This is a genomic window from Croceibacterium mercuriale, assembly GCF_000802385.1.
GTDB lineage: Bacteria > Pseudomonadota > Alphaproteobacteria > Sphingomonadales > Sphingomonadaceae > Croceibacterium > Croceibacterium mercuriale.
Map to the genome: position 1 here is coordinate 504394 of NZ_JTDN01000002.1, position 56049 is coordinate 560442.

53 protein-coding genes and 1 tRNA gene (2 of these 54 cut by a window edge) are annotated in these 56049 nt (G+C 68.6%); 29 read left to right on the top strand and 25 right to left on the bottom strand.

What is annotated here, in order from left to right:
• The 3 genes in view from PK98_RS12000 to PK98_RS12010 are tightly spaced (at most 15 nt apart) and all read left to right on the top strand, a layout consistent with a single transcriptional unit that may run on beyond the window.
• A protein-coding gene (locus PK98_RS12000) for a TonB-dependent receptor (protein WP_039097642.1) crosses the window boundary here: on the top strand, positions 1–1370 show its 3' portion. The gene continues 1459 nt to the left of window position 1, outside the view; the window shows 1370 of its 2829 coding nt (coding positions 1460–2829); its start codon lies off the left edge, out of view; it ends in the stop codon at positions 1368–1370.
• The gene (locus PK98_RS12005; RefSeq protein WP_039097122.1) at positions 1367–2371 is read left to right on the top strand and encodes an alpha/beta hydrolase; all 1005 of its coding nucleotides are present in this window, start codon (positions 1367–1369) and stop codon (positions 2369–2371) included. The genes PK98_RS12000 and PK98_RS12005 overlap by 4 nt, the downstream gene beginning before the upstream one ends.
• Positions 2372–2386: 15 nt before the next feature.
• A complete protein-coding gene (locus PK98_RS12010) occupies positions 2387–4000 on the top strand; it encodes a family 43 glycosylhydrolase (protein WP_039097123.1) in 1614 nt (537 codons plus the stop codon).
• A gap of 51 nt (positions 4001–4051) precedes the next feature.
• Here the strand turns inward: PK98_RS12010 and PK98_RS12015 are convergent, their stop codons facing one another.
• Positions 4052–4285, bottom strand: coding sequence for a DUF3072 domain-containing protein (locus PK98_RS12015; protein WP_039097124.1), 234 nt, complete (start codon positions 4283–4285; stop codon positions 4052–4054).
• Between the two features lie 111 nt (positions 4286–4396).
• Here PK98_RS12015 and PK98_RS12020 point away from each other — a divergent pair, with 111 nt between their 5' ends.
• Positions 4397–5404 (top strand): DUF3667 domain-containing protein, encoded by a 1008-nt coding sequence (locus PK98_RS12020; protein WP_052208612.1) that lies wholly within the window; start codon positions 4397–4399, stop codon positions 5402–5404.
• 7 nt (positions 5405–5411) lie between these two features.
• Here the strand turns inward: PK98_RS12020 and PK98_RS12025 are convergent, their stop codons facing one another.
• Complete coding sequence (locus PK98_RS12025) at positions 5412–5921, bottom strand: MmcB family DNA repair protein (RefSeq protein WP_039097125.1); 510 nt, start codon at positions 5919–5921, stop codon at positions 5412–5414.
• A gap of 103 nt (positions 5922–6024) precedes the next feature.
• Here PK98_RS12025 and PK98_RS12030 point away from each other — a divergent pair.
• Positions 6025–6101: transfer RNA gene (locus PK98_RS12030), tRNA-Arg, on the top strand.
• A 67-nt stretch (positions 6102–6168) separates the two neighbouring features.
• Here the strand turns inward: PK98_RS12030 and PK98_RS12035 are convergent.
• Positions 6169–8640 (bottom strand): glycoside hydrolase family 3 protein, encoded by a 2472-nt coding sequence (locus PK98_RS12035; protein ID WP_039097126.1) that lies wholly within the window; start codon positions 8638–8640, stop codon positions 6169–6171.
• Positions 8641–8741: 101 nt separating this feature from the next.
• Entirely contained in the window at positions 8742–9740 is a 999-nt protein-coding gene (thiS, locus tag PK98_RS12040) for a sulfur carrier protein ThiS (RefSeq protein ID WP_039097127.1), read from the bottom strand.
• A 90-nt stretch (positions 9741–9830) separates the two neighbouring features.
• Between thiS and PK98_RS12045 the strand changes: the two genes are divergently transcribed.
• The 6 genes from PK98_RS12045 to PK98_RS12070 all read left to right on the top strand — a co-directional run bounded on the left by PK98_RS12045 (position 9831) and on the right by PK98_RS12070 (position 19193).
• On the top strand, positions 9831–11864 hold the full coding sequence (locus tag PK98_RS12045; RefSeq protein WP_039097128.1) for a M3 family metallopeptidase: 2034 nt from the start codon (positions 9831–9833) through the stop codon (positions 11862–11864).
• A 109-nt stretch (positions 11865–11973) separates the two neighbouring features.
• Positions 11974–13290, top strand: a complete 1317-nt coding sequence (locus PK98_RS12050; RefSeq protein WP_039097644.1) for an oligogalacturonate lyase family protein — start codon at positions 11974–11976, stop codon at positions 13288–13290.
• A gap of 122 nt (positions 13291–13412) precedes the next feature.
• Complete coding sequence (locus tag PK98_RS12055; protein ID WP_039097645.1) at positions 13413–14516, top strand: Gfo/Idh/MocA family protein; 1104 nt, start codon at positions 13413–13415, stop codon at positions 14514–14516.
• On the top strand, positions 14516–16816 hold the full coding sequence (locus PK98_RS12060) for a glycoside hydrolase family 3 N-terminal domain-containing protein (protein ID WP_052208614.1): 2301 nt from the start codon (positions 14516–14518) through the stop codon (positions 16814–16816). The genes PK98_RS12055 and PK98_RS12060 overlap by 1 nt, the downstream gene beginning before the upstream one ends.
• A gap of 8 nt (positions 16817–16824) precedes the next feature.
• On the top strand, positions 16825–18159 hold the full coding sequence (locus tag PK98_RS12065; RefSeq protein ID WP_039097647.1) for a GntT/GntP/DsdX family permease: 1335 nt from the start codon (positions 16825–16827) through the stop codon (positions 18157–18159).
• A complete protein-coding gene (locus PK98_RS12070; protein ID WP_039097129.1) occupies positions 18144–19193 on the top strand; it encodes an SMP-30/gluconolactonase/LRE family protein in 1050 nt (349 codons plus the stop codon). The genes PK98_RS12065 and PK98_RS12070 overlap by 16 nt, the downstream gene beginning before the upstream one ends.
• Positions 19194–19240: 47 nt before the next feature.
• Here the strand turns inward: PK98_RS12070 and PK98_RS16050 are convergent, their stop codons facing one another.
• Entirely contained in the window at positions 19241–23788 is a 4548-nt protein-coding gene (locus PK98_RS16050; protein ID WP_161792440.1) for a Calx-beta domain-containing protein, read from the bottom strand.
• A gap of 202 nt (positions 23789–23990) precedes the next feature.
• On the opposite strand from PK98_RS16050, the gene PK98_RS12080 reads away from it, so the two are divergent.
• From PK98_RS12080 to PK98_RS12120, 9 genes are all read left to right on the top strand, one after another.
• Positions 23991–24716, top strand: coding sequence for a sterol desaturase family protein (locus PK98_RS12080; RefSeq protein ID WP_039097130.1), 726 nt, complete (start codon positions 23991–23993; stop codon positions 24714–24716).
• A gap of 8 nt (positions 24717–24724) precedes the next feature.
• Positions 24725–25165, top strand: a complete 441-nt coding sequence (locus PK98_RS12085; protein ID WP_235425501.1) for a DUF2141 domain-containing protein — start codon at positions 24725–24727, stop codon at positions 25163–25165.
• 98 nt (positions 25166–25263) lie between these two features.
• Complete coding sequence (locus tag PK98_RS12090; RefSeq protein WP_152608650.1) at positions 25264–26073, top strand: PAS domain-containing protein; 810 nt, start codon at positions 25264–25266, stop codon at positions 26071–26073.
• A gap of 65 nt (positions 26074–26138) precedes the next feature.
• The gene (locus PK98_RS12095) at positions 26139–27509 is read left to right on the top strand and encodes a M48 family metalloprotease (protein WP_052208621.1); all 1371 of its coding nucleotides are present in this window, start codon (positions 26139–26141) and stop codon (positions 27507–27509) included.
• Positions 27510–27518: 9 nt separating this feature from the next.
• Positions 27519–28238, top strand: a complete 720-nt coding sequence (locus PK98_RS12100; protein WP_039097131.1) for a DsbA family protein — start codon at positions 27519–27521, stop codon at positions 28236–28238.
• A 68-nt stretch (positions 28239–28306) separates the two neighbouring features.
• Positions 28307–29521 (top strand): sensor histidine kinase, encoded by a 1215-nt coding sequence (locus PK98_RS12105; RefSeq protein WP_039097132.1) that lies wholly within the window; start codon positions 28307–28309, stop codon positions 29519–29521.
• Positions 29518–30312, top strand: coding sequence for a LytR/AlgR family response regulator transcription factor (locus tag PK98_RS12110; RefSeq protein WP_039097133.1), 795 nt, complete (start codon positions 29518–29520; stop codon positions 30310–30312). Before PK98_RS12105 ends, PK98_RS12110 begins: the two co-directional genes overlap by 4 nt.
• A gap of 47 nt (positions 30313–30359) precedes the next feature.
• Positions 30360–31238: a carboxylating nicotinate-nucleotide diphosphorylase gene (gene nadC, locus PK98_RS12115; protein ID WP_039097134.1), complete on the top strand. Its 879-nt coding sequence runs from the start codon at positions 30360–30362 to the stop codon at positions 31236–31238.
• Positions 31239–31276: 38 nt separating this feature from the next.
• Complete coding sequence (locus PK98_RS12120) at positions 31277–31624, top strand: hypothetical protein (protein ID WP_161792441.1); 348 nt, start codon at positions 31277–31279, stop codon at positions 31622–31624.
• Here PK98_RS12120 and PK98_RS12125 read toward each other — a convergent pair.
• Complete coding sequence (locus PK98_RS12125; RefSeq protein ID WP_039097136.1) at positions 31608–32063, bottom strand: nucleoside deaminase; 456 nt, start codon at positions 32061–32063, stop codon at positions 31608–31610. The two genes, PK98_RS12120 and PK98_RS12125, sit on opposite strands and share 17 nt — an antisense overlap.
• A 125-nt stretch (positions 32064–32188) precedes the next feature.
• Between PK98_RS12125 and rpmB the strand changes: the two genes are divergently transcribed.
• Entirely contained in the window at positions 32189–32488 is a 300-nt protein-coding gene (gene rpmB / locus PK98_RS12130) for a 50S ribosomal protein L28 (RefSeq protein ID WP_039097137.1), read from the top strand.
• 157 nt (positions 32489–32645) lie between these two features.
• Here the strand turns inward: rpmB and PK98_RS12135 are convergent, their stop codons facing one another.
• Genes PK98_RS12135 through PK98_RS12160 form a run of 6 tightly spaced genes read right to left on the bottom strand, consistent with a single transcriptional unit; the run spans position 32646 to position 38432 of the window.
• Positions 32646–33605 (bottom strand): ParB/RepB/Spo0J family partition protein, encoded by a 960-nt coding sequence (locus tag PK98_RS12135; RefSeq protein ID WP_039097138.1) that lies wholly within the window; start codon positions 33603–33605, stop codon positions 32646–32648.
• Positions 33602–34372 carry a ParA family protein gene (locus PK98_RS12140; RefSeq protein ID WP_039097139.1) on the bottom strand — a complete coding sequence of 257 codons (771 nt, stop codon included), beginning with the start codon at positions 34370–34372 and terminating at the stop codon, positions 33602–33604. The genes PK98_RS12135 and PK98_RS12140 overlap by 4 nt, the downstream gene beginning before the upstream one ends.
• Positions 34369–34992 carry a 16S rRNA (guanine(527)-N(7))-methyltransferase RsmG gene (rsmG, locus tag PK98_RS12145; RefSeq protein WP_039097140.1) on the bottom strand — a complete coding sequence of 208 codons (624 nt, stop codon included), beginning with the start codon at positions 34990–34992 and terminating at the stop codon, positions 34369–34371. The genes PK98_RS12140 and rsmG overlap by 4 nt, the downstream gene beginning before the upstream one ends.
• Positions 34989–36836: a tRNA uridine-5-carboxymethylaminomethyl(34) synthesis enzyme MnmG gene (mnmG, locus tag PK98_RS12150; RefSeq protein ID WP_039097141.1), complete on the bottom strand. Its 1848-nt coding sequence runs from the start codon at positions 36834–36836 to the stop codon at positions 34989–34991. Before mnmG ends, rsmG begins: the two co-directional genes overlap by 4 nt.
• Before the next feature lie 58 nt (positions 36837–36894).
• A complete protein-coding gene (gene mnmE / locus PK98_RS12155) occupies positions 36895–38169 on the bottom strand; it encodes a tRNA uridine-5-carboxymethylaminomethyl(34) synthesis GTPase MnmE (RefSeq protein ID WP_039097652.1) in 1275 nt (424 codons plus the stop codon).
• Positions 38166–38432: a DUF6489 family protein gene (locus tag PK98_RS12160; RefSeq protein WP_039097142.1), complete on the bottom strand. Its 267-nt coding sequence runs from the start codon at positions 38430–38432 to the stop codon at positions 38166–38168. The genes mnmE and PK98_RS12160 overlap by 4 nt, the downstream gene beginning before the upstream one ends.
• A 213-nt stretch (positions 38433–38645) precedes the next feature.
• Here PK98_RS12160 and PK98_RS12165 point away from each other — a divergent pair, with 213 nt between their 5' ends.
• Entirely contained in the window at positions 38646–38996 is a 351-nt protein-coding gene (locus PK98_RS12165; protein WP_152608653.1) for a hypothetical protein, read from the top strand.
• A 51-nt stretch (positions 38997–39047) separates the two neighbouring features.
• On the opposite strand, the gene rho is transcribed toward PK98_RS12165, so the two are convergent.
• From rho to PK98_RS16055, 3 genes are all read right to left on the bottom strand, one after another.
• Positions 39048–40304, bottom strand: a complete 1257-nt coding sequence (gene rho / locus PK98_RS12170; protein ID WP_039097144.1) for a transcription termination factor Rho — start codon at positions 40302–40304, stop codon at positions 39048–39050.
• 164 nt (positions 40305–40468) lie between these two features.
• Complete coding sequence (hemJ, locus tag PK98_RS12175) at positions 40469–40912, bottom strand: protoporphyrinogen oxidase HemJ (protein ID WP_039097145.1); 444 nt, start codon at positions 40910–40912, stop codon at positions 40469–40471.
• A 9-nt stretch (positions 40913–40921) separates the two neighbouring features.
• A complete protein-coding gene (locus tag PK98_RS16055) occupies positions 40922–41479 on the bottom strand; it encodes a hypothetical protein (protein ID WP_052208622.1) in 558 nt (185 codons plus the stop codon).
• A gap of 173 nt (positions 41480–41652) precedes the next feature.
• On the opposite strand from PK98_RS16055, the gene PK98_RS12185 reads away from it, so the two are divergent.
• Positions 41653–44049 (top strand): glycoside hydrolase family 2 TIM barrel-domain containing protein, encoded by a 2397-nt coding sequence (locus PK98_RS12185; protein WP_039097146.1) that lies wholly within the window; start codon positions 41653–41655, stop codon positions 44047–44049.
• A 4-nt stretch (positions 44050–44053) separates the two neighbouring features.
• Here PK98_RS12185 and PK98_RS12190 read toward each other — a convergent pair whose 3' ends face one another.
• Together PK98_RS12190 and rpoZ are read right to left on the bottom strand one after the other, a co-directional pair.
• The gene (locus PK98_RS12190) at positions 44054–44794 is read right to left on the bottom strand and encodes a ParA family protein (protein WP_039097147.1); all 741 of its coding nucleotides are present in this window, start codon (positions 44792–44794) and stop codon (positions 44054–44056) included.
• A 135-nt stretch (positions 44795–44929) separates the two neighbouring features.
• A complete protein-coding gene (gene rpoZ, locus PK98_RS12195) occupies positions 44930–45274 on the bottom strand; it encodes a DNA-directed RNA polymerase subunit omega (RefSeq protein WP_039097148.1) in 345 nt (114 codons plus the stop codon).
• A gap of 126 nt (positions 45275–45400) precedes the next feature.
• On the opposite strand from rpoZ, the gene PK98_RS12200 reads away from it, so the two are divergent.
• Positions 45401–46021 (top strand): hypothetical protein, encoded by a 621-nt coding sequence (locus PK98_RS12200; RefSeq protein WP_039097149.1) that lies wholly within the window; start codon positions 45401–45403, stop codon positions 46019–46021.
• A 78-nt stretch (positions 46022–46099) separates the two neighbouring features.
• Entirely contained in the window at positions 46100–46258 is a 159-nt protein-coding gene (locus PK98_RS17225) for a hypothetical protein (protein ID WP_162835557.1), read from the top strand.
• Positions 46259–46261: 3 nt separating this feature from the next.
• Here PK98_RS17225 and PK98_RS12205 read toward each other — a convergent pair whose 3' ends face one another.
• Positions 46262–46930: a Crp/Fnr family transcriptional regulator gene (locus PK98_RS12205; RefSeq protein WP_161792442.1), complete on the bottom strand. Its 669-nt coding sequence runs from the start codon at positions 46928–46930 to the stop codon at positions 46262–46264.
• A gap of 177 nt (positions 46931–47107) precedes the next feature.
• A complete protein-coding gene (locus PK98_RS12210; protein ID WP_081996220.1) occupies positions 47108–48640 on the bottom strand; it encodes a replicative DNA helicase in 1533 nt (510 codons plus the stop codon).
• A 173-nt stretch (positions 48641–48813) separates the two neighbouring features.
• On the opposite strand from PK98_RS12210, the gene PK98_RS12215 reads away from it, so the two are divergent.
• Genes PK98_RS12215 through PK98_RS12225 form a run of 3 tightly spaced genes read left to right on the top strand, consistent with a single transcriptional unit; the run spans position 48814 to position 50490 of the window.
• Positions 48814–49311 carry a UPF0262 family protein gene (locus PK98_RS12215; protein WP_039097151.1) on the top strand — a complete coding sequence of 166 codons (498 nt, stop codon included), beginning with the start codon at positions 48814–48816 and terminating at the stop codon, positions 49309–49311.
• Positions 49312–49364: 53 nt separating this feature from the next.
• Complete coding sequence (locus PK98_RS12220) at positions 49365–50069, top strand: glycoside hydrolase family 25 protein (protein ID WP_039097152.1); 705 nt, start codon at positions 49365–49367, stop codon at positions 50067–50069.
• A 10-nt stretch (positions 50070–50079) separates the two neighbouring features.
• A complete protein-coding gene (locus tag PK98_RS12225) occupies positions 50080–50490 on the top strand; it encodes a cytidine deaminase (protein WP_039097153.1) in 411 nt (136 codons plus the stop codon).
• Here PK98_RS12225 and PK98_RS12230 read toward each other — a convergent pair.
• Genes PK98_RS12230 through xseA form a run of 4 tightly spaced genes read right to left on the bottom strand, consistent with a single transcriptional unit; the run spans position 50487 to position 54102 of the window.
• A complete protein-coding gene (locus PK98_RS12230; protein WP_052208625.1) occupies positions 50487–51473 on the bottom strand; it encodes an esterase-like activity of phytase family protein in 987 nt (328 codons plus the stop codon). The genes PK98_RS12225 and PK98_RS12230 overlap by 4 nt on opposite strands.
• Positions 51474–51482: 9 nt before the next feature.
• Positions 51483–52340: a M23 family metallopeptidase gene (locus PK98_RS12235; RefSeq protein WP_200885068.1), complete on the bottom strand. Its 858-nt coding sequence runs from the start codon at positions 52338–52340 to the stop codon at positions 51483–51485.
• A 56-nt stretch (positions 52341–52396) separates the two neighbouring features.
• Entirely contained in the window at positions 52397–52600 is a 204-nt protein-coding gene (locus PK98_RS12240; protein ID WP_039097154.1) for a DUF2093 domain-containing protein, read from the bottom strand.
• A 26-nt stretch (positions 52601–52626) separates the two neighbouring features.
• Positions 52627–54102: an exodeoxyribonuclease VII large subunit gene (xseA, locus tag PK98_RS12245; protein ID WP_039097155.1), complete on the bottom strand. Its 1476-nt coding sequence runs from the start codon at positions 54100–54102 to the stop codon at positions 52627–52629.
• On the opposite strand from xseA, the gene purD reads away from it, so the two are divergent.
• Positions 54101–55378, top strand: coding sequence for a phosphoribosylamine--glycine ligase (gene purD / locus PK98_RS12250; RefSeq protein ID WP_039097156.1), 1278 nt, complete (start codon positions 54101–54103; stop codon positions 55376–55378). The two genes, xseA and purD, sit on opposite strands and share 2 nt — an antisense overlap.
• A 25-nt stretch (positions 55379–55403) precedes the next feature.
• On the opposite strand, the gene PK98_RS12255 is transcribed toward purD, so the two are convergent.
• Positions 55404–55934, bottom strand: a complete 531-nt coding sequence (locus PK98_RS12255) for a J domain-containing protein (RefSeq protein ID WP_039097157.1) — start codon at positions 55932–55934, stop codon at positions 55404–55406.
• A 111-nt stretch (positions 55935–56045) separates the two neighbouring features.
• A protein-coding gene (gene mntR, locus PK98_RS12260) for a manganese-binding transcriptional regulator MntR (RefSeq protein WP_039097158.1) crosses the window boundary here: on the bottom strand, positions 56046–56049 show its 3' portion. It continues 452 nt past the right edge of the window; the window shows 4 of its 456 coding nt (coding positions 453–456); its start codon lies off the right edge, out of view; it ends in the stop codon at positions 56046–56048.

Genomic DNA, 56049 nt, shown 5'->3' on the forward strand with positions numbered 1-56049 from the left:
TGAACTTCGAGATCGGCGGCGTGTATCGCCAGTTCGATTTCGACACGATCGGCTACCGCGCGGACAGCACCTATTGCGTCGCCTTCACCTGCCGTCCGGGTCAGTACGGCCTGCCCGTGACCGGCGCGATTTCCGAGCTGTTCGAGCTGGGCAATGCCGGACAGCCCGCCGGCAACACCAACCAGTGGGTCGTGCCGCTGCTGGGCCCGGCTGCCGATGCCGTCGGCCTGTTCGAGCTCAATCCGGCCGCCTTCCCGGGCGACACCCGCTCCGTGACGGAGAAGACCACCGGCGGCTATGTCCAGGCGAACTGGGACAGCGACTTCTTCGGCCTGCGCTTCACCGGCAATCTGGGCCTGCGCTATGTCCGCACGGACCAGTCCTCCACCGGCTTCGTCGGCACGTCGGAAGTGACGGTGGAACGCGATTATGACGATTTCCTGCCGGCGCTAAACGTCAACCTGTTCGTGACCGACGATGTCATCCTGCGCGGCGCAATGAGCCGGGTGATCACCCGTCCGTCGCTGGGCGGCCTGACGCCGGGTGGTTCGATCGATCCGTTCAACTTCCGCATCACCACCGGCAATCCGTTCCTGGATCCGTTCCGTGCCTGGGCCTATGATGCGGCGGTGGAATGGTACTTCGCCCCCGGGGCGCTGGCGTCCGTGGCAGTCTTCTCGAAGGAGATCGACAACTTCCCGATCGCGGGCAGCCAGCAGGGCACCTTTGCCGACAGCCAGCTGCCGACATCCCTGCTGACGCCGGGTACCCCGTTGTACGAAGCGATCGTGGGCGGAACCAACCCGGGCGTGCCGATCGAGTATCGCACGCAGGTCAACAATCCGGGCGGCAGCCTGCGCGGTGTCGAATTCTCGCTGAACCTGCCCTTCAGCACCTTCACCGACAGCACCTTCCTTGGCGGGTTCGGCCTGCTGGGCAACGTGACCCTGATCGACAGCAATGTGGAATATACCGTCCCGCTGCCGGGCACCGGGCTGGACCGGAGTGGCAACCCCACCGGCGCATCCGACGTGTTCGAGCGTCCGCTGCTCGACATGGCGAAGCGCGCGGCGAACGGCACGCTATACTGGGAGAACGACAAGTTCTCCGTCCGTACATCGCTCGCCTGGCGCGACGAGTACATCGACGGCATCAGCGGCAACCGCAACGTGTTCGAGGGTTTCGAGGACATCCTGAACGTCGACGCCTCGATCCGCTACAACGTGACGGAGCAGCTGTCCGTCACGCTGGAAGGCACCAACCTGACCGATGCGGCGCGCAAGCGCTGGGTCGATGACTTCGCGCGGCGCGGTTACGAGAACAACCGCTTCGGCCGCATCATCATGGCCGGCGTGCGCGTGCAGCTGTGACGGGGCTGGACCGGCGATCGCTGCTGGCCGCGGGGGTAGCCCTGTCGGCCGGCCTCGCCACCGGCGCGGCGCGGGGGCAGACTGCGCCCCCGTCCGGCACCGGCGCGCCCGCGGGCCTGCCGGACCCGGCGGAGGTGATCGACCTGTGGCCTGCCGGGGCGCCCGGCGCACCGGCGCAGCTGCCGGTGGAGGCAGTGACGCAGCGTTCGACCGACCCTGCGATCGGCGACCGGTCGGTGCAGGGCATCGCCGTCCCGCGCATGGTGGTGTTCCGCCCCGCGCAGCCGAACGGTGCCGCCATGCTGGTGACGCCGGGCGGCGGCTACCGCCTGGTGGTGGTGGACAAGGAAGGTTACGAGCTCGCCCGCTGGATGACGGAACGCGGCTTCACCGTGTTCGTGCTGTTCTACCGATTGCCGGGTGAAGGCTGGGCCAACCGCGCGGATGTGCCGCTGGCCGATGCACAGCGCGCCATGCGCCTGATCCGCCATCGCGCGGCCGAGTACGGCATCGACCCCGAACGGGTGGGTGCGATGGGCTTTTCCGCCGGCGGCCATGTCTGCGCCGACCTGTCCACCCGCTTTGCCCACCAAGCCTATACCCCGGTCGATGCAGCGGACCAGCTGTCCGCCCGGCCATGCGCCTCGGCGCCGATCTACCCGGTCATCTCCATGGACGCCGACATCGCCCATGCCGGGTCCCGCGATCTGCTGCTCGGCCCCGCTCCCTCGCCGGAGCTGGAGGCGGCGCATTCGCCCGACCGCAACGTGCCGGCCGATGCCCCGCCCTTCTTCCTGCTCCATGCGGAGGATGATGGCGCCGTGCCCGTGGCCAACACGCTGCGGCTGCGCGAGGCGCTGAAGGCGCAGGGGCTGCGGGTGGAAACGCATCTGTTCGAAGTTGGCGGCCATGGCTTCGGCCTGCGCAACACCATCGGCAAGCCGGTGGAGATCTGGCCCGAATTGTGGCGTGCCTGGGCGCGCACGACCCCGCTGGGGTGATGAGGAGAACCGAGCATGCAGACTGATCGCCGCACCCTGTTCGTCGGTACCGCCGCGACCGGCCTGACCGCATTGGCGCTGGCCGGTATTGCGCGCGCAGCCACCGATGCGCCATCCGCGCCGCCGGTGCCCTACCGCCGCGGGTTCGACAATCAGCGCGTGTCCGATCTTGGCAATGGCAGCTTCCTCAATCCGCTGATCTCGGGCGATCGGCCGGACCCGGCAATCCTGCAGGATGGGGAGGATTACTACATGACCTTCTCCACCTTCGATGCCTATCCCGGCCTGACCATCTGGCATTCGCGCGACCTGGTGAACTGGCGCCCGCTGAACGCCGCGCTGACCCGCAATATCGGGTCCGTCTGGGCACCGTCCCTGCACAAGGACAATGGCCGCTACCTGCTCTACATCCCTGTGAAGGCGCAGCCGCAGAACGACACGTTCGTGACCTGGGCCGAGAATATCGAAGGCCCGTGGAGCGATCCGGTGCCGCTCGGCCTGCCGAACCATATCGACCCCTGCCATGCCGTGGGCGAGGATGGCAGCAAGTGGCTGTTCCTCTCGGGCGGCGACCGCGTCCGCCTGGCAGACGACAACCTCTCGCTCGCCGGACCGGTGGAGCATGTCTACGATCCGTGGCGCTACCCGTCCGACTGGGTGGTCGAAGGGTTTGCGCCGGAAGGGCCGAAGATCCACCGCGTGGGCGACTGGTTCTACATGATCACCGCAGTCGGCGGCACCGCCGGGCCGCCGACCGGGCACATGGTCATCGCCGCGCGCTCCCGCTCGATCAACGGCCCGTGGGAGCATCACCCGAACAACCCGCTCGTCCGCACGACCTCGTCGGACGAGGCGTGGTGGTCACGCGGCCATGCCAGCCTGGTGCAGGCACCGGACAAAAGCTGGTGGTCGGTCTATCACGGGTTCGAGAACGGGTTCTGGACGCTGGGGCGGCAATGCCTGATGGATCCCGTCACCTTCACCGATGATGGCTGGTTCCACATGACTGGCGGCGACCTGTCGCAGCCGATCGCCAAGCCGGACGGCGGCACGGCGCAGCCGCACGGCATGGCGTTGTCGGACGATTTCTCGCAACCGCTGGCGCTGGGCAGCAAATGGGCGTTTTTCCGTCCTGGCCCGGACGAGAACCAGCGCATCCGCGTGGCCGACAAGGTGCTGCACCTGGCCGGCAAGGGGGAGGCGCCCTCCACCGGGTCGCCGCTGCTGATTACCGCGGGCGACACCCGCTATACCTTCGAATGCGACATCGAATGTGCGCCGGGGGGCCGCGCCGGGCTGATCCTGTTCTACGACGACAAGCTCTATGCCGGGCTGGGCTTCGACGGGGAACGCTTCGTCACGCACCAGTACGGGATCGAGCGTGGCCGGCCGGCAAACCCGCATGGGCGGCGGATGCGTCTGCGCGTCACCAATGATGCGCACATCGTCACCTTCGACACCAGTGGTGACGGCGGGAAGACGTGGACCCGGTTCGACCGGGGCATGGAAGTGTCCGGCTACCACCACAATGTGCGTGGCGGCTTCCTGATGCTGCGTCCCGGCCTGTATGCAGCCGGCCCGGGCGAAGCGAAGTTCCGCGATTTCCGCTTCACCGCGCTGGACGCCTGACGCCGATCGCGACCCGGCGCCGCCACGATGGCGGCGCCGGGTCGGACAGCCTTACTGGCCGCGGCCAGTCTCTTCCTGCAACGCGTCGATCCGCTTGGATGCCTCGGCCTTGGTCAGGTCGGTGGCGTAGTCCTCGTCCTTGCCGGCCTCTTCGCTCAGCGTCTTGAGATAGCTGGCCTGTGCACCGGTCATCGGCTCGTCGCCGGTGGTCCAGTTGTCGGGATCCTTCTGCGCGTTGGACACCGGGTGGGCCTTGGGGTTCTGGTCAGGGGTCTCGACAGTCATGGTGCAATGCTCCTCTGGCAGGCTCAACGCCGGCACGGCAACTGCGTTCCACCTCTGTTCCGCTCGACAAGCAGGCGGCCGCCTCTATCATGCCGGGCGGGGGGTCGGCACATGAGCGACGGCGAACAGGCGGGCGGCACGGATGGCGGGCACACGCATGAAGGCGCCTGCCTGAACTGCGGCACGGCGCTGATCGGCGCGCATTGCCATGCCTGCGGGCAGCAGGCGCATCTGCACCGCACCGCAGGCGCCTTCCTGCATGACCTGCTGCATGGCGCGCTGCATTTCGAAGGGCGCACCTGGACGACCCTGCCGATGCTGCTGCGCCGGCCGGGCCAGCTGACCCGCCGCTACATCGACGGGGAACGCACCCGCTTCGTGTCGCCGATGGGGCTGTTCCTGTTCACCATCTTCATCATGTTCGCCTTCTTCCAGATCGCCGGCATCGGTCCGCCGGCCGACCTGTCGATGCCGGACGAGGTGCAGGCCGGCGTCGCCGATGTCCGGCAACGGGCCCAGGCGGACCGGGCGGACGCGGCGCGCGATCTGACCTCCATGCCGGCGAACGATCCCGACCATGCCGCCTTGCAGGAACGGGTGGTGCAGCTGGACCGCACGATCGGGGCGCTGACCGTGGCGCAGGCGAACGCCGACCCGGTGGAGCGGCTGGCAGATGTGCATACCGGCTGGCAACGGCTGGATCACGGGATCGAGAAGGCCCGCAAGAACCCGGGCCTGGCGCTCTACAAGCTGCAGTCCAACAGCTACAAGTTCAGCTGGCTGCTGATCCCGCTGTCGATCCCCTTCGTGGCGCTGCTGTTCGCCTGGCGCCGCCGCTTCGGCCTGTACGATCACGCGGTGTTCGTCACCTATTCGCTGTCCTTCATGTCGCTGCTGTTCGTGGTACTGACGCTGCTCGGCTTTGCCGGGGTGCCGACCGGCGGGCTGATCATGGGCGGCATCGCGGTAGCGGTGTGGCACATCGCGACGCAGCTGCGCCACGCCTATGGCCTGTCACGTCTGTCCGCGCTGTGGCGCACCGTGGCGCTGACCGTCTTCATCCAGGTGATCGTCAGCCTGTTCGTCAGCCTGCTGCTGGTCATGGGGCTGATGGGCTGAGCAGCCCTCAGTCGCTGCCGAAGGCCGAACATGCGGGATCGAGCGCCACCACCTGCCGGCGCAGCGCCGCGCGGGCCAGCCGCTCTACCTCCACCCGGCGGCGGGCGGCGTTCAGCGGGTGGCTGGGCGCCGGGCGCACGATCTCCGCATCGTAGCCGTCCGCCACGATGATGCCGCAACAATCGGGGCGGTAGTCGGCGCCTTCCAGCACCGACCGGTCCAGTTCGGGCGGCAGGCCCCAGTAGAACCGGTCGCAGAAATCCAGATAGTCGGGCCATTTGCCGTCACCCAGCAGATCGCTGCGCGCGGTCTTGATCTCCACGATCACGATCCGCCCCTTGGCATCCACCCCCATCAGGTCCGCCCGGCGATTGTTGCGCAGCGGCATTTCGGCAATGGCCCAGATGTCATTGCGGGCGAACAGCCGGCAGATCCCCCGCGCCACGGCACGCGATCGCCGCTCCCTTTCCAGCAGGGCGGCAGCGTCATCGGCGGGCAGCAGCAGGGAGTCGCTCATGACCCCGTGCTGGAACGGATCAGGAACGAGGTCAAGCATCCGCGATGCGGCGACGATTGCATTTGACCCTGCCGCCCCCTGCGATGTAGAGGCACGCCCCTACGCACCCGTAGCTCAGCTGGATAGAGTACTGCCCTCCGAAGGCAGGGGTCACAGGTTCGAATCCTGTCGGGTGCACCACCTTCCATCACATCGACGCGCGATCCGGCCTCCCGGAGCGAACCCGTGTCCGCCCCGGGCGCCCCGATCAGGGCGTGCCGCAGGTCACCGGGCCCGGCGGGGCGCTGGCGATGCGGATGCCGGACACGTCCAGCGCCAGAGCGCCCGTGCTGGTGATCGCCGCAGGTCGCGTCACCGCCGCCATGTCCACGCCATTATCCGCGAAGCAGCGCAGCGGCACGGCCAGTTGCAGCCATTCGCCGGTCCCTTCGCGCAGCGCGCCGGTGATCGGCACGCTGGCGGTGTCGCCACCAGTCATGGTCAGCATCACCGTGGCGGCAGGCGGCGTGGTGACGCGATAATCGAGCAGCAGGCTGAGCTGCCCGTTCGATTCGCGCGTGATGTCGATCGGCTGGGCCTGCGCCAGCGCCATCGTCCCGGTGCCGGTCCAGATCAGGCTCAGGCTGTCTTCCTGCGCCAGCCGGTCCACCCGCCCCAGCGTCACCGCGCCTTCGGTCACCGCGTCCGCACCCGGGGCGAACCGGCCGCGCACGAACAGCGCGTTCTGGTCACCGGCGGTCTGTGCCGGCCGACTCTCGTCCAGCTGCGGCACGGTGGCGCCGGCGGCATATGTCAGGCCATGGCCAAACGGAAACAGCGGGTCGTAGCTGTCCGCATCGCGCCGGTTCAGCACATACTGGTCCAGCCGCTTCGGCCAGCTGAAGGACAGGGTGCCAGCGAAATCATGCCGCGCCTGTCCGTCGGCACCGGCCACCAGCACGTCGGCGATACCGCCGCCCTCGGTCCCCGGCAGCCACGCCGCCACGAAGGCGTCCGACGCGTTCAGCTCCGGATTGACCCACATCGGCCGGCCGGACAGGAACACCGAAACGGTGGGAATGCCCGCCGCCTTCAGCTGCCGCAGCATCTCCAGCGCGGACTTGTCTTCCGGGCTGAACTCCAGCGTGGGGCGGTCGCCGCTGAACTCGGCATAGGGTGTCTCGCCGAACACCACGATCGCCACGTCCGGCTTCTGTGCGAAGCTGCCATCGGCCGACAAGGTCGCGATGCCGCCACCGGCCTGCACCGCCTCCTGCAAGCCGGCCCAGATGGATTGCGCATTGGGGAAGTTGGCGTTGGTCACATCCGTGCCCTGCCAGGTCAGCGACCAGCCGCCGGCCTGCATGCCGATATCGTCCGCGCCCGGTCCGGCGACCAGCACATTGGCGCCCGGCTTCACCGGCAGCACGCCGCCTTCGTTCTTCAGCAGCACCAGCGAGCGGCGCACCGCCTCCCGCGCCAGCGCGCGATGGTCCGGCGCGCCCAGCAGTTCGAACCGGCCGGCCAGCGGCCGTGCGGACGGGCGGCCCGCATCGAAGGTGCCGGCCAGCAGCTTCACGCGCAGGATGCGGCGCACCGCATCGTCCAGCCGGGCGGCGGGAATGGTGCCGTCCTGCGCGGCGCGCAGCGTGTTGGCATACAGGTCCTTCCAGCCCGGGCCGGAATACATGAACATGTCGAGCCCGGCATTGATCGCGGCGGCACAATCCTCGTTGGTGCAGCCCGGCACCTGGCCATGCGCGTTCCAGTCGCCCACGGTGAACCCGTCGAAGCCCCAGCGGTCCTTCAGCAGGTCGGTCAGGATGCTCCTGTTGCCGGTCATCTTCGTGCCGTTCCAGCTGGAGAAGCTGGGCATGACGGTCAGCGCGCCGGCCGGCAGTGCGGTGGTGTAGCCGGCGGCGTGAACGTCGCGCAGCACATCCTCGGTGATGCGCGCATCGCCCTGGTCGCGCCCGCCGGTGCCGCCATCGGCCAGGAAGTGCTTCACGCTGGAGATCACATGGCCCGGCCCCATGAAGTCCGCGCCGATGCGGCCCTGGATGCCTTCGACCATCGCGCCGGCATAGGCGGCGACCACCTCCGGCTCCTCCGAATAGCTTTCATAGGTGCGGCCCCAGCGGTCGTCCTGCACCACCGCCACGGTGGGCGCGAAGCTCCAGTCGATGCCGGTCGCTGCCGTCTCTGCCGCAGTGGCCACGCCGATGCGACGGATCAGGTCGGGGTCACGCGCGGCGCCGAGGCCAATATTGTGCGGAAACAGCGTGGCGCCGACGATGTTGTTGGCGCCGTGCACCGCATCCGTGCCCCAGATCACCGGCACCACCGGGCGCCCGTCGCTGCGGGTCACCGACGCGTCGTAGAAGGCGTCGAACAGCTTCAGCCATTCCGCCGCCGGGGCGAACTCGTCGCCATTGGGGGCCGAGTTGCCGCCGTTGAGGATGGAGCCGAGCTTGTAGGTTTCCAGGTCCGCCGGGCTGATGGAGGCGATGTCGACCTGCAGCAGCTGGCCGACCTTGTCCTCCATGTTCATGTCCGCCAGCAACGCGTCGATCCGCGCCTCGATCGCGGGATCGCGTTGCCGCTGCATCGCCAGCACCGGCCAGTTCGCCGGGTTCGCCCGCGCCGAGGCGGCAGGCGCGCTGCCGGTACTGTCCTGCGCCGATGCCGCCGCGCTGCCGGCCAGCAGCATGGCTGCCAGCCCGATCGTTCCTGCCCTCATCCTGTCCTCTCCACCGTTCTTGTTTGTTAACGCAAACACATCACAGGCGGCGGGGAGAAGTCAAACAATTAGGACATCAATTTACCTTATCGTACACCCTGTCAGATCAACCCGGCCAGCGGGCTGGACGGGTCGGCGTAGCGGCGCGTGGCCATGCGCCCGGCCAGATAGGCGTCGCGTCCGGCCTCCACCGCCAGCTTCATCGCGCGGGCCATGCGGATCGGGTCCTTCGCCTCGGCAATGGCGGTGTTCATCAGCACGCCGTCCACGCCCAGCTCCATCGCCACCGCCGCATCACTGGCGGTGCCGACCCCGGCATCGACCAGCACCGGGACCTTGGCCCCTTCCACGATCAGGCGGATCGTGACCCGATTCTGGATGCCCAGCCCCGAACCGATCGGCGCGCCCAGCGGCATGATCGCCACCGCGCCGGCTTCCTCCAGCTGCTTCGCGCCGATCGGGTCATCCGTGCAATAGACCATCGGCTTGAACCCTTCGCGCACCAGCACCTCGGTCGCCTTCAGCGTCTCGCGCATGTCCGGGTACAGCGTGCGCGCCTCGCCCAGCACTTCCAGCTTCACCAGGTCCCAGCCGCCCGCCTCGCGCGCCAGACGCAGCGTGCGGATCGCATCGTCCGCCGTGAAGCAGCCGGCGGTGTTGGGCAGGTAGGTGACCTTCGCCGGATCGATGAAGTCGGTCAGCATCGGCGCGCCCGGATCGGTCACGTTCACGCGGCGCACCGCCACCGTCACGATCTCCGCCCCGCTGGCGGCCAGGGCGGCGGCATTCTGGGCGAAGTCCTTGTACTTGCCCGTGCCCACGATCAGGCGGGACCGGAACCGGCGGCCGGCGACCTCCCAGCCATCGTCCTCGGTCACCGGTGCCGCGTGATCGCCGCCGCCCACGAAATGCACGATCTCCAGCACGTCGCCATCGGCCAAGGGCGCCTGTGCCAGGGTCGATCGCGGCACGATCTCGCCATTGCGTTCCACCGCGACCTTGTCCGGCCGCAGCGACAGTTCGGCGACCAGCTGCGCGATGGTGGCGGCTTCGGACCGGCGCGGGGCGCCATTGACGGTAAGGGAGAGCGGTTGAGCCATGGCCTGCGAGATAGCGCCGATCACCGGGGGTGCAAGGCGGCTTGGGCCGGCGTGGTTGACCCCTGCCCCGGCCATGCGCATCTCTTCGCCATGAACCCCCTGCTCGATCCGCTCTCGCACCCTGACTTCCCCGCGCTGACGCCCGCCGCCATCGGCCCCGCACTGGAGGAAGCGCTGGCGCATCACCGTGCGGTGGTGTCCGACATCGTGGCACGCCGGCCGACCAGCTTTGCCGAAGCGTGGCTGCCGTTCGAGCGTGCGGAGACGATCATCGACAGCCTGTGGTCCGCTGTCACGCATCTGAGCGGGGTGGCCGATACGCCCGAGCTGCGTGCCGCGGAGGCCGCCGGCAAGGTGCTGGTGGTCGAGAACGCGCTGGAAGTGGAACAGAACCGCGACCTGTTCGAGGTGTTCAGCGCGCTGGCCGCCTCGCCGGAGATGGCGGCGGGCGACCCGGCCGACCGGGCGGCGCTGGCCCATGCGATCCGCGGCTTCACCCTGTCCGGCGTCGCGCTGGAGCCGGCGGCGCGGGACCGTTTCCGCGCCATCTCGGTCGAGCTGGCGGAGCTGGGCACCGGCTTCAGCAATGCCGTGCTGGACGCGACGGAGGCCTGGACCGAGCATGTCACGGACGAGGCATTGCTGGCCGGCATCACGCAGGCCGACCGCGCCATGCTGGCGAGTGCGGCGGGGGATGCCGGCCTCGAAGGCTGGCTGATCTCCTTGCGGCAACCCAGCGTGCAGGCGGTGCTGCGCTTCGGGGAGGATCGCGAACTGCGGCGGCGGGTGTACGAGGCGTTCGGCACCCGCGCCTCCGACGAGGGGCCGCATGCCGGACGGTTCGACAACAGCGACCGGATCCAGCGCATCGTCACCCTGCGACAGGAAGCGGCGGCGCTGCTCGGCTTCGCCGATCCGGTCGAGCGATCGCTGGCGACCAAGATGGCGCCCGGCGGGGCCGAGGTACTGGCCTTCCTGCGCGACCTTGCCGCTCGCGCGCGTCCGGCGGCGAAGCGCGACCTGGCGGACCTGCGCGCCTTTGCCGCGGCGGAGCTGGGCATCGCCGACCTGCAGCCATGGGACATCGCCTTCGCCTCCGAACGGCTGCGCGCCACGCGGCACGCCCTGAACGAGGAGGAGGTGCGCGGCTACTTCCCGGTCGGGCGCGTGCTCGCCGGGTGGCAGGATCTGCTGCGCCAGCTGTTCGGCGTGACCTTGCAGCGGCGCGACGATGTGCCCCTGCCGCATCCGGATGCCATGTATTACGACGTGCTGGAGCAGGATGGCCGGCTGGTCGCCGGTGTGTATGTCGACCTGCATGCCCGCGCCGGCAAGCGCGGTGGCGCCTGGATGTCCGGCATGCGGCCGCGCCTGGCGGACGGCAATGCGGTGCGCGTGCCGGTCGCCACGCTGAACTGCAACTGGGCGCCCGATGGCGGCGCCATGCCTGCGCTGCTGAGCCACAACGACATCGTCACCCTGCTGCACGAGACCGGCCATGCGCTGCACGGCATGCTGACTGCAGTGAACCGCCCCAGCATCGCCGGCACCAGCGGCTTCGAATGGGACGCGATCGAGCTGCCCAGCCAGCTGCTGGAGGATTTCGCCTGGGACCGCGCCGTGCTGACCGGCATGTCCGGCCATTACCGGACGGGCGAGACGCTGCCGGCGGAGCTGTTCGACCGGATGGCGGCCGCACGCAATTTCCAGACCGGGCTGGCGCTGCTGCGGCAGATCGAGTTCGGCCTGTTCGACCTGCTGCTGCATGGCGGCACGCTGGGCACCGATCCGGTGGAGGTGCTGGCCGCCGTGCGGGAGGAGATCGCCGTGCTGCACCCGCCGGCCTGGCACCGCTTCCCCCATGCCTTCACCCACATCTTCAGCGGCGGCTATGCTGCGGGCTATTACTCCTATCTGTGGGCCGAGGTGCTGGCGGCCGACGGCTTTGCCCGCTTCGCGGAAGCCGGTCTGGTGGATCGCGCCACCGGCGACCTGTTCCGGGCGGAGGTACTGGCGCGCGGCGCGGCTCGCCCGGCGGCGGACAGCTTCCGCGCATTCCGCGGGCGCGATGCGGAGCCGGCGGCGATGCTGGCACGGTATGGCCTGCTGCCGGAGCCTGCCTGACAGTATGCCCCCTACCGCTATGTGAACCATTGTTCCACAAGCTGGAACATGCTGGTATGTGGCGGAGGAGGCAGGTCGCAACGGCCGCCGCTACTTCCAGGAGAGTTGCATGCAGGTGTTCCGGCGGATGAATCATGGGCTGCGGCTGGTCCTGTTGCTGGCGGCCGCAGCAGTGGCGACGCCGGCGCTCGCCGAAGATGTCGGGCGCCAGTTCGCATCGGAACAGCAGCTGATCGCGGACCGCACCACCGGGCGCGTGCTGACCGTGCTGACCGACGGCACGCACGCCGATGCCAAGAACTACCCCACGCACCCGCAATGGGCGTTCGATGACCAGCACATCATCTTCCGCTCCGGCGACCGTGATGCCGATGGCGAGCCGCAGGCCTTTGCCGTCAACGAGGTGACCGGCGCCGTCACCCAGCTGACCGATGGCCCGGGTACCGGTGCCGGCAGCCTGAATGTCGCGCGGCTGAGCAACAGGCTGTACTACATGCGCAAGGCCCGCAACGGCCGTACCCAGCTGATCGAGGTGGAGCTGACCCCGTTGCTGGCCGATGCCGCCGCCGGACGGATGAAGCGCGACGGGTACGAACGCGTCGTTACCACCATGCCGGAAGACCATATCGAGGCCGGCGGCTTCACCCTCGATGCCGACGAGCGCACCGCTTATGTCGGCTTCGACGCGCAGCGGGCGCCCCCGCGCGAGCCCGGCCAGCCGGTGCCGCAGGTCCCCGGCGGCCTGCGCGCGATCGATCTCGCCACCGGTGCGGTGCGCACGGTGGTGGAGGTGCCGTTCCGCATGGGCCACGTGCAGGCCAATCCGTTCCGCCCTGGCGAGATCCTGTACTGCCACGAGACCGGCGGCGACGCGCCGCAGCGGATGTGGATCGTCAATGCCGACGGCACCGGCAACCGCCCGGTCTATGCCGAGGGACCGCTGGACTGGGTCACGCATGAGCAGTTCGCCGATGCCGACCACGTCATCTTCAACCTGATGGGTCACAAGCGGGAACTGCGGCAGGTGCCGACCGGCATCCTGCTCGTCAACCTGCGCGACAACAGCGTGGCGCATCTGGGCCAGATCCCGATCGAGGATTTCAGCCGCGCCGCGCTACGCGGGTTCACAGATCCCAACATCCCGCAGGACGACACCAGCACCGGCGGGTACTGGCACAACGCGGTCACCCATGACGGGCGCTGGGCTGCGGGCGACGATTTCGACGGCAATGTCTGGCTGATCGACCGTGAAAACGGCAAGCGCACGCTGCTGAGCACCGGCCACCTGATGCGGCCCGACCATGCCCATCCCAGCTTCAGCCCCGACGGCACGCGTCTGCTGGTCCAGTCCGGCCTGCTGAGCAACGGCCGGAAGCTGGGCCTGATGATCGTGCCGGTGCCGGAAGCGGTCAGGCAGGCACGATAGGGGCGTACGGCAAAGCGGAAATACGCAGTCCCTGACCAGCCGGGGCTTGCGCCCCTTGCTTGGCATGATACCGTTACCAGCGATGGCCCCGCAAGCGGGCCGCGGCATGGAGAGCGGTAATGATGGCAGCCAACCGGCGGCATGTTCTGGCAGGCATGGGCGCGACCCTGGCGGCGGGCGCCCTGATGGGCCGTGCGCGGGCGCAGGAACCAGGGCGCAAGTTCGGCTACGCCATCGTCGGCCTCGGCTCCTACGCCACGCGGCAGATCATGCCGCGGCTGAAGGAGTGCGAACATGCCCGCCTGGTGGCGCTGGTCAGCGGCACGCCGGCCAAGCTGGAACAGTATGGCGCGGAATACGACATCCCGGCCACGCACCGCTACAGCTACGCCGATTACGACCGCATCCGCGACAATCCCGACATCGACGCGGTCTATGTCATCCTGCCCAACTCCATGCATGCCGAATACACGATCCGCGCGGCGCAGGCCGGCAAGCATGTGATGTGCGAGAAGCCGATGGCGGTCAGCGCGGCGGAGGCGGAGGCGATGATCGCCGCCTGCCAGCAGGCCGGCGTGAAGCTGATGATCGGCTACCGCTCCCACTTCGAGGTCCACAATCTGCACGCGATGGAGCTGGCGCGGTCCGGCGTGCTGGGGGCGACGCGCATCATCACCTCCGAACATGGCTTCAACGCGCAACCGAACCAGTGGCGGCTGGACAAGCCGCTGTCGGGCGGCGGATCGCTGATGGATATTGGCATCTACAGCCTCAATGCCGCGCGCTATCTCGCGGGCGAGGAGCCGGTGGAGGTGAGCGCGATGGAGTTCACCGACCGCAGCGATCCGCGCTTCGCCACGGTGGAGGACCGCATCAACTTTCAGCTGCGCTTCCCCGGCGGCGCGCTGGCCAGCTGCGTCAGCTCCTACACCTCCAACCACAACACCTACCGCGTGCACGGCCCCGACGGCTGGCTGCGGGCGGAGCCGGCGACATCCTACACCGATCACCAGATGTGGGTGCATCGGGACGGGAAGACGGAGCAGGTGCGCCTGCCCACGCCAGCCAAGAACCAGTTCGTCGCCCAGCTGGATCACCTGCCCGAAGCGATCATGGCCGGCACCGAACCGCGCACCAGCGGCACCGAAGGCCTGCGTGACATGCGCATCATCGAAGCGATCTACCAGTCCGCGCGCGAAGGCCGCGCCATCCCGCTGACCGCCTGATGGCGACCCCCTTCGCGCTCGACCGCCGCGAGGTGCTGATGGCCGGCACGCTGCTGGCCGCCGCCGTCCGCTTCCCCGCTCTGGCGCAATCCGCGCCGGCCCTGTCCCGCGCCCATGCCGACCGCATCGCCCGGCTGATCGCCGACATGAGCGTGGCGGAGAAGCTTGGCCAGATGACGCAGGTCGCCGGCGGACGTCAGGTGGCGCTGAACAGCCGGCTGGACGCGGCCGCGCTGGATCGGGTGCGGGCCGGACAGATCGGATCGTTCCTCCATGTCGCGGGCGCGGAACCCTTGCGCGACCTGCAGCGCGTGGCGGTGGCGGAATCCCGACTGGGCATCCCTCTGCTGTTCGCCATGGATGTGGTCCACGGGTACCGCACGATCTTCCCCGTGCCGCTCGCGCTCGCCGCCAGCTTCGATCCGGCGGTGGCGGAGGATGCCGCGCGGGTGGCGGCGGTGGAGGCGGCGGTCAGCGGCCTGCACTGGACCTTTGCGCCGATGATCGACATCGCCCGCGATGCCCGCTGGGGCCGCGTGGTGGAAGGCGCCGGCGAGGATCCGCATCTGGGTGCCCGCATCGCTGTGGCGCAGATCACCGGGTTCCAGACCGCCGACCTGGCCGGCCGCGATGCGGTGCTGGCCTGCGCCAAGCATCTGGGTGCCTATGGCGCCGGCATGGGCGGCCGCGACTATGACACGGCCGATGTGTCGGAACGCACCCTGCGCGAAGTCTACCTGTCGCCGTTCCTCGCGGCGGCCGAGGCCGGCGTGGGCACGATGATGACCGCGTTCAACGATCTGGCGGGCGTGCCCACCACCGGCAATGCCGATCTGGTGCGCGGCATCCTGCGCGACGAATGGAACTACCAGGGGCTGGTGGTCAGCGACTGGAACGCCGTGTCGGAACTGATCGACCACGGCGCCGCCAGCACTCCGGCGGAGGCCGCCGCGCTGGCGCTGCGGGCCAGCGTCGACATGGACATGACCAGCGACACCTATGCCGAACATCTCGGCACCGCGCTGGCGCAGGATCCCACGCTGCTGCCGCTGGTGGACCAGGCGGTCGGCCGCATCCTGGCGACCAAGGCGCGGCTGGGCCTGTTCGACGACCCGTACCGCTTCGGCGATGCCGCGCGCGAACGCACCGTGCTGGGCTCGGCCGGTCACCGGGCACGGGCGCGGCGGGCGGCGGAACGTGCGCTGGTGCTGCTGCGCAACGAAGGCGGCGTGCTGCCGCTGAGGGCTGGCGCCAAGGTGGCGCTGGTCGGCGCGCTGGCGGACGATGCGCGCAGCACGCTGGGATCGTGGAAGGCCCGCGGGGTGCAGGAGGATTCCGGTACCCTGCGGGAGGCGATGGGCGACGCAACCTTCGTACCCGGCGTCGCACCCCGCAGCGACGATGTGTCCGGCATTCCCGCTGCCGTGGCGGCGGCGCAGGGCGCCGATGTGGTGGTGCTGGTGGTGGGCGAGGACTTCGACCATTCCGGCGAGGCGCGCAGCCGGGCCGACATCACCCTGCCCGGCTCGCAGATGGCGCTGATCGCCGCCCTGCGCGTCACCGGCAAGCCGATCGTCGCGGTTCTGATGAACGGGCGCCCGCTGGCGCTGGAGGCCGCGCTCGAGGGCATCCCTGCCGTGCTGGAGAGCTGGTTCGGTGGTAACGAGGCTGGGCCGGCCATCGCCGATGCGCTGTTCGGCCGCAGCAATCCCGCCGGGCGCCTGCCGATGGGCATGCCGCGCACCGGCGGGCAGCTGCCACTGTTCTACGCCCATCCACCGACCGGCCGGCCTGCCAATCCGGATCTGACCGTGGACAGCGCGCGTTATCACGACACCGAGATCGGCCCGCTGTTCCCCTTCGGCCATGGTCTCAGCTACGCTCGCTTCACCTATGCCGACCTTGCCGTCGACACGCAGGCAGACCGGCAACAGGCGCGCTACACCGTCACCTGCGCCGTCACCAATGATGGCGCCGTGGCAGGCGACGAGGTGGTCCAGCTCTATGTCCGTGCGCCGGTCGCCGGCCTCGCCCGGCCGGGGCGCGAGTTGCGCGGCTTTGTACGCTTGCCGCTGGCACCAGGACAAACTCGTCGCGTCAGCTTCACGCTGACCAGCGACCAGTTCGCCCATTGGGCCGACCAGGGATGGCAGGTCGCGGCCGGGCGGGTGGAGCTGATGGTCGGCGCCTCTTCTGCCGATATCCGCCTGACCGGCGCGCTGGCCGTGCCGCAGGCCTATGCCCTGCCGGCGAGTGCGCTGGCCGGCGCGGCGCTGGCCACGCAAGTGACGGTCGCCTGACGATGGGCATGGGTCCCGTCGTGCTGATCGTGCTGGGCAGCATCGCCGCGCTGATCGTGCTGGTGCTGCGCTTCAAGGTGCCGGCCTTCATCGCCCTGCTGGTGGTCGCGCTGGGCACCGGCCTGGCGCTGGGCGGCCAGCCGGCCACGGTGCTGGAGGCGGTGCGTAAAGGCACGGGGGAGGCGCTCGGCTTCGTGGCGGTGGTCATCGGGCTTGGCGCCATGCTGGGCGGATTGCTGGAGGCGAGCGGCGGTGTCGCCGCGCTTGCCCACCGGCTGCTGGCCGCCTTCGGCGAGGCGCGCGCACCCTGGGCGCTGACCGCGATCGGCATCATCGTCGGCATTCCGCTGTTCTTCGATGTTGCCTTCATCGTGCTCGCGCCGCTGCTGACCACCCTGTCGCTGCGCGCGAACCGCCGGGTGACCTTCTTCGCGCTGCCGCTCCTGGCGGCGCTGATGGCGATGCACGCATTGCTGCCACCGCATCCCGGACCTGTCGCCGTGGCGGAGCTGATCGGCACGGATTATGGCCTGCTGGCATTCTACGGCCTGCTGTGCGGCATTCCGGCGGCGATCATCGCCGGGCCGGTGTTTGCCCGGCTGGCGCATGGTGCGCCCGGTTTCGGCGACCAGGCCCTGCCGCCACAGTTCGATGCCGACGCACCTGCCACCGCATCCATCGGCTTTGGCCCGGCGCTGGCGGGGATGCTGGTGCCGCTGGCGCTGATCATGATCGCCGCCGCCGCCGATAGCTGGCTGCCGGACGGCGCGTTCAAGAATGCGGTGCTGTTCATCGGCCACCCGTTCGCTGCGCTGATCATTGCCTGCGCCTTTGTCGCGATCTGGCTGCGCAAGGTGGTGGGAGCCCCGTTGCAGACCATCTCCGACATCATGACCCGCGCGCTGGGGCCGGCCGGCCTGATGGTGCTCGTGGTCGGTGCCGGCGCCGCCTACAAGGAGGTGCTGATCCAGTCGGGCGCGGGGGAGCGGATCACGGCGCTGGTCGCCTCCGCCAACCTGTCGGTCATGGTGTTCACCTTCCTGCTGGCCGCCTTCGTGCGCATCGCGCAGGGCTCCGCCACGGTGTCGATGGTCACCGCGGGCGGCCTGGGCGCCCCGCTGATCGCAGCGGCCGCATTGTCGCCGGGGCAGGTGGCGCTGGTCACCGTGGCGATCGGCGCGGGCGCGACCGTGGTCAGCCATGTCAACGATACCGGCTTCTGGCTGGTCAAGCAGTTCCTGGGCCTGACAGAGGCGCAGACATTCCGGAGTTGGACCCTATGCTCGACAATCGCCGGCCTGACCATGTTCGCCATGGCCGCCCTGCTATGGCCCTGGGCGTGACCAGCCGCCGCACCCTTATGGCAGGGGCGGTCGGGCTGGCCGGCATGGCGGCCCTGCCGCTGGCCGGATGCGCTGCCCGGCTGGCAGGTGCGCCCGCCGGGCAACAGGTCGGCGGGGTGGAGATGCTGGACCCGGCGCTGGCCGCCATCATCGACCCGGGTGCCCGGGCGGAGCTGCTGGCCACCGGCTATGCCTGGGCGGAAGGGCCCGTGTGGGTGCCGGCCGGCTACCTGCTGTTCAACGATCCGGGCAACAACGTCATGTACCGGTACCGCCCGGGCGGCACGGTCGAGGAGTTCCTGCGCCCGTCCGGCCTGCAGACCCCCGTTCCGCCGGAGATCCGCGAGGCGGGCGCCAACGGCATGGAGATCGATGCGGCCGGCCGGCTGGTGATCGCCGACAGCGGCACCCGCGCCATTACCGCGATCGACCTTGCCACCAAGGCGCGCACAGTGCTGGTCGACCGGTTCGAAGGCCGGCGCTTCAACAGCCCAAACGACCTGACGATCGCCCGCAATGGCGCGATCTACTTCACCGACCCGCCCTACGGCTTCGCCGCGGCGGACGATTCGCCCTTGCGCGAGGTACCGCATAACGGGCTTTACCTGCGCGATCCGGATGGCCGGCTGCACCTGCTGGACACTCACCATCGTCCCAATGGGGTCGGCCTGTCGCCGGACGAACGCACGCTGTACCTTGCCCTGTCGGACGAGGCGCGGCCGCAGGTGCTGGCCTATGCGCTGGGGGCCGATGGCAAGCCGACCGGGGCGCCGCGCCTGTTCCACGACATGCGTAGCCACCATGCCGCCGGGCGGCCTGGCTTGCCGGATGGGATGGATGTGGCGGAGGATGGCACGATCTTCGCCACCGGGCCCGGCGGCGTGCATGTGCTTTCGCCCGGCGGGCGGCTGCTCGGCATCATCGGCACGGGTACGGCGATCGCCAATTGTGCGGTCGGCCGGGCGGAGAATGGTGGGCGCTGCCTGTACCTGACCGCCCACACCACCCTAGCCCGCATTCCCCTGCGCGGCTGACGCGCGGGTTGCAGCGGGGCGGCCGGTGCCGCCCCGCCTGTCAGCCCTCAGGCCCAGTGCAGCTCTTCGATGCGCGCCATGCTGGTGGCCTCGCCGACCTGGCCAGCCTGGGTGATCGAAGCGACCTCGCCCCGCATGTCCGCCGCGGAGACGCCGATGAAGTCCGCGACCAGCTCGCCACGGAAGAACATCTGCGCCCCTTCGGAGCTGTCGAGGAAGGTGACGTTGCGCGTTGCCACGCCCAGCTCCAGCCGGTCATCCGCGACATTGTAGTCGAGCACCCGGTCGACGCCCTCGTTGATGCCGGCGAAGCGGAACGTATCCGCGCCATTGCCGCCCACCAGGATGTCGTTGCCGCGGCCGCCGACCAGCAGGTCGGCGCCATCGCCGCCCTCCAGGTAATCGTCATCATTGCCGCCCAGCAGCACGTCGTTGCCCGCGCCACCATACAGGTAGTCGCTGCCCGCGCGGCCTTCCAGCTGGTCGTCGCCGTCATTGCCGAACAGGTAATCGTCCAGGTTGCGGCCCGTGATGATGTCGTTGCCGGCCAGACCCGTGATGCTGTTCGACTGGTCGGCCCGGCCGTTCAGCGTGTCCGCCTGATTGCCGCCGTACAGGAAAAAGGCGGTCGCCACGCCATCCTGCACCAGCTCGATCGAGCGAGGCGTGAACTCGTACTGCTGCGAGGCCAGCACTTCGCGGGCGGTGGTGTCCTCGATCGTCGCAACCGCCACATTGTTGGCATAGACGATCGTGTCGCCGGCCACCTCCTCGTACCGCACCCGGCCATTGCCCAGCGAGTTGATGCGGAAGCTGTCGCCATCTTCCCAGTCGGTGATCGTGGCGTAGCTGGCATTCAGCAGGGCGCCACTCACCACGAAGGTGTCGTTGCCCGCGCCGCCTGTCAGCGTGTTGTTGCCGCGGCCGCCGAACAGCGTGTCGTTGCCGGCCAGACCTAGCAGCACGTCGTCACCATCGGTGCCTGTCAGCACGTCATCGCCGGCGGTGCCGGTGATGGGCGCCGGGCCGAAGTCGAAGTTGAAGCGCGCCACCACCGGGTCGTGGTCGCTCGCCCGGTCGGCATCGGCGTATTCGGCATTGATGTGGACGATGTCCACTTCGGCATTCGCGTACAGTCCGCCGGTTGCCAGCAGGTTGTCCAGCGACTGCGAATTGCCTTCGAACAGGTACGAATAGACCTCCTCCGACGGCAGCAGCGCCTCGGGCAGGCTGGTGAACACGCCACCCTGCGTGGGGTCGGTCAGCTGCCGCTGGAAGGCTTCGAAATAGAAGCCGTTGAAGTCGCCGGCGACCACGTACTGCCCGCCGGGATCGGTTGCCAGCTGGTCATTGACCCAGGCCTTCACGGCGCCGGCCTGCGCCAGCCGTGCCGCATCACCGGCATTGGCCGCCGGCTGCGTGCTGCCATACAGCGGATCGCTGCCGCCGCGCGAAGTGAAGTGGATGTTGATGGCGGTGAACTGCTCCCCGAAGAAGTCGAAGGTCGCCACCAGCGGGCTGCGGCTGCCGTTGAAGGCCGCATTCTCGATCACCTGCAGGCTGCCCTCGACCAGGCTGACCCGTTCCGGATTGTAGAAGTACCCGTTGCGGATGTTGCCGCCCGGCTCGCCGCCGGTGCTGCCCGGCACGGTGGGCGCGATTTCGGCATAAGCGTAGGTCGGGCCCCCGGCATCCTGGATGGCGCGGATCAGCGCGTTCGCCGTCGCCACCGCAGTCAGGTCGCTGCCGCCACCCGGGCCGTCGGCATCCTGCAGCTCCTGCGCGGCGATGATGTCGGGGCTGCGCAGATTGTTCACGATGTCGGCTGCCAGCTGGTCGAACCGGTCGAACGAGCCGTCGGTGCTTTCCTCGGCTGCGTCCAGGTTCTCCATGTTGTAATTGGCGAAGGTCAGGCTGTCGGCATCGCCCACCAGGTCGGTCACTTCGCGCGCCAGCGTGGTGTCCAGCGTGGTCGTGACCGCTTCCGTCACCAGCACTTCGTAGAAGTTGAACGAATAACCGACCACGCCGGTCACGTCGCTCAGCTGGTCGCCGGTGGTGTAGTCGGGATTGAAGCCGGCCAGCAGCCCATCATCCAGCTGGATCTTCTCGGGGTTGTAGTCGCCTTCGGAGATGGTGATGCCGCCGCGATCGTTCACGCCGGTCGCGCCCTGACCCAGACTGGCGACTACGTCGGTCTCACCGAAATTGTTGGTGCTGGCGACCACCTGCGGCGTCTCGATCGTGACGCGCATGCCTTCCAGCGATTCCCAGAAATCGATGCCGTCGGTCGTCGGGTCGAAGCTGGTCAGGCCGTCATCGTCGATCACGGAGGACGGGGGCAGCACGCCGTTGGCACCGATCAGCACGGCCGCGGGCAGCGCCACGCCCGATGCCGTGACGGTGACGGTCGGGTTGATGATCTCCGTCAGGCTGAGCGCGCCGGCCCCGCCCTGATACTCGGTCACCTGCCCGCCGACATTGGCGCGGTCGCCCACCGCCACGGCCGGCGCACTGCCGGTGAACACGAAGATCCCGTCGGAGGTGGCGGCGTCGCCGTCGCCCGTCTCGTCCTGCAGGTAGAAACCGTTTCCGGCGACCGCCGTCACCACGCCGGTGGTGGTGACGATCTGCCCGGCAAAGGCGGACTGGTGACCCGCGCCCTGGATCTGCATGATGCTCAGCGTGACCGGATCGTCATTCACGATCAGGCCGATGGCGGTGCCGTCGGTGATGGTGACCTGCCCCTGCGGGTTGCCCAGCGTCAGGGTCAGCGTCTCGTTGCCTTCGCCCACCGTGTCGCCGGCCACCGGCACGGTGATGATCGCGCTGGTCTGGCCCACGGCGAAGGTGACGGTGCCCGCCAGCACCGCACCCGGTGCCAGGTCGCCCGCATCGGCGGTACCGTCCAGCGCGATCGTGTAGTCGACGCTGGCCTCGCTCCCCAGCCCGCCGGCGCGACGCACGACGAACTGCAGCGCGGTGGTGCCGTCATCGCCTTCGGTGACGCTGGCATCCAGCACCCGGATCTGCCCGGTCTCGCCCGCGCCGATGATGTCCTGTCCGGCATTCAGCGTGCCCGCGGTGGCGGTAACCGGACCGGTCCAGTCGAAGTCGGCCCCCGACGCACCCGCGCCGGTGCGCTGCAGCGACAGCCCTTCCGGTTCGCCCGCCTCGGCCACGCCGATATCGGTGCTGGTCAGGCCGACCGCAGGGCCGTCGGCAGCGGTGATCACGCCTTCATAGGACAGGAACTCGACCACGGTGCCATCGGGTGCGATCAGCGCCAGACCGTCGGCCGCGCCATTCTGGATGGCGTTGACCGGCAGCGGGAAGGCCAGCGCGCCGAAGCCCTCGCCCTCGTCGTCGATCACGCCGGACAGCACCAGCGTGCGGTAGCTGGTCGCCGCATCCGCGCCATTGCTGCCATTGTAGAACACCACGGTGTAGCCGGTGAGATCGGTCCCGGCCGCGCCGGCGATCTCCACCAGCTCGTTGTCGTCGGTGCCGGCATCGTCGTAATGCAGCTCGTTGATCCAGACATTGGCGCCCGGCTGCGGCGCGCCCGCATCGTCGTTGGTGATGGTGCCGGTGGCCGTGGCGCCGCCGATCGACGCGCCGCCGACAGGATCGGTCAGGGTCACGGTGAAGCTTTCGTCACCTTCGATCACCAGGTCGCCCGCCACGTCCAGGGTGATGGTGGCGGTGGTCTGTCCGTCGGCGAAGCTGACGGTGCCGGCAAAAGCCTGGCCCGCAGCGAAATCGGCCGCATCGGCGCTGCCGAACCCGACTGCCCACGCGGCGGAGACCGCCCCGTCGCTGCCGCCGCTGCGGGTCACGGTGAAGCTGATCGCGGCCGTGCCGCTGTCACCTTCGGCCACGGTGGCATTGCCGATGGCCAGGGTGCCGGGGACCGGTTCCGGCGTGCCGCCGCCAGCCGCCGTGGTCACCACGATATTGTCCAGTCCGAACTCGTCGCGGCTGCCGCTACCGCCGACATCGTCGCCGGCGAAGCGCAGGAAGAACGTCGCCCCGGTCGCAACGGTGCTGCCCAGCGTGACGGTGCCGGCGCGGGCGAAGGCCTGTACGCCCAGGCCGTCTGCCGCCTCGGGCGAGACATAGTCGAATGTGCTGACCCGGCTCCAGCTGCTGCCATCGGCGGACACTTCGACATACAGGCTGTTGGAACGGGCTTGGTCGTTCAGCACCAGCAGGTCGTAGCCGAGCTGGAAGCTGGCGCTGGCCGCGCCGCTGTTCACCAGCGCGATGGTGAAGGTGCCGGGCGTCCAGTCGGTGCCGCCGGGCTGGATCCACAGGGCCGTGTCGCCTGCGCCGCGATCCAGCGCATACAGGCCGCCGGTGGTGACGCCGCCGGCGGTGATGCCGCGTGCATAGTCGCCGCTGGCGAAGGTGCCGCCGAACGTGCCGTTCCCGTCGCTCATGCCCGTCAGCACATAGGTGTCGCTGTCCAGCTGACCCGCGGTCGGCGCGGCGGCAAAGCCTGCACCCGTGTAGCCGGTGAAATCCTGCGCCAGCAGGGTGATGGCGGCATCGTCCGCCGCGGCGAAGGGGGTCGAGAAATCGATAAAGGCCATGATCGTCAATTCCCTGGATGCAGGCATGATTCGCGGGCCGGCCGTCAACGGTCCGCCTGCGCATGGTGATAGCGTTACGAAAGGATTGCGAAAGATATGCGACAGATCACGTAACGGAGATGCGCTGCCATCAACCCTGTCGCGCAACGTCCGGCTTTGCTAAGGGCGGAGGCATGGCCGCATCACCTGCCCTTCCCCTGCCATGCTGAGCGCGCTGATCGCGTCGGCGGCGGCGATGGTGGCGATCGTGGGCGTGCGATACCTGCTGGTCAGCGGCGCCTTCGCGCTCGCCACAGCGCGCGTGCGGCCAGGGCTGTACAATGGCCTGAAGCCGCAGATCCGGCGGGAGATCGCCTGGTCGCTGTCGGCTGCGGTCGTCTATGGCGTACCGGCGGGCATCATCGCCTGGGGCTGGCAGGAACGTGGCTGGACCCGGATCTACGCCGAATGGGACGCGATGCCGCTGTGGTGGCTGCCGGTGTCGCTGTTCCTGTACCTGTTCGCGCACGACACCTGGTTCTACTGGACGCATCGGCTGATGCACCGTCCGCGATGGTTCAAGGTGATGCATGCGGTCCATCATGCCAGCCGCCCGCCCACGGCCTGGGCGGCGATGGCGTTCCACTGGACCGAATCGCTGACCGGTGCGCTGGTGATCCCGGTGCTGGTCTTTCTCCTGCCGGTCCACGTTTCGGTGCTGAGCCTCGTGCTGACGATCATGACCGTGATGGGCGTCACCAATCACATGGGTTGGGAGATGTTCCCCAGGGCGCTTGTTCACTCGCGGTTGGGCAACTGGCTGATAACCGCCAGCCACCATCAGCGGCACCACGAAGAGTACAAATGCAATTACGGTCTGTATTTCCGGTTCTGGGATCATCTGTGCGGCACCGATCGCGGCCTGTCGCGGCGCTGGCAGCAGCCCTGACGATTCCGTTGCTGGTCGGCGCCGCGCCGGCACCCGTGCCGGCACCGGCCCCCGCCCGGATACCGCACGGCGTCACGGTCAGCGTGGCGGTGACCGCGCTGCGCAACCATGACGGCATGGTGATGGCGTGCATGACCACGAACGAAGGCCGCTTTCCGCGCTGCCGGGGGGATACGGCATCCTACCAGGCCAACGTGCCGGCGGATCACGCGCCGCAGACGGTGATCATCACCTTCCCCGACGTGCGCCCCGGCACCTATGCCATCGCGCTGCTGCATGACGAGAACGGCAATGGCCGAGCGGACAAGACCGCGATGATCCCACGCGAAGGCTTCGGCTTCTCGCGCGATGCCCGGGTGCGCATGGGGCCGCCCACCTTTGCCGATGCCGCCTTCACCGTCGGGACCCGGCCGGTGCAGCAGACCATCCGCATGCGCTACATGCTGTAGGATCCAGCGTCGCGGCTGGCGCCTCTTTACCGAACCTTCATGCCCCCTTCGCCATGGTCTGGCGGATGATTCCCGACCAGCCGCATGAGGGGCATGCAATGGATTTCCGGCCCGTGATCGCCGACACCGCCTTCCTGGCGGACCACCAGCCTGACGATGATGGCGGGCTGACCTGCGCCGCCGGTTTCACGGGCCATGGCGAGCGCCGGATGCAGGTGCGTGCCTACAATTACTGGGTCAGCCTGCTGGCCGATACCAGCCTGCCGCGGATCGACCTGCTGGACCCGGCGACCCTGCCCGGCTTCGCCGCCAATGCCGTGCTGCTGCATGTGCCGGACGATACGGCGGAGCCGGCGATCGCCTGGCTGGGTGCGGCGCTGGCGGCGGAATGCGGCGTGGCGGCCGCCACGCTGACGCACCTGCACGATGCGCCGGCCGGATCGCTGCTGGAACGGGTGGACGATCATTATCGCGCCATCATCGACAGCGGCGCGCCCGCCGGGTTCGAGGCGGAGTTCGTGGGCCTGCGCGGCGCGACCATGCTGTATCGCGGCATCCTGCTGCCCTTCACCGCCACCGGCACGCACCCCACCCATGTGCTGGCGGTGATCAACTGGAAGGAGCTGGCGGGCGAGCAACTGGAAGCGCAGATCGCGCGCGAGATGGCCCGTGCCCTGCGCCGCGATCGCGCGCCGCTGAGCCCTACGCTGCTGACCGACTGGGCCGACGGCCCCGGTCTGCCAGCGCCGGAGCCCGCCCGGGCGCCCATTGCCGCATTCTCGCCTCGCGAGCTGGTGCTGATGCTGGTGCACCGCGATCCTGCGGGCGGCGAACAGCTGCTGGGCGAGGTCCCCGCCGACCCCCACCTGATCGCCACCGCGGCGCAGCGCATGGGCCTGCTGGTCTAGCAAGCGCGTGGCAGGCAGCCGACCTTAACGCTGTATTCAGCCATTCGGTGTTGGGGTCTGCCACGATGCATGTGACTCTTCGCCGCTTGCCGGTGCTCGCTCTGGCCGTGTTCGCGCTGCTGCTGTCCGGCACCCGTCCGGTGCTGGCGCAATCGGTGCTGCGCGATGCGGAGACGGAGGCGCTGCTGCAGGACCTGATGGCACCGCTGTCGGAAGCTGCCGGGTTGCATCCCAATGCGGTGGAAGTGGTGCTGCTGAACGATCCCAGCATCAATGCCTTCGTCGCCGGTGGGCAGCGGATCTACATCCATTCCGGCCTGATCAACGCGGCGGGTACCGCCAACGAGGTACAGGGCGTGCTCGCGCACGAGCTGGGCCATATCCAGGGCGGCCACATCGTGCGTTTTTCCGAAGGGGCGGGCGCGGCGACCAACATCACCATCCTGTCGCTGCTGGTGGGCGTCGCCGCCGCGCTGGCGGGCGCCGGGGAGGCAGCGATGGGCGCCATGATGATGGGCCAGCAGGCGGCGATGGGCTCGTTCCTGGCCTTCAGCCGCGCGCAGGAGGCGAGCGCGGATGCCGCCGGCGTGCAGTACCTGTCGGATGCCGGGATCACCGGCAAGGGCAGCCTCACCTTCTTCGGCCGGCTGCAGAACCTGGAATACCGTTACGGTTTCAGCCAGGACGACGATGCCACCTTCAGCCGCACCCACCCGCTTTCGGGCGACCGGATCAGCCGGTTGCAGGCGGATTACCAGGCCGATCCGGCATGGGACACCCCGCCGGACGCCGATCAGCAGCGCCGGTTCGAACGGGTGAAGGCCAAGCTCTACGGCTATCTGGCCAAGCCGTCCGATACGCTGAACCATTACCCGACCTACCTGACCGACGCGCCCGCCCGCTATGCCCGGGCCTATGCCTATCACAAGGATGCGCGGATGGAGCTGGCGCTGGCGGAAACCGACGCGCTGATCGCCAGCGACCCCGACGATCCGTACTTCCTGGAACTGAAGGGGCAGGTGCTGCTGGAATCGGGCCGCCCGACGGACGCGCTGCCGTTGCTGCGCCAGGCGACGCAGATGACCAACAACAATGGCCTGATCGCCGGCACCTTCGGCCATGCGCTGATCGCGACGGAGGACAGCCGGAACCTGGAGGAGGCGGAACAGGTACTGCGGGCGGCGGTGGGTCGCGACAGGCTGAACCCCTTCGCCTGGTACCAGCTGGGCGTCGTCTATGGCCAGCGTGGCGACATCCCGCGGGCGCAGCTCGCCAGCTCCGAACAGCTGATCATGAGCGGGCAGCCATCGGCCGCGCTGCAGAACGCCGAGGCGGCAAACCGCGCCTTGCCCGAAGGCTCGCCCGACTGGTTGCGGGCACAGGATGTCGCCCTGCAGGCACGCGCGCAGCTTGAACGGGCGCGGGAGCGGGACTAGGCGCAAGCCATGCGCTGGCTGCTGACGATCCTTGTCGCCCTGGTTGCCGGTTTCGCCGGTGCCGCGGGCTGGAGCTTTTCGGGCCTGGGCGACAGCCGCACCCGCGATTACCTGCTGGCCAATCCGCAGGTGCTGCCGGAAGCGATCGCCCTGCTGCAGCAACGTGAACAGCAGGGCCGGATCGAACCGCTGCGGGCGGAGCTGGAGCGCCCCTTTCCCGGCGCGGTGCTGGGCAATCCGCAAGGCGCGGTCACGCTGGTCGCGTTCAGCGATTATGCCTGCGGTTTCTGCCGCCGCAGCATGGACGATGTCACCGCGCTGATCGCCGCCAATCCGGACCTGAAGGTGGTGATGCGCGAATACCCCATCCTGTCCCCGGCCAGCGCCGATGCCGCGCGCATGGCGCTCGCCGCGGCGCAGCAGGGCCGCTACCCCGCGTTTCACGATGCGATGTTCCGCCTGGGTCCGCCGTCGGACGCCACGATCGCCGCCGCCGCCCGCACGGCCGGGCTGGACCTGGCCCGCGCGCAGGCGGATATAGGCGGCGGCGCGATCGAGCAGGCGCTGCAGGCCAATGCCGCCATGGCCGCGCAGCTGGGCATCAGCGGCACGCCGGCCTGGATCGCGGGCAACCAGTTCCTGAACGGGGCCGTGGGGCAGCAGGCGCTGGCCGAGGCGATCGACGCCGCGCGTACCGGCCGCAGCGCGCCCGCAGGGGCAGCAAGCTGAACCCGCTGCGCCCTTCCGCGCGCCGGCAGGATGCGCGGTCCGGCCCTGGCGCCAGCCAGTCCGCCGCGCTGTCCCGGCTGCATTTCACCCCCGCCGCCCCCTTCTTCGCGGACAAAAACCGCGCCTTCTGGCGGCTGCAGCTGATCGGCTGGGGCGGCGCCATGCTGCTGCATGCCGTCACCAGCATCGCCAATGGCCGGCCGGCCAGTTTCCTGGTCATCGTGCTGATCCAGATGGTGACGCGCCTTTCCATCAGCCTGATCCTGTCCGTCGTCTTCGGCCAGCTGATCCACCGTCGCCCGCTGGTGACCTGGAGCTCCACCGCGCTGGCGCTGGGCGTGGCGGTGATCGTGTCCGCCGCGATCAATGGCTGGGTGCTCAGCCTGTACCAGGCGCAGACCAGCGACACCGGCTTCGCCGGGCTGGTGCTGGGCGTGTTCTACCTGGACCTGACGCTGCTGGGCGCCTGGTCGGCGCTGTATTACGCCATCAACTACTTCCTGCAGGTGGAGGAACAGGCCGACCGGCTGGAACGGCTGGAGGCGCAGGCGACCAGCGCGCAGCTGGCGATGCTGCGGTACCAGCTGAACCCGCATTTCCTGTTCAACACGCTCAATTCCATCAGCACGCTGGTCCTGCTGAAGCAGACGGAACCGGCCAATGCCATGCTGACCCGGCTGTCCGCCTTCCTGCGGCACACGCTGGTGGCGCAACCCGGCGGCACGGTGACGGTCGCGCAGGAGGTGCACACGCTGCAGCTCTACCTCGATATCGAGCGGATGCGGTTCGAGGAGCGGCTGCGCACGCAGTTCCGGGTCGATCCCGCCGCGGTGCACGCCGCCATCCCCAGCCTGCTGCTGCAGCCGCTGGTGGAGAACGCGATCAAGTACGCCGTGTCCCCGCAGGAGGAGGGCGCGCGCATCAGCCTGACGGCGCAGGTGCTGGGCGGCCGGCTGCGGCTGGTGGTGGCCGATACCGGCCCCGGCACGCAAGGGCGCGCGCTGGCGATGGAGCAGCCCGCCAGCCGCACCGAGTCCACCGGCGTGGGTCTGGCCAATATCCGCAACCGTCTGGCGCAGGCCTATGGCGACGATCACCGTTTCGAGATCAGTACGCCGCCCGAAGGCGGCTTCACCGTCACCATCGAGATTCCGTTCGAAGTGCAGGCCGATGGCGCACCGGCCGATCACCCGTCGCAGCCGTTCGCCGCGCATGTGAAACCTGCCATCGCCTCGCCCGTTCACAACCCACCGGCCCACAGGGCATCGGGGAGCCAAGCATGACCATTCGCACCATCCTCGTCGACGACGAAAAGCTCGCCATCCAGGGTCTTCAGCTGCGGCTGGAGGCCTTTCCCGACGTGGAGGTGATCGCCACCTGTGCCAACGGACGGGAGGCGATCCGGGCGATCAAGACGGAGAAGCCCGATCTGGTGTTCCTCGACATCCAGATGCCGGGGTTCGATGGTTTCTCCGTCGTGAAGGGCGTGATGGAGATCGAACCGCCGCTGTTCGTCTTCGTGACTGCCTATGGCGAACATGCGATCCGCGCGTTCGAGGCCAACGCCGTGCATTACCTGATGAAGCCGGTCGATCCGGACATGCTGGCCGACACGATCGAGCGCGTACGCCAGCGCCTGGCCGAGAAGCGCTCGAGCGAGGAAGCCGAGAAGCTGAAGGACGTGCTGGCCGAGGTCGCGCCCGACGCCGTGGAGAACATGCCCACGGATGACGAGGCTGCCGGCCGCTACGAACGGATCATCAACGTCAAGGACCGCGGGCAGATCTTCCGCGTGGATGTCGGCAGCATCGAGCATATCGAGGCGGCCGGCGACTACATGTGCATCTACACCGGCGACAATTCGCTGATCCTGCGCGAAACGATGAAGGACCTGGAGCGCCGGCTGGACCCGCGCGCCTTCCAGCGGGTGCACCGTTCCACCATCGTCAACCTGGATCAGGTGCGCCAGGTGAAGCCGCACACCAATGGCGAATGCTTCCTGGTGCTGCAGTCGGGTGCGGAGGTGAAGGTCAGCCGCTCCTACCGCGACGTGGTCGCCCGCTTCGTCCATTGATGGCAGGCCATGCTTGAGGGCGGCGGGAAAAACCGCCATCTGACGGCATGCCCTACTCGCACCACAACTTCGATCTGCCCGGCCTTGACCTGGGGGCATTCGTCGACGCCGTTCTGAACGAGGATCTGGGCACGGGCCTGCCCGGTGGCGGACGCGACGTCACGGCCGAAAGCGTCATTCCGGCCGATGCGCGCTTTGCCGGGATCATGGCCAGCCGCGATCCGATCGTGGTGGCCGGGCTGCCGGTCGCCTGCGCCTTCTTCTCCGCGCTGGATGACGGAATCGAGATCGAGCCGCTGGTGCAGGACGGCGAGCAGGTGCCCGCCGGCACCACGCTGCTGCGGCTGACGGGCAATGCCCGCGCGCTGCTGACCGCGGAACGCTCTGCTCTCAACACGGTGCAGCACCTGTCCGGGGTTGCCACCCTGACGCGGCGCTATGTCGATGCCATCGGCGCCGGAGCGCGCTGCACCCTGCTGGACACGCGCAAGACCATCCCGGGCCTCCGCCTGCTGGAGAAGTACGCCACGCGGCAGGGCGGCGCGCAGAACCATCGCATGGGCCTGTGGGATGCGGCCATGATCAAGGACAACCATATCGCCGTGGCGGGCGACGTGGCGGAGGCGGTGCGCCGTGCCCGCGCCGCCGGAATCGCGCGAATCATCTGCGAAGTGGATCGCCTCGACCAGATCGAGCCGGCGCTGGCGGCCGGCGCTGATCACCTGCTGCTCGACAACATGGCGCCCGATACCTTGCGGCAAGCGGTCGCGCTGATCGCCGGGCGAGCTGTGACCGAGGCGAGCGGTGGCGTCACGCTGGACACGATCGGCGCCATGGCCGCCAGCGGGGTCGACCATGTCTCCGTCGGCCGCCTGACGCAGAGCGCGCCTGCCGCCGATATCGGGCTGGATTTCACACCATTGTGAGGCGGCCCTGGCCCATCAGGGCCTTTGCGGTTCTGTTCGTGGTGCAGGGCCTCATCACCTTCGCCGCGGCCCTGAGCGACCTGCCCGGGACGCAGGCCGGCTGGGCGGCGACCCTGCCGGCCCTGACCATTACCCGCGACTTCGCGATCGTGGCCAGCAGTGCCCGTCTGTCGATCGTGCTGATCCCGGTGGCGTTGGCCTGGTGGCGCCGTGCGCGACTCGTGCGCTGGCTGGTGCCGGCAATGGTCGCGCTGCGGGTGGCGCTGCTCCGGCCGGACACACCGCCGGTGGAGTGGCTGACCCTTGCGCTGGCCATCACCGCCACCGCCTGCCTGTTCGCGCGCAGTACGCGGCGCTGGTTTGCCGATGCTAGCGCCGCTCCCTGAAGAAGCCTTGCAGCAGCGCCGCCGACTCGCCCTCCCCCATGCCGCCATAGACCTCCGGCCGGTGCAGGCAGGCGGGCTGGTCGAACAGGCGCGCCCCATGTGCCACCGCCCCCCCCTTCCCGTCGGGTGCGGCGTAATACAGGCGTTGTATCCGCGCATGAATGATGGCGCCGGCGCACATCGGGCATGGTTCCAGCGTGACCCACAGATCGCATCCGCCCAGCCGTTCGCTGCCCAGATGCGCCGCCGCCTGCCGGATTGCGGCAATCTCCGCATGGGCGGTGGGGTCGTGCAGGGCGCGCGGGGCGTTGCGCCCTTCCCCGATGATCCGCCCGGCCTGCACCACCACGGCGCCGACCGGGACCTCCCCGGCAGCAGCCGCCTCCGCCGCCAGTTCAAGGGCGCGCTGCATCGGCACGGGAAGCGGCCAGCGGGTCATCGCGCTCCGCGCTATCGCCTCGTTTGCTTGACGACAACCGCCCCGAACGCTATGCGCGCGCCTTTCCCACAGGCCTTTGGCTGCTTCCGCTGCCTCCTGGCTGAAACTGATTCGAGAGAGCAAGCATGTCGCGCATCTGCGAACTGACCGGCAAGGGCCGCCAGACTGGCCACAATGTGAGCCACGCCAACAACAAGACCAAGCGCGTCTTCCTGCCCAACCTGCAGAACGTCACGCTGATGAGCGAAGGGCTGGATCGCAGCTTCAAGTTCCGCGTCTCCACGCACGGCCTGCGCTCGGTCGAGCATAATGGCGGGCTGGACAACTGGCTGTTGAAGACCTCCGACACCAAGCTGAGCGCCCGTGCGCTGAAGGTGAAGCGTGAACTGAAGAAGGCTGCTGCACCCGTCGCTGCGGCCGCCTGAACTTTCCCGTTACGATCTGAAAAAGGGCCGGTCCTCGGATGCGAGGGCCGGCCCTTTTCGTATGTGGGCAATGAAAGCTCGACGCCAAGCTGGATAACCAGAGCAATCTCGGCGGGTTTTCAGAAATAAGCTTTCATGACAGTGAGTTAGCGGAGAGCTAGATCTCGCCGCCCGACAATCGCTGACATAGCATGTCCAGCTGGTCCAGCGTCCTGTAGCTCACAGTGATCGCACCCGATCGTGAGTCGGCATCAGGCGCAATACGCACCGGCAGCCCCAGAAACTCCTCCAGGCTGGACTGAACCGCCTCGGTGTCGGCATCCAGCGCACCCGTTCCCTTGGCCCGCGGGCGCGGGTCGGACTTCACCTCCCCGCGATCCTTGCGGGCCAGCCGCTCGACGTCGCGTACGGTCAGCCCTTCCGACACTGCCCGCTCGGCAATTGCAACTGCATCGCCATGCCCCACCAGAGCACGCGCGTGGCCCATGTCCAGCCGCCCGGCCTCCACATGATCCAGCACGCTTGCCGGCAGGCTCAGCAGCCGCAGCAGGTTGGCGACATGGCTGCGGGACTTCTCCACCAGCCGGGCGATCTCCGCCTGCGTCATGTCCTCATGTTCGGCTAGCCGGTGATAGGCGCGCGCCTCTTCCACCGGATTCAGGTCTTCGCGCTGGATATTCTCGATCAGCGCCAGCGCCATCACGTCACGCTCGGCCAGCTCCCGCACCAGTGCAGGGATCTCGTGCAGCCGGGCGCGCTGTGCGGCCCGCCAGCGCCGCTCGCCGGCGACCAGCTGATAGCGTCCGCCCGGCATCGGGCGGACAATCACCGGCTGGATCACGCCACGCGCCGCGATCGACGCTGCCAATTCATCCAGCGCATCTTCGTCGAAGTGGCGCCGCGGCTGGTCAGGATGCGGCTCGATGGATCCTACCGGCAGGCTTGCGAGTCCCTCGCGGACAGCTCCGTCGGCGGGATCCTCTCCGCGCTTGGCCGTCACCGCCTCCTCACCGCGAACCTCGCCCAGCAACGCGCCGAGCCCCTTGCCAAGCTTGCGTCGGGCCGGTGCACGGTCCTGCTGCACCGCGTCGCCGCTCTTGCTGTCCGTACCGCTCATGCTGTTTCCTTCGCCCCGATCCGACCGATCAGTTCACGTGCCAGGTTCATGTAAGCCCTCGAGCCCGCACATTGGTGATCGTACAGCAATGCCGGCAATCCATGGCTGGGTGCTTCCGACAGCCGGACGTTGCGCGGGATCACCTCCTCGAACACCAGCTCGCCCAAGGTTTCCCGCACATCCTCGGCAACCTGCTCGGTCAGGCGGTTGCGCCGGTCATACATCGTCAGCACGATACCCACGATGACCAGTTGCGGATTGAACCGCCCCTTCACCTGCTCCACCGTCTGCAACAGCTGGCTCAAGCCCTCCAGGGCGAAGAACTCACACTGTAACGGCACCAGCAGGCTGTTCGCGGCGCCAAGCGCATTCAGCGTCAGGAGCCCCAGCGACGGCGGACAATCGATGAAGCAGATATCGTGCGGAGCGTCGGCCAGCGCATTGCGTAACCGCTGCGTCCGGTGGTCACCGCTGACCAGTTCGATCTCCGCACCGCTCAAGTCCACGGTGCCCGGCACCAGCGTAAGGTTCGGTATCTTGGTAGCGACGCTGCATTGCGCCAGATCGGATTCGCCGAGCAGCAGGTCATAGGACGTATAGTCGCGCTCTGCGGACCCGACACCCAGCCCGGTAGACGCATTCCCCTGAGGATCAAGATCGACCAACAGCGTACGCCAGCCCACCGCCGCCATCGCGGTGGCCACATTGATAGCGGTCGTGGTCTTGCCCACGCCACCCTTCTGATTGGCAATCGCGATGGTGATCATGTCGCCGGGACCCCCTGCCCCACCAGAATGCCTGCCTCTGCGTCCGTAATGGAGTGTTCCACATGGAACATCTGCTGCACTACCGCACTCTGCTCGGCGAGTTCCTGCACAGCGGAACGGCCTTTCGGCAAGAGCCATGTGGTCGAAGGAGAAGAAAATCGCCTGGCAAGTGGCAGCAGCCGTGCCAGGGGAGCAAAGGCCCGGGCGGAGATCACTTCGGCCGAGACGGTATCCGCCTTCTCCAGCTTGGCGCCGATAATTCGTACGTTGTCGAGCCGGAGCGTAGCTACGGCTGCCGTCAGCCATTCCACACGACGTTTGCGCGACTCGACCAGCACCACCGTCCGCTGTGGCTGCGACAGAGCGATGGGCAGACCGGGAAATCCGGCCCCCGTGCCGAGGTCCAGCCAGACCCCTTGACCGGCTGGCGCATGCTGCAACAATTGCAAACTGTCGGCGAAATGCCGCTGCCATACCGCCGCAAGTGACGCATCAGCTACCAGGTTCTGCCGCTGATTCTCTTCCGTCAGCAGGGTCGCCAGCAGGTCAAGTTTCGCCACCCCTGCCGTGTGCAGATGGGAAGCGCAGAACGCCCGCGCCGTGGTCTCGTCGATGATCATGCCACCACCTGCTGACGACGCGCCTGCACCAGTACGGCAGCCAACGCAGCCGGCGTGATGCCACGAACCTGCCCCGCCTGCGCCAGGGTTGCTGGACGCGCCTGCTGCAGTCGCTCGACCATCTCCGCGGAAAGCCCAGGTACGGCATCGTAGGCGAACGCGCCGCCGAGCGGCACATGCTGGCTGCTCCGCAAATCCCGCAATTCGCTCTCTTGGCGCTCCAGATAGGGAGCATAGGCAGCGTCTTCTGCGACCTCCAGCGCAACGTCGGAAGCGGGATCAAGCGCGGAGTCAAGCCACAGGCTGAGCGCTGGGAGCTCTACCTGCGGGAAACGCAACCACTCGCGCAGGCTCATCCGGCCAGCGTCGCGACGAATGTCGAGCGGTGTCAGGTCGGCAGCGGATACAGTGCGTTCCAACGCTGCATCCCACCGGGCGCGTTCGTCCTGCTGTCGGGCGAACCATGCGGCACGCTCCTGTCCGACACAGCCCATCGCCAGTGCAATCGGAGTTAACCGGCTGGCGGCGTTGCTGGCCCGCAGGCGCAAGCGGTACTCGGCCCGCGAGGTGAGCATCCGGTACGGTTCGCTGATGCCGTTCAATGTCAGATCATCGATCATCACCGCGATGTAGCTGTTGCCGCGGTCCAGTGCTGGTGGCGCCTGATCGAGCACCTTGGCGGCCGCCGACAGGCCCGCGACCATCCCCTGCGCCGCAGCCTCCTCGTACCCGGTCGTACCGTTGATCTGCCCGGCACAATAGAGACCAGGCATGGCACGCACCTCCAGCTGCGGGGTCAGGGCACGCGGATCGATGTGGTCGTATTCCACTGCGTAACCCGGTACGGCCATGACCACCTGCTCAAGCCCCGCCATGCTGTGCAGCATCGCCAGCTGCACATCAGCTGGGAGGGAGGTGCTGATCCCGTTCGGATAGACCAAGGGTGTGGAGAGACCTTCCGGCTCCAGGAAGACCTGGTGCCCGTCCCGATCGCCAAAACGATGTATCTTGTCCTCGATCGAGGGGCAGTAGCGCGGCCCGGCGGCCTCGATCGCTCCGCTGAACAGCGGCGAGCGATCCAGGTTGGCGCGGATGATGTCATGGCTGGCGGCGTTGGTGCGGGTGATCGCGCATGCAAGTTGCGGATTGACCCGGCGCTGGGTCAACGGTGACAGCGTCCACGGCTCATCGTCCGAAGGTTGCACCTCCAGCCGCGCCCAGTCGATCGTGCGGCCATCCAGTCGCGGTGGTGTACCTGTCTTCAGCCGCGCCATCGGCAGATCCGCCCCGCGCAGCTGCGCCGCCATGCGATGCGCGGCGTCCTCATCGATCCGGCCGCCAGTCAGCCGTTCCTCTCCGCGGAACAGCTGTCCTCCCAGGAAGGTGCCCGTGCACAGGATAACGGCATTCGCGTGAAGGTTCGTACCGTCGGCCAGCTGCAGCCCGCTCACCCGCTCCCCTTCCTGCACCAGCGCTGCGGCCTCGCCGGCGATCAGGGTCAGCGTCTCCAGTGCCTGCAGCTCACGCTGAATGGCGGCGCGGAACAGCTGGCGATCCGCCTGGATGCGCGGGCCCCACACGGCGCTGCCCTTCGAACGATTGAGCATGCGGTAATGGATGGCAGCGGCATCGCCGGCCCGGCCCATCAGTCCGTCAAACGCATCCACCTCCCGCACGAGGTGCCCCTTGCCCAAGCCGCCAATTGCCGGGTTGCAGCTCATGGCGCCAATCGTGGCAAGATCGAACGTCACCATGGCGACACGTGCGCCCATGCGCGCAGCAGCAGCTGCTGCCTCGCAGCCGGCGTGTCCGCCGCCTACCACCAGAATGTCGAAGCTGTGCATCCGCGCTATCTAGGCGTTCCTGCCTCCACGGTCAAAAGCGCTGTTCCACGTGAAACACTCATTTGCCGATGCAGAAGCGACCGAACAGTGCGTCAAGCACGTCTTCAGTTCCGCTTCGCCCCACCATCCGATCGAAGCTGACCCGCGCCATGCGAAGCAACTCCGCCTGCACCAGCGGATCGGCTGCATGACAAGCGTCCGCCAGTGCCTGCTCTGCTGTCTGCAGCAAGGTCCGTTGTCGAAGGTTGAGCACCGCCTGACCTGGTTTGGGCATGTGCGTCTGGGCGTGCTCGACCAGCCGCTCCCGCAGGACATCGATGCGCTCCCCCGTGCGCGCCGACAGCTGCATGGCTGCCGACGACTTCTGCCGTTCGCCTCGGTCGCTCTGCGCGTCGATCTCCCATGCTCCATGCGGTCCTCGTCCTTCCGGCCCGAGCCACAGGACAAGATCGGCGCGGGCGATCTCCGCTTCGGCGCGAGCGATACCGATGGCCTCGACCGGGTCGGCACTGTCATCGCGCAGGCCAGCCATGTCGATCAGCAGGAACGGGATCCCGGCAAGCGCCACCGGGCGGCTCAGCACATCACGCGTGGTGCCGGGGATTGCGGCGGTGATGGCTGCCTCCTGTTCGACCAGCGCATTGAACAGGGTCGACTTGCCAGCATTCGGAGGCCCGGCGAGCGCCACGCGGAATCCTTCGCGCAGCATGTCTGCCGATGGCGCTGCCAACGCCGTGTCGATGTCGTGCGCCAGTGCGGCAAGATCGACCATGAAGCTGGGCGGTAACGCCACATCATCCTCGTCACCGAAGTCGAGCACCGCCTCCAGCGAGGCTGCAAGGTGGAGCAGGCGGATGCGCCAGCCTTCGACCTGTGCGGACAGCAGCCCACCTGCCGCGGCCATGGCGGCCTGCCGTTGCAGTTCCGTCTCGGCGGTGAGCAGATCGGCAAGCCCCTCCGCCTCCGCCAGATCGATGCGGCCATTGGCGAAGGCGCGACGGGTGAACTCGCCCGGGCTGGCACTCCGCAGGCCCGGCTGCGCCGCCAGTTCGCGCTCCACGGCGGCAATGATCGCGCGGCCGCCATGGAGGTGCAGTTCGGCAATGTCCTCGCCAGTGGCGGTACCGGGGCCCGGCAGCCAGAGGATCAATGCCTGATCGAGCGGCTCCCCCGATACGTTGCGGAGCGTGCGGTATGTGGCGCGACGCGCCGGTGGCAAGACACCGGCCAGCGCCTGCAAGGTCGCACCGGCCGCAGGGCCACTGATCCGCATCACGCCGATGCCGGCGGGTGGCGGCCCGCTCGACAGGGCGAAGATCGTGTCCAAGGTCAGCCCTGCTTGGGATCCTTCGACAGGCTGGAGGTGCCGGCCGCCTGCTGTGCGCCTTCGATGAAGCTCTTGAACACGTTCAACCCGAACTGGCCCATCGGGGCGACCTGCTTCGCGTAGCTTTCGATCTGGTCGAAGCTGCTGACGTTCTGCATCGCCTTGCTCATGGCATCGAGATACACACCATTGACCCGCTCCACATCGGGCAGGCCCATGAAGCGACGGGCCTCGTCCGGCGAGCAGTCGATCTCGATGGTCATCTTCATGGTAAGGTCCTTTCGTTTTCCGGCACCATAACCGCCTTGCTCCACCGCGGCTATCGCTGTCCGTCCTGTGCCGATCCTGCACAAGGTCGCCTGTCACACATGCCTGACAAGCAGATGGTGCGGCGTTCGCCTTTTGCTAGAGTAGCGGGATCGCCCGCCAGAGATCCGGCATCGCAGCCGTCGTGACAGGCGCAGGTAGAGGGAGAATCCAGCATGAAGAACTGGTTGTTTTTACTGTGTCTTTCGCCAGCACTGGCAACACCTGGTGCGGCCCAGACCCATAATCGCCAGGTCGAGATCCATAATCTCGACAGCGTGTCGATCTATTACGTCTATGCCACCAATGCCGGTGTGCAAGGCTGGGGCAAGGACTGGCTGGGCGAGGACGTCATCATCGAGGATGAGGTGATGCGCTTCGACTTCGATGACGGATCGGGCGCCTGCAAGTTCGACATCAAGGTGCAGTACGCGGACGATGCCGAGGCAGAGCTGTACGAAGTCGATGTCTGCAGCGTCAGCCATATCGATGCCAGGCGCGGCACGATGGTTGTGGCTGACGATTGAGGCAGACCGGCAGGTCGTGGGCGATCCACGACCTGCCGGTACCCTGCCCGCTTACTGGTTCATGGTGGCGAAGAAGTCCTCGTTCGTCTTGGAGTCCTTCATCTTGTCCAGCAGGAACTCCATCGAATCGATGGTGCCCATCTGCATCAGGATGCGACGCAGCACCCACATCTTGGACAGGTTGGCCTTGTCCACCAGCAGCTCTTCCTTGCGGGTGCCGGACTTGCCGACATCCAGCGCCGGGAAGATGCGCTTGTCCGCCACCTTGCGGTCCAGCACGATCTCCGAGTTGCCGGTGCCCTTGAACTCTTCGAAGATCACCTCGTCCATGCGGCTGCCGGTGTCGATCAGCGCGGTGGCGATGATGGACAGCGAACCGCCTTCCTCGATGTTGCGCGCCGCGCCGAAGAAGCGCTTCGGGCGCTGCAGGGCATTGGCGTCGACACCGCCGGTCAGCACCTTGCCGGAGCTTGGCACCACCGTGTTGTAGGCCCGGCCCAGGCGGGTGATGGAGTCAAGCAGGATAACCACGTCGCGCTTGTGCTCGACCAGCCGCTTGGCCTTTTCGATCACCATCTCGGCCACCTGCACGTGGCGCTGCGCGGGCTCGTCGAAGGTGGAGGAGATCACCTCACCCTTCACCGAGCGCTGCATGTCGGTGACTTCTTCCGGCCGCTCGTCCACCAGCAGCACCAGCAGGATCACTTCGGGGTGATTGTCGGTGATGGCCTTGGCCATGTTCTGCAGCAGCACGGTCTTGCCGGTGCGCGGCGGCGCCACGATCAGCGCGCGCTGGCCCTTGCCCTGCGGGCTGATCAGGTCGATCACGCGCGCCGACTTGTCCTTCACCGTGGGATCGACGGTGTCGAGCACCAGCCGCTCGTCCGGATAGAGCGGCGTGAGATTGTCGAAATTGGTGCGGTGACGCACGGCATCCGGATCGTCGTAATTGACCTTCAGCAGCTTGGTCAGCGCGAAGTAGCGCTCACCATCCCGGGGTGCGCGGATCTCGCCTTCGACGGTGTCACCGGTGCGCAGGCCCATCTTGCGGACCTGGTTGGGCGAGACATAGATGTCGTCCGGGCCGGCGAGATAGTTCGCCTCCGGGCTGCGCAGGAAACCGAAGCCGTCCTGCAGCACCTCGATCGTGCCGATGCCGAGGATCTCCTCGCCATCTTCGGCGACCTCCTTCAGGATGGCGAACATCAGGTCCTGCCGGCGCATGGTGCTGGCGCCTTCGACGCCCAGATCCTCGGCCATGGAAACCAGTTCGGCCGGCGTCCGCTTCTTCAATTCTTTCAGATGCATGGTGGTAGTCCGTTCGGAGGCCGGCGGGCCGATGGTCGGAGGGTATGGGGCTTGGGGAAAGCAACCCGGGCGCATGCGTTGGCAGCGCCCCCAGCCGGAGTGGGTATGCAGATAATCCCGCCCGGCGGGCAGGTCAATTCCGACGGTGCATCAGACCGGCAAAATCAGAACGGTTTCACGATCACCAGCACCACGATGATCACCGCGGCCAGCCCCGGCACCTCGTTCAGCAGGCGCAGCGACTTGCCGGACAGGGTCCGTTCCCCCCGGGCCAGCTTCTTCGCATAGGCGGACAGGAAGCCGTTATAGCCGCTCAGCCCCAGCACGATCAGCAGCTTGGCATGCAGCCAGCCCTGGCTGAACGCGCCACTGCCCAGCGCCAGTGCGATGCCCAGCACCCACACCACGATCATGGCCGGATTCATGATGATCCGCAGCAGGCGCCGTTCGCGGTCCACCCACAGCGCATTGTCCGGCGATCCGGGCGCGCTTTCCTGGTGATAGACGAACAGGCGCGGCAGCATGAACAGCCCCGCCATCCAGAAGATCACGAAGATGACGTGCGCGGCCTTGAGCCAGAGGTACCAGGGGGCGAGGAGTTCCTGCATCGGCGCGGTCTAGGCCAGCATCGTCGTGCCGTCACCTGCGATCGGCGGGCCGGCTTGACGATGCCGTGGGCCTGACAGGAGGCGACGGTAATGTGCCAGCGGGTCCATGTGGCCGAGCAAGGTCGTGCATTGCGCCGGCGAGAGATGGGCGAGCAGCCGGTCCAGCCGAGTAATCAGCGACAACAAGCTGTTGTTGATCGGTTTCCTGATGATGTCGCAGACCTTGCCGCGCCATAGGCGGAGGTGGAACGGGCCATGATGCGCCAGATCGGCAGTCTCGGACCGTGTGAACTTCCAGGCGCGTTGCCGCTTGCCCGTGATGGCCGTGTCCCATGCCACGCGGAAGGAGCCGGCATCGGGGTGGCGGCGCAGCCGGTAGGCGCTTTCCCGCGACAGGCCGAGCGCAGCGGCGGCGGTGCGGACGCAGGCGTGGCGGACCAGCAGGGCGATGAACCGGGCCTGCCGCGCAGGCGTCCAGCCGTCGCGTCGGGTGCGCAGCGGCACCGGCAGGAAGGGCGGGACCTTCAAATAGGGCTGCCATGGGCGGATCGGCTTGCGGGTGGTCATGGGTGGTCGGGTAGGCGGCGAGCGGGCGAGTAGGAAAATGGTTTCGGGATGGGTCCGACACATGGTCAGTTCATCCGCTAAATGGAAAGCCGTCCCACTATGCGGAAAATTGCTTGGCGTCCGGCAACGTGCGCTGCATGATGCCGGCAAAATAGCGGAGAGAGGACCCCGCCATGCGCAAAGCATCTCTGTCGATCATGGCCGCCCTGCTGGCGGGCGCGCTGCATCAGCCGGCCGCCGCCCAGCGCATCGTCACGCCGCTGGAGGATGGCTGGCGCTTCATCCAGGCCGATCCGGAAGGGGCCGAGGCGGCCACGACCGACGACGGTGCGTGGCAGACCGTCTCCGTCCCGCATGACTGGGCAATCGCCGGACCGTTCGACCAGAATGCGCGCGGCGCGGGGGAGAACGGCTTCCTGCCCACCGGCGTCGCCTGGTATCGCCATACCCTGGACGTGATGCCGCAGGCCGGACGCCGCTATTTCGTCGAGTTCGACGGGATCATGGAGCGGAGCGGCGTGTGGGTAAACGGCCAGCATGTCGGCTACCGTCCGCAGGGCTATGTCAGCCTGCGTTATGACATCACCCGCTATCTGCGCAGTGATGCGCCGAACGTGATCGCGGTGCGCAGCGATACGGCCGCGGCGCCGTCGTCGCGCTGGTATAATGGCTCCGGCATCTATCGCCGGGCGCGGCTGGTGGAGACGGGGGAACTGCACATCACGCAGGATGGTGCCTTCGTTCACACCCCGCGCATCGCCGCCGATGGCGCCACGGTGGCGGTGAGCACGGAGCTGGAGAACGCCGCCGAGGGTGCCACGGATGCACGGGTGGAGATCGTGCTGACCGACCCGGATGGCCGGGAAGTGGCGCGCACCACCACGCCGGTGCAGCGGGTGGACGGCCTGCGCAAGGCGGTGGTCGCGGCGGAGCTGCCGATGCCGACGCCGCGTCGCTGGCATACCGACGATCCCGCGCTCTACACCGCCAGCATCCGCGTGCTCGGCCCCGATGGCGCCAGCGACGCGCAGGATGTGCGCTTCGGTGTCCGCGAGGCGGAGTTCCGCGCCGACAGCGGGTTCTGGCTGAATGGCGAGAACATCAAGCTGAAGGGCGTGGCGCTGCACCATGATGGCGGCGCGGTCGGCGCGGCGGTGCCGCTGGACGTGTGGCGCCAGCGGCTGACCGCCTTGCAGGCACTGGGCGTGAATGCGATCCGCACGGCGCACAACGTGCCCAGCCCGGAATTCCTGGATCTGTGCGACGAGCTGGGCCTGCTGGTGATGGACGAGCTGTTCGACCAGTGGAATGTCGCCAAGACGCCGTACGATTACCACCAGTTCTTCGGCGACTGGCACAAGCGCGACACGGCCGAGATGATCCGGCGCGACCGCAACCATCCCAGCATCGTGGTGTGGAGCGCCGGCAACGAGATCCACGACACCGCCTATCCGGTGGAGGCCAAGGCAGCGCTGACCAGCATCATGGGCATCATCCACGCGACCGACCCCACGCGCCCGGTCACCATGGGCCTGTTCCGCCCCAACGTGACCGGCGACTACAATAACGGCTTTGCCGACATGCTGGACGTGGTGGGCCAGAACTATCGCGAGAACGAGCTGATCGCGGCGCACGAGCAGGATTCCACGCGCATGATCGTGGGGACGGAAAACGGGCACAATCGCACCAACTGGGTGCCGGTGCGCGACTACCCCGCCTATGCCGGCATGTTCCTGTGGACAGGGGTCGACTATCTGGGGGAAGCGAACCGGTCCGGCTGGCCCAACATCCAGAATCCCGCCGGCCTGCTGGACCGCACCGGCCGGCTGAAGATCCGCGGCATGGAGCGGGCCAGCTGGTGGGCGGAGACGCCGGTGCTATACGTGGTGCGCAATGCCGACCCGAATGCGGCCGGCGAGGCCACCGATGGCGCCGGCGGGCCAAACCAGCCGGTACTGCCGACCATGATCGCGGTGGCGACGCCCGCGCCCAAGGTGGCGCTGTTCGACGACTGGACGCCGGAGGACCTGACGCCCCATCCCGAGACGATCGAGGTGTACAGCAATTGCCAGTCGGTCGAGGCCTTCCTGAACGGGGCCAGCCTGGGCGTGCTGCCGATCAACCAGGATGCGTCACCGCGCCGCTGGGCGGTGACCTTCGCCCCGGGCGAGGTGCGGGCGGAATGCCGCGATGATGGTGCGGGCGCGGTGACCGACCGGCTGGTGACGGCGGGGGCGCCGGTCGCCATCGCCTTGTCGGCGGAGATCGACACGGTCGGATCAGACCTCGACGCGCTGGCTTATGTGCGGGCGCGGGTGGTGGATGCCGATGGTGTCACCGTGCCGCGCGCCGCGCACGAGCTGCGCTTCAGCGTGGCGGGATCGGGCACGCTGGTGGCGACGGACAATGCGAGCAGCACGGACCACGTACCCTTCCCCTCCGCCACCCGGCAGGCACAGGATGGCTGGGCCACGGCGCTGGTGCGCGGTGCGGGCGCGGGCACGATGCAGGTGGAGGCCCAGGCGGACGGATTGCGCGCGGGCCGGCTGCAGTTGCGGGCGGAACCCTGAAGGCTCAGGCGGCCAGCTCGCGCTCGATCCGGGTCCAGAGCTGGCCGAAGGCGGTGGTGGCGGCAGAGGCCGGGGCAAAGGCGCCGACCGGCTGCTGCTGCACCGCGCATTGCTCCACCGCGCTGGCCAGCGGGATGGTCGGCCAGTCCGGATGCTCGGCGGCGATGTCGCGGTGCAGGGCGCGGCGGCGATCGAGCATGGAGAGCACCGGCAGCATCACCGGCGACCGCTTGGTGCGCTGGCGGATGGCGGCCTCTACCGTGCCCTGCGCCCGGGTGGACAGCGGCGACGGCGGCAGCGGCAGCACCAGCAGGTCGGTGGCGCGCAGGATCTGCCCAGCCACTTCGCCCAGCACCGGCGGGCAATCCAGGATGATCCGGTCGTAGCGGCCTGCCAGCGCCGCGGTCAGCTTGGCCAGCCGCTTGCGCTTGCCCAGGGTGGCGAACAGCGCGTCGAGATCACGCAGGCTCTCATCCGCAGGCAGCAGGTCCAGCCGGTCCCACGCGGTGCGGCGGATCAGGCGGTCGGGATCGCCATCGGCGAAGATGTGTCCGGCGCCCTTGCCGTCAGCCGATCGTGTGCTGCCGGTATCGTCGCCCAGCAGGAAGCCGGCGCCGCCCGCCGGGTCCAGATCCCACAGCAGGGTGCGGCGGCACGAGATGGTGGCAGAGCACCAGGCCAGATTGGCGGCCAGGGTGGTCTTGCCCACGCCGCCCTTCACCGAATAGATCGCGATCACTGCCATGGCGGGCAGCTTGTGACAGTTTGATGACCGCAGGCAAGCTGCGCCGGCGATCGGTCACAGCGCGGACTCACCGGATGCGAAAAGGGCCGCACCTTGCGGCACGGCCCTCTGCGTTATCTGGTAATATGTCGGCGATCAGCCTTCGTAATCGCCGCCCACGCTGGTGTTGCGGGCGGGCGCCGCGGCCGACAGGCGCATGGCTTCGGCCGACTGGCTGAGCGAACCGATCGCGTCAGCCTCGTCCTCCTCATCCGGCAGGACGCGCTGCAGCGACTGCACCACGCTTTCATGCAGGTGCTTGGGACGCACGGTCTGCTCCGCGATCTCGCGCAGGGCGACGACGGGGTTCTTGTCGCGGTCGCGATCGATGGTCAGTTCCGCGCCGCCGGAAATCTCGCGCGCACGCTGGGCAGCCAGCAGGACGAGATCAAAGCGGTTGGGGATCTTGTCGACGCAATCTTCGACGGTGACGCGCGCCATGGTGCACTCCCTTGTCAGACACAGCTTGTGCGGAAAGTGCGCCACCTATGCGACAGGCCGCCCGGAGTCAAGGATTGCCGCCCTGCCCGCCCCGGCACCAGTTGTGCGATCGCGGGTTGAACCGACATGAACAGACACACCTTCGCTTTCGCCGGTGCGCTGATCGCCAGCGCCGCCCTGTCTGCCTGCAACGCGACGGAGGACGAGCCACTCCCGGGAGAGCCCGGCAACGCCGTCGAACAGGTTGCGCCCGGCGCCGCCCCGGCGATCACCCCTGCGGCCACGCCGATCCCGGATGCCAGCCATGCGGTGCCGGTCGACAACCCCGATGCACCCAGCCCCACCACGGGAGGGGATGGATCGGATCTGGTCCTGACGCCACTTACGGCGGCCGACCTGTCGGGCATCACGCTGGCGGGCGAACTGGCCTGCAGCTTCAGCCAGAGCGCGGGCGGGCCGTCGCTGATGCTGGCACGCGGCGATGTGGCCGATGCGGCCGGACGGGCCAGCTTCGCGGTCAAGATCGGCAGCTATGTGGAGCAGGGCCTCGCACTGCAGGATGGCGGATATGACGCGATGCTGGATGGCGGGCGGTTCGGCACCAGAGGCCTGACCCTGACGGTGCGCAAGGTCGGTGCCGCAGCCCGAAGCGGCGGTGAGTCCCCGCCCCGTACGGCCGAATTGCTGGCCCAGCGCGGCGACGGGGCGGAACGGGTGTTCGCCGGATTCTGGACCTGTGGTCCATAAGGTGGAAACAAGTGCCCCGCCCGCTGTTGTTGCTAATGATGTGCCCGAGACAGGTGCAATGGAAGAGGAATTGATGGTGTGTCGAGCGAGAAGATCGTTGCCGTGGGACTGCTGACCGAAAGCAACGTCCGCACGCTGGGAAGCAGCCTGAAGAAGGTGTTTCCGGTCACCGATGACGGGCGGTTCGACGATTTGCTGTCCGCGCTCGACAAGGCGCAGCGCGCACGCGGCCACTGAGCTTCAGCGCAGCGGCCCGATCAGCCGTTCATATTCCGCTTCGGGCACACCATACAGGTCGCGGGCAAACTCCTCCAGCCCGGCACGGTCGCGGATGATGATGCAGCCGCGTTCGGCCCGGATCAGCCGGTTGCCTTCCAGCCCGTGCAATGCCGAGGTGATGCTGGGCCGCCGGACAGACAGCATGATCGACAGATATTCATGCGTCAGCGGCACCTCCGTGCCGTCCAGCCGGTCCTGCGACATCAGCAGCCAGCGGGCCAGCCGCTCCTCCACCAGATGTACGGCATTGCTGAGCCCGGTATAGCTGGTCTGGACGGATAGTGTCTGGGCATAGAGCAGCAGGATGGCGCGCAGGCTGGCACTGGCGGAGATTGCCTCGAGCAGCGCGGCCGCCGGCATGACCTGGCACTCGCTGGCCACCTGGACGATCGCCATATGCGGGCTCCGGTCGGAGCCCATGATGATCGACACGGGGGCAAAGCCGTCCCGTCCGAACAGGCCGTTCTCCGAACGGAGGCCGTCCGGCGAGCTGGTGATGATCGAACCGAGGCCGCTTTCCGGAAACCAGACCCGGTCGGTCGCGACCTCCCGATCGAACATGATGTGACCCCGCCGGTCCGAACGGAGTTCCAGATGCGGGGCGAGCAGCGCGAAATCATCGTCGCTCATCGCACGGAGCAGGAGGTTGCGGGTCGCGGCTTTGGCAATCGAGGGCATGGACGCTCCTGCACCGGCCAGAGGCGTGCTCCCTCGTTCTGGCACAGCATGCCTGCACACGGATCGGGTGATTAGCAAGCAATCATATGATGACCGACCGGCGAGCTGTATGACTGTGCGGACAGCACCTCATTCGTAGCTGCTGCTCCCGCCACCATACTCGCCTTCCGCCAGATCGGAGAAGCGCGTGATCTTGGGTTCGAACCGCAGGCGTACCTTGCCGGTGGCACCGTGGCGCTGCTTGGCCACGATCAGCTCGGCCAGGCCATAGACCTGCTCCATCTCGGCCTGCCAGGCGGCGTGCGCCTCGTGCCCCTTCATGTCGCCATCGCCGACCGGCATCTTGGGTTCGCGGCTGGCGACATAGTAATCCTCGCGGAAGATGAACCACACCATGTCGGCATCCTGCTCGATCGATCCGGATTCGCGCAGGTCGGACAGCATCGGGCGCTTGTCCTCGCGCTGTTCCACCGCCCGGCTGAGCTGCGACAGCGCGATCACCGGCACCTGCAATTCCTTGGCCAAGGTCTTCAGGCCCCGGCTGATCTCGGAAATCTCGTTCACGCGATTGTCCTGGCTGCGCCCGCTGCCCTGCATCAGCTGCAGATAGTCGAGCACGATCAGGCCGATGCCATGCCGCCGCTTCAGCCGCCGCGCCCGGGCGCGCAGGGCGGACACGGACAAGGCGGGCGTGTCGTCGATATACAGCGGCAGCTCGGCCAGGCGCTGGCTGGCGTAGCTGAGCTGCTGGAAATCATCGCGGCTGATCTTGCCCATGCGCAGCGCTTCGGAGGAGATGCCCGCCTGTTCGGCCAGGATACGCGTCGCCAGCTGATCGCTGGACATTTCCAGGCTGAACAGGGCGACGGGGGCGCCGACCGATTTCTCGATCCCGTCGCGCTTGTCGCGCAGCCAGCGATCGGCGCAGTTGAAGGCGATGTTGGTGGCGAGCGAGCTCTTCCCCATGCCCGGGCGGCCGGCCAGGATGATGAGGTCGGAATCGTGCAGCCCGCCGACCTTCTCGTTAATGGAGGTCAGCCCGGTGGTCTTGCCGCTGACATGGCCGCCGGAATTGATCGCCGTCTCGATCATGGCCAATGCCTTGCCGGTCGCGCCACGGAAACTTTCCGCCTCGCTCTGGCCGGTGGCGCCCTCGGCCACCCGGAACAGCGCCGCCTCCGCCGATTCGATCTGCAGCATCGGCTCGACCGATTCGGACGTGTCGAGCGCGCCCTCCACCAGTTCGCGCCCCACGCTGACCAGTTCGCGCAGCAGCGCCAGGTCGTAGATCTGCTGCGCCAGTTCCTTGGGCGCCAGCAGGCCGTGGCCGTCGGCGGTGAGGCGCAGCAGGTAGGACGGGCCGCCCAGCTCCGCCATGGCGGGATCGGCATCGAAGAACGGCTTCAGCGTGACGGGGGTGACCACCATCTGCTTGTCGATCTGCAGGCCGATCCGTTCGAAGATGCGGCCGTGCAGCGGCTCGAAGAAATGATCCGGCCGCAGCGGAACCATCAGTTCCTCCAGCAGCCGGTTGTCGATCATCACCGCCCCCAGGAAGGCGGCCTCGGCATCCAGGTTGGCAGGCAGGGCGCGGGGCTGCGGCGTGCTCGACTCGGGGGATGCGGCGGCGGGGTGACGAAGGATATCGGGGAGCGTGGCCATACCCCGCGATGTGCCCGCTGGCGGGGCGGGCGGCAATGGCCGTCTGGCGCACAGCCCTGTTGGCAGGCTGTGGACAAGCTGTGGACGGACCCGGGTGACGGAACGCGGCGCCGGTACACCCATTACCACCCGAATTGCCTAAACCCCGCCAATTTGCGAAAGCACCCGGCCCCATGTCAGATACAGCCCTCACCGCCGATCGCATCGCCCATATCGAACTGGACGATTCCACCATCCTGTGGCGCAGCGAGGATGTGGAGCGGGAGCGCGTGGCCGCGATGACCGACCTGGTGGCGGACAACCATTTCGTGCCGCTGCGCGCGGTGGAGCAGGGACATGCCGGGCCCTGGTCGCTGCGGCTGTCGGTCGCCGATGGCCGGCTGGACCTGTGGATCAGCGATGGTGTCGGGGTCGAGGCGGGCGCGATCGGCCTGGGCCTGGCGCGGTTCCGCCGCGACATCCGCGAATATTTCGCCATCTGCGACAGCTACTACAAGGCGGTGCGCAACCCTTCGGCGCAGGAGATCGAGACGATCGACATGGCCCGGCGTGCGATCCACGATCGCGGGTCCCGCCAGTTGCAGGAGGCGCTAGAGGGGAAGGTGGACGCCGATTTCGCCACTGCGCGCCGGCTGTTCACGCTGATCTGCGTCCTGCACATCAAGGGTTGAGCCGGATCGCCGAGGGTAAGCGCTTGTTCACGGCTTTGCGGCAGGGCGGCTGAATGGGACGCAGGGCGACATGGTGGCAGGCGCGCCGCTGGCAGGTGGCGCTGGCGGCAGTGCTGCTGTGCGTGCCCGCGGCGGCCTGGGGCTGGTGGCAGGCGGTGCACTGGACGCCGGACCCCACCGCCTTCCCGGTCCAGGGCGTGCTGCTGGGGGCTGGCGACGGCCCTGTCGACCTGCGGGTGCTGGCCGCCACCGGCGCCCGCTTCGCCTATCTGGAGGCGAGCCGCGGGGCCACCGGGCGTGATCCACGCTTCGCGCAAGGGCTGGCGGCCGGACAGGCGGCGGGTCTCAGCATGGGCGCGCTGCATCTGTATGATCCATGCGCCCCGGCAGATTCGCAGGCGGCCAATTTCGTGATCACCGTGCCGCGCGATCCGCGCCTGCTGCCGCCGGCCGTGGCGCTGACGCAAAGCGCCGATACCTGCGCCGACCCGGTCGCGGCGGCCGGGCTGGAGGGGGAACTGACCACCTTCCTGAACCAGATCGAACGCCACGCTGGCGCGCCCGCGATTCTGGCGATCAGCCCGGAGTTCGAGGAACGGCACGCGCTGGCCGGGCGGTTCGATCGCGGGCTGTGGCTGACGGGGGACTGGCTGCAGCCGGGCTATGCCGGCCGGCCGTGGACCCTGTGGACCGCCAATGACGCCTATCGCAGCGAAGCGGCGGACGCGCCCTTGCGCTGGGTGGTGGCGCAGCCCTAGGGCTGCGGCCATGACGCACGACGATCTGCTGGTGGTGGCGCAAGGTGCGCTGACCCACGCCTATGCCCCCTATTCCCGGTTCCGCGTGGGTGCCGCGCTGCTGTTCGCCGATGGCGCGGTGGTGACCGGCACCAATGTGGAAAATGCCAGCTACGGCCTGTCGCTGTGTGCCGAAACGGTGGCGGTGGCACGGGCGCTGGGCGAAGGGCGCCGTGGCGGGCTGGTGGCGGTGGCCGTGGCGGCGGAGACGGCCGTGCCCGTCCCGTGTGGCCGGTGCCGGCAGGTGCTGCACGAACTGGCCAGCCTGGACGGGGCGGACCCGTCCGTCACCTGTGCCGGTGGCGGCGACCGGCGCGACCTGGTCCTGTCCGCCCTGTTGCCCGAAGCGTTCGGACCCGGTCACCTGGGCGTGGGTGCCTAGCGCCCCGTCCAGTGCAGTTGCAGCAGCAGGGTACGCTGCACCGGGCTCTGATTGTCGTCGGAAATGACCCACAGATGGTACCCGCCATCTGCTGCCGGGGTAATCGCCAGCCCTTCATAGTTCTCCCGCGGCAGGGCCGGGGTGAGCGTTGCCAGCTCCTGCCAGCGCCATGGCTCCCCCTGCCGGATCGTCGCCGGATCGGCCACCGCCAGCAGCGCGCCGAAGGGCGGCAGGCCCGGCGTGAGGCTGCGCTGCAGGATCACCACGCGCCCGTCCGGCAGCACGGCCATGTCCGTGGGGCGGTACCGACCGCGGCGCGGGAAGCGGAAGCGCAATCCCTCGCCGCCCTCCACCGGGTCGCTGGCGAACAGCAGCGCCTCGCTGGTGCGCGGCTCGCGCCCCGGGCTGCCCTCCGCCAGCACGATGAACCGTCCATCGGGCAGGCGGACCAGCGCCTCCGGCCCCTGGTTGCGCGGCCAGTGCCGCATCTGGCGCGGCTGGACCACACCATCCGGACGGCCTTGCGCATCCAGCCGGCGGATGCCGTTGCCGCCCTCCACCCCCAGCCAGCGGCGCCCGGTACGCGGATCGCGGGTCGCGGCCTCGAAATCCCAGGACATGGAGAAGGCGGCCGGGTCCCGCGGCACCTGGCCGATCCAGCCCGGCCCGGGCGGCCCCGCAGGGCTGGGGAAGGCCAGGAAGTCGCCCCGGTCGCTATAGGCCAGCAGCCGGCCGCCCGGCAGCGGCAGCAGCGCGGAATAGCCACCGAAGCCGGGATGCCGGCTGGACAGCACCCAGCCATCGACCAGCCGCAGCCCTGCCGGCCAATCGCGAGGCTGCTGCAACTGCAATGACCTGACGGTGAAGAAGGCCGGTTCCCCCGGGGGTAGCGGCTGATCGCGCCACCAGGTGCCTGGCGCGACCAGCAGCGCCAGCAGCGCCAGCGGGATCAGGCGCAGCCAGCGCCGGTTGCGCACCCGCATCGGGGCGCCTCAGCCCTGTGGCGGCAGGAAGAGCAAGGGATCGAGCCGGCGCCCACGCCACATCAGGCTCCAGTGCAGGTGCGGCCCGGTCGCGCGGCCGCTGGCACCCACGCGGCCCAGCACCTCGCCCTGGCGCACCTGCTGCCCTTCGCTGACGGCGATCGATTGCGAATGGAGGAACGCGCTGTTGAGCCCGGCGCCATGGTCCACAATGAGCAGGTTGCCTTCCAGGCTGAAGGGCTGCGCGGCGACGAGCACCACCACCCCATCGGCTGGCGCGACATAGGGCGTGCCGGGCCCCGGCGCGATGTCGAGGCCGGAATGGTAGCTGCCCGGCTCCCCCCGATAGATCCGCTGCGATCCGAACCGGCCGGAGATGCGCCCGGTCACCGGCCAGACGAAGTCCTGCCGCCAGCCTTGCGCACCGGTATCCGCTGCCCGCGCGGCCACGATGGCGGCGAGTTCGGGCGCGCGGCGGGCGGCGAAGCTGTCGGACGGGATGCCGGCGGTGCGGGCGACATTCACCCGCTGGATGTCCCACGCGCGCGGCGCCACCGCCAGCGCCTGTTCCACGATGCGGCCATCGGCAAGGGTCGCGGTGAGCCGCGCCTCCGCCGGCGCGTCACGGTCCAGCGCGGCGAAGAACCGGCCATCGCCATCCAGCACCAGCGGTTCCGCATCGATCTGCGCCGACACCGTGCCGCCGGGCGCCTGCCCGCGCAACCAGCCGCCCTGGGTCAATTCGCCGGCGAAGGTGAAGCTGGCGGGGCCGGCCGGGGCCGAGGATGGCGTCGTGACAGGCGCGGGGCGCAGCGCGGTGGCAGCGGCAGGCTGGGGTGAGGCCTGTGGCGCCGGCGAACCGGGCACGGCCGGCACGCAGGCCGCCAGCGCCAGCAGCGGCGCGGCGGATGGCAGGGACCGGATCAGGATTGCCCGCTCAGGCGCGCGGTGGCGATGGCGGCGCTGGCATAAGCCTCCTGCCGCTCCACGCTCCAGTAGCGCAGCTCCTCCAGGTCGATGGGTTCGCCGCTGACGGCGCATGGCACGAAGCGGCCCGGGCGCACCATGCGGAAGCCGTTGGGGCCGTAGATCAGGGTGGCGGGCTCGTCGCCGGACTTCATCAGCATGGCCCCGATCTAGCGCCGGCCGCCCCTTAAAGCAATTTTGGCTGCTGCGTTGCAGCACCGGCGGGCGACCGGGCGGGCTTGCGTCGCGACGAACCGGGCGTGTCCTGCGGGATCACGTCCAGCGTGCCGTCGGCGAATTCCAGCACCAGCGACGGCAGGCCGGCCGCAAGGTCGCGGCTGGCGACCACGGCATGGCCCGCGGCATGCACCAACGCATAGCCACGTTGCAGCGGTGCCTTCGGGTCCAGCTGCCGCCGCACCCGGTCCAGCGCATCGAGCCGTTGGCGGCGTACCTGCAATTCGCGGGTCAGCAGTTCCGGGCGCAGGCGGGTAGCGGCAAGATCGCGCCCGGCGGAGCGGACCCGTTCGCGCAGCAGCGACAGTGACAGCCGCGCCGCATCGTCGGCCAGGCGGTGGCGCGCGGCGGTGGCGCGGTCGGCCAGCCCGCGGCGCAGGCGCTCGCCCGCATCGTCCAGCCGCTGCTGCGCGGCGGCGGCCAGCGCCTGCGGTTGCGGCAGGCGGGCGACGCGCGCCTCCAGCCGTTCGCGTCCCAGTGTCACCGGGCGCAACGCGCAGCGTCGCTGGCGGAAGGCGAACTCGTCCAGCGTGGCGGCCAATTCGCGCAGCACTGGCACGGCGATCTCGGCCGCGGCGGTGGGCGTGGGTGCGCGGCGATCGGCGGCATGGTCGGCCAGGGTGGTGTCGGTCTCGTGCCCGACGGCGCTGATGGTGGGGATGGCGGAACCGGCGATGGCGCGGACCACGACCTCCTCGTTGAACGTCCACAGATCCTCGATCGATCCGCCGCCGCGCGCCGCGATCAGCAGGTCGGGCCGCGGAATCCGGCCGCCTGCCGGCATGCCGTTGAATCCTTCGATCGCAGCGGCGACCTGGGCGGCGGCGCCCTGCCCCTGCACCAGCACCGGCCACACCAGCACATGCGTCGGGCAGCGGTCGGCCAGCCGGTGCAGGATGTCGCGGATCACCGCGCCGGTGGGGCTGGTCACCACGCCGATCACCCGCGGCATGAAGGGTAGCGCCCGCTTGCGTTCCGCCGCGAACAGCCCTTCGGCCTCCAGCCGCTTGCGGGTCTTCTCCAGCAGGGCGAGCAGCGCGCCTTCGCCCGCGATCTCCATGCTGTCGATCACGACCTGATATTTCGACCGGCCGGGATAGGTGGTCAGCTTGCCGGTGGCGACGACCTCGATCCCGTCCTCCGGCACGAAGCCGAGACGCTGCGCGCCGGTGCGCCACATCACCCCGTCGATGATCGCGCCGTCATCCTTCAGGCAGCAATACAGATGGCCGCTGGCGGCGCGCTTCACCCCCGACAGTTCGCCGCGCAGGCGCACATGGCCGAAACGGTCCTCCACCGTGCGCTTCAGCAGGCCGGAAATCTCGGTAATGGTCAGGGGCGCGGAATTGTCGCCCGGCTTGCCCTTCGCTACCAGCCCGGCGGCGGGTTCGCCGTTGTCGTCGAAAAAGGAAGTGGGGCCGGGCATGAATATCCTGCTGCTGGGTGGGGGCGGGCGCGAGCATGCGCTGGCATGGAAGCTGGCGCAATCCCGCTTGCTGGATGATGGCGGCCGGCTGTTCGCCGCGCCGGGCAATCCCGGCGTCGCGCGTCATGCGACGCTGGTGACGCTGGACATGGCCGACCATGCCGGCGTGGTCGCCTTCTGCGCGGCCGAGGCGATCGGGCTCGTGGTCGTGGGGCCGGAAGCCCCGCTGGTGGACGGGCTGGCCGATTCGCTGCGCGATGCCGGCGTGGCGGTGTTCGGCCCGTCGAAGGCCGCGGCGCAGCTGGAGGGGAGCAAGGGCTTCACCAAGGATCTGTGCGCCCGGCATGACATCCCCACTGCCGGCTATGTCCGGGTGGAGAGCGCCGGTGCCGCGCTGGCCGCGCTGGACCGGTTCACCGCGCCATTCGTGCTGAAGGCCGATGGCCTGGCCGCGGGCAAGGGCGTGGTGATCGCCGAAACCCGCGCCGATGCCGAGGCGGCCATTGCCGACATGTTCGCCGATGCCGGCGCGGCGCTGGTGATCGAGGAATTCATGGCGGGCGAGGAGGTCAGCCTGTTCGCCATCACCGACGGCACGCACATCCTGCCCTTCGGCAGCGCGCAGGACCACAAGCGGGTGGGTGATGGCGACATCGGCCCGAACACCGGCGGCATGGGCGCCTACAGCCCCGCCCGTGTCCTGACGCCCGAACTGCAGGCCGAAGCGCTGGAAGCGATCGTCCGGCCGACGGTGGTGGCCATGGCCGCGGAAGGAATGCCGTACAGCGGCGTGCTGTATGCCGGGCTGATGCTGACCGAGCATGGCCCCAAGCTGGTCGAGTACAACTGCCGGTTCGGCGATCCGGAATGTCAGGTGCTGATGCTGCGGCTGCAGAGCGATCTGGGCGAGTACCTGCTGGCCTGCGCGCAAGGGCGGCTGGGCGACCTGCCCCCGCCCGGATTTGCACCCGACCCGGCATTGACCGTGGTGCTGGCCGCCAGCGGCTATCCCGGTGTGCCCAGCAAGGGCGGCACGATCGGCGGGCTGGACGCGGCGGAGGCGACGGGCGCGCAGGTGTTCCATGCCGGGACCGCGCTGGACGATGCCGGCGCGCTGGTCGCGGCCGGCGGCCGGGTGCTGAACGTCACCGCCAGCGGGGCGGATGTGCGGGCGGCGCAGGTTGCGGCATACCGCGCGGTGGATGCGATCGCATTTCCGGACGGCTTCTGCCGCCGGGATATCGGCTGGCGCGAGGTGGCGCGCGAGGAGGCCTAGTTTGCGCCAGACCGTCACATAAGTCTCAGCGCGCCGATGCCCGCGCCTCCGCAAGAGCCTGCAGGATGGTGCGGGTGCGCCCTTCCGCCTGCTGGCGCAGGACCGGTTCGGCGGTGGCCCAGCGATCAGGGTGGCATTGCCGCAACAGGCTGCGCGCGGCGCTTTCACAGGTAGCGCGGGGCGCATCGGCCGCCACGCCGAGCACGGTCCACCATCCCGTCTGCGGCTGACGCACCGGCACACGCCGGGGCCGGCTGTGCCGGGGACCCCGGCCGGATGGCTGGTTGTGCCAGGACGGCGGTACCGGAGCGGTCGGCTTCGGCCCGCGCCCGTCGGCCAGGCGGACCAGCCCTTCCGCCACCAGACCGGCCGAAGTCCATAATGCGCCCAGCAATCCCAGGCCTGCCGCCAGTTCGGGCGTGGCCGGCGTGGCGCGATCGGCCAGCACCAGCGCCACGGCCGCGGAAAACACCAGGCAGCCTATGCCGATGGCCATCGCCAGTCGCGCCAGCGCCGCCACCGCGCCGATCACCCTGCCCCTGCCGCCACCCGCCATGCTGCCTCCCCCCTGCAAATTCCGGCCGGCGGTAGCAGCGGCGGAGCGAAGGGCGGGTGAAGGCGGGTGGTTACCGGCGGCTGAATCCGCGGCATGGTCCCGGCGGCGGGATCAG

Excerpts from the sequence above, each read along its gene's own strand:
- PK98_RS12010 (WP_039097123.1), top strand. The coding sequence starts at position 2,387 with ATGCAGACTGATCGCCGCACCCTGTTCGTCGGTACCGCCGCGACCGGC.
- PK98_RS12015 (WP_039097124.1), bottom strand. The coding sequence starts at position 4,285 with ATGACTGTCGAGACCCCTGACCAGAACCCCAAGGCCCACCCGGTGTCC.
- PK98_RS12020 (WP_052208612.1), top strand. The coding sequence starts at position 4,397 with ATGAGCGACGGCGAACAGGCGGGCGGCACGGATGGCGGGCACACGCAT.
- PK98_RS12025 (WP_039097125.1), bottom strand. The coding sequence starts at position 5,921 with ATGAGCGACTCCCTGCTGCTGCCCGCCGATGACGCTGCCGCCCTGCTG.
- PK98_RS12035 (WP_039097126.1), bottom strand. The coding sequence starts at position 8,640 with ATGAGGGCAGGAACGATCGGGCTGGCAGCCATGCTGCTGGCCGGCAGC.
- thiS (WP_039097127.1), bottom strand. The coding sequence starts at position 9,740 with ATGGCTCAACCGCTCTCCCTTACCGTCAATGGCGCCCCGCGCCGGTCC.
- PK98_RS12045 (WP_039097128.1), top strand. The coding sequence starts at position 9,831 with ATGAACCCCCTGCTCGATCCGCTCTCGCACCCTGACTTCCCCGCGCTG.
- PK98_RS12050 (WP_039097644.1), top strand. The coding sequence starts at position 11,974 with ATGCAGGTGTTCCGGCGGATGAATCATGGGCTGCGGCTGGTCCTGTTG.
- PK98_RS12055 (WP_039097645.1), top strand. The coding sequence starts at position 13,413 with ATGGCAGCCAACCGGCGGCATGTTCTGGCAGGCATGGGCGCGACCCTG.
- PK98_RS12060 (WP_052208614.1), top strand. The coding sequence starts at position 14,516 with ATGGCGACCCCCTTCGCGCTCGACCGCCGCGAGGTGCTGATGGCCGGC.
- PK98_RS12065 (WP_039097647.1), top strand. The coding sequence starts at position 16,825 with ATGGGTCCCGTCGTGCTGATCGTGCTGGGCAGCATCGCCGCGCTGATC.
- PK98_RS12070 (WP_039097129.1), top strand. The coding sequence starts at position 18,144 with ATGGCCCTGGGCGTGACCAGCCGCCGCACCCTTATGGCAGGGGCGGTC.
- PK98_RS16050 (WP_161792440.1), bottom strand. The coding sequence starts at position 23,788 with ATGGCCTTTATCGATTTCTCGACCCCCTTCGCCGCGGCGGACGATGCC.
- PK98_RS12080 (WP_039097130.1), top strand. The coding sequence starts at position 23,991 with ATGCTGAGCGCGCTGATCGCGTCGGCGGCGGCGATGGTGGCGATCGTG.
- PK98_RS12090 (WP_152608650.1), top strand. The coding sequence starts at position 25,264 with ATGGATTTCCGGCCCGTGATCGCCGACACCGCCTTCCTGGCGGACCAC.
- PK98_RS12095 (WP_052208621.1), top strand. The coding sequence starts at position 26,139 with ATGCATGTGACTCTTCGCCGCTTGCCGGTGCTCGCTCTGGCCGTGTTC.
- PK98_RS12100 (WP_039097131.1), top strand. The coding sequence starts at position 27,519 with ATGCGCTGGCTGCTGACGATCCTTGTCGCCCTGGTTGCCGGTTTCGCC.
- PK98_RS12110 (WP_039097133.1), top strand. The coding sequence starts at position 29,518 with ATGACCATTCGCACCATCCTCGTCGACGACGAAAAGCTCGCCATCCAG.
- nadC (WP_039097134.1), top strand. The coding sequence starts at position 30,360 with ATGCCCTACTCGCACCACAACTTCGATCTGCCCGGCCTTGACCTGGGG.
- PK98_RS12125 (WP_039097136.1), bottom strand. The coding sequence starts at position 32,063 with ATGACCCGCTGGCCGCTTCCCGTGCCGATGCAGCGCGCCCTTGAACTG.
- rpmB (WP_039097137.1), top strand. The coding sequence starts at position 32,189 with ATGTCGCGCATCTGCGAACTGACCGGCAAGGGCCGCCAGACTGGCCAC.
- PK98_RS12135 (WP_039097138.1), bottom strand. The coding sequence starts at position 33,605 with ATGAGCGGTACGGACAGCAAGAGCGGCGACGCGGTGCAGCAGGACCGT.
- PK98_RS12140 (WP_039097139.1), bottom strand. The coding sequence starts at position 34,372 with ATGATCACCATCGCGATTGCCAATCAGAAGGGTGGCGTGGGCAAGACC.
- rsmG (WP_039097140.1), bottom strand. The coding sequence starts at position 34,992 with ATGATCATCGACGAGACCACGGCGCGGGCGTTCTGCGCTTCCCATCTG.
- mnmG (WP_039097141.1), bottom strand. The coding sequence starts at position 36,836 with ATGCACAGCTTCGACATTCTGGTGGTAGGCGGCGGACACGCCGGCTGC.
- PK98_RS12160 (WP_039097142.1), bottom strand. The coding sequence starts at position 38,432 with ATGAAGATGACCATCGAGATCGACTGCTCGCCGGACGAGGCCCGTCGC.
- PK98_RS12165 (WP_152608653.1), top strand. The coding sequence starts at position 38,646 with ATGAAGAACTGGTTGTTTTTACTGTGTCTTTCGCCAGCACTGGCAACA.
- rho (WP_039097144.1), bottom strand. The coding sequence starts at position 40,304 with ATGCATCTGAAAGAATTGAAGAAGCGGACGCCGGCCGAACTGGTTTCC.
- hemJ (WP_039097145.1), bottom strand. The coding sequence starts at position 40,912 with ATGCAGGAACTCCTCGCCCCCTGGTACCTCTGGCTCAAGGCCGCGCAC.
- PK98_RS16055 (WP_052208622.1), bottom strand. The coding sequence starts at position 41,479 with ATGACCACCCGCAAGCCGATCCGCCCATGGCAGCCCTATTTGAAGGTC.
- PK98_RS12185 (WP_039097146.1), top strand. The coding sequence starts at position 41,653 with ATGCGCAAAGCATCTCTGTCGATCATGGCCGCCCTGCTGGCGGGCGCG.
- PK98_RS12190 (WP_039097147.1), bottom strand. The coding sequence starts at position 44,794 with ATGGCAGTGATCGCGATCTATTCGGTGAAGGGCGGCGTGGGCAAGACC.
- rpoZ (WP_039097148.1), bottom strand. The coding sequence starts at position 45,274 with ATGGCGCGCGTCACCGTCGAAGATTGCGTCGACAAGATCCCCAACCGC.
- PK98_RS12200 (WP_039097149.1), top strand. The coding sequence starts at position 45,401 with ATGAACAGACACACCTTCGCTTTCGCCGGTGCGCTGATCGCCAGCGCC.
- PK98_RS12205 (WP_161792442.1), bottom strand. The coding sequence starts at position 46,930 with ATGAGCGACGATGATTTCGCGCTGCTCGCCCCGCATCTGGAACTCCGT.
- PK98_RS12210 (WP_081996220.1), bottom strand. The coding sequence starts at position 48,640 with ATGGCCACGCTCCCCGATATCCTTCGTCACCCCGCCGCCGCATCCCCC.
- PK98_RS12215 (WP_039097151.1), top strand. The coding sequence starts at position 48,814 with ATGTCAGATACAGCCCTCACCGCCGATCGCATCGCCCATATCGAACTG.
- PK98_RS12220 (WP_039097152.1), top strand. The coding sequence starts at position 49,365 with ATGGGACGCAGGGCGACATGGTGGCAGGCGCGCCGCTGGCAGGTGGCG.
- PK98_RS12225 (WP_039097153.1), top strand. The coding sequence starts at position 50,080 with ATGACGCACGACGATCTGCTGGTGGTGGCGCAAGGTGCGCTGACCCAC.
- PK98_RS12230 (WP_052208625.1), bottom strand. The coding sequence starts at position 51,473 with ATGCGGGTGCGCAACCGGCGCTGGCTGCGCCTGATCCCGCTGGCGCTG.
- PK98_RS12240 (WP_039097154.1), bottom strand. The coding sequence starts at position 52,600 with ATGCTGATGAAGTCCGGCGACGAGCCCGCCACCCTGATCTACGGCCCC.
- purD (WP_039097156.1), top strand. The coding sequence starts at position 54,101 with ATGAATATCCTGCTGCTGGGTGGGGGCGGGCGCGAGCATGCGCTGGCA.
- xseA (WP_039097155.1), bottom strand. The coding sequence starts at position 54,102 with ATGCCCGGCCCCACTTCCTTTTTCGACGACAACGGCGAACCCGCCGCC.
- PK98_RS12255 (WP_039097157.1), bottom strand. The coding sequence starts at position 55,934 with ATGGCGGGTGGCGGCAGGGGCAGGGTGATCGGCGCGGTGGCGGCGCTG.